This window comes from Dyella sp. PARNA 12/25 (genome assembly GCF_055702865.1).
Map to the genome: position 1 here is coordinate 394,466 of NZ_JBVQCI010000002.1, position 55,346 is coordinate 449,811.

Annotated in this window: 57 protein-coding genes and 1 riboswitch (1 of these 58 cut by a window edge); of the genes, 31 read left to right on the plus strand and 26 right to left on the minus strand. The window is 62.9% G+C overall.

The features are described 5' to 3' along the window. Positions 1–10 precede the first annotated feature (10 nt). From AC0GUR_RS06435 to AC0GUR_RS06455, 5 genes are all read right to left on the minus strand, one after another. The gene (locus AC0GUR_RS06435) at positions 11–883 is read right to left on the minus strand and encodes a pirin family protein (RefSeq protein ID WP_472876636.1); all 873 of its coding nucleotides are present in this window, start codon (positions 881–883) and stop codon (positions 11–13) included. 13 nt (positions 884–896) lie between these two features. Next, positions 897–1,955, minus strand: a complete 1,059-nt coding sequence (locus tag AC0GUR_RS06440) for an NADH:flavin oxidoreductase/NADH oxidase (RefSeq protein ID WP_472876637.1) — start codon at positions 1,953–1,955, stop codon at positions 897–899. A 52-nt stretch (positions 1,956–2,007) separates the two neighbouring features. After that, positions 2,008–2,904: an alpha/beta hydrolase family protein gene (locus tag AC0GUR_RS06445; protein ID WP_472876638.1), complete on the minus strand. Its 897-nt coding sequence runs from the start codon at positions 2,902–2,904 to the stop codon at positions 2,008–2,010. A gap of 119 nt (positions 2,905–3,023) precedes the next feature. After that, the gene (locus AC0GUR_RS06450; protein ID WP_460591739.1) at positions 3,024–3,233 is read right to left on the minus strand and encodes a cold-shock protein; all 210 of its coding nucleotides are present in this window, start codon (positions 3,231–3,233) and stop codon (positions 3,024–3,026) included. A 289-nt stretch (positions 3,234–3,522) separates the two neighbouring features. Beyond that, the gene (locus AC0GUR_RS06455; RefSeq protein ID WP_038616297.1) at positions 3,523–3,732 is read right to left on the minus strand and encodes a cold-shock protein; all 210 of its coding nucleotides are present in this window, start codon (positions 3,730–3,732) and stop codon (positions 3,523–3,525) included. A gap of 346 nt (positions 3,733–4,078) precedes the next feature. Between AC0GUR_RS06455 and AC0GUR_RS06460 the strand changes: the two genes are divergently transcribed. Continuing rightward, positions 4,079–4,552, plus strand: coding sequence for a hypothetical protein (locus AC0GUR_RS06460; RefSeq protein ID WP_472876639.1), 474 nt, complete (start codon positions 4,079–4,081; stop codon positions 4,550–4,552). Positions 4,553–4,556: 4 nt separating this feature from the next. Here AC0GUR_RS06460 and AC0GUR_RS06465 read toward each other — a convergent pair whose 3' ends face one another. Beyond that, positions 4,557–5,933 carry a winged helix-turn-helix domain-containing protein gene (locus tag AC0GUR_RS06465; RefSeq protein WP_472876640.1) on the minus strand — a complete coding sequence of 459 codons (1,377 nt, stop codon included), beginning with the start codon at positions 5,931–5,933 and terminating at the stop codon, positions 4,557–4,559. A gap of 54 nt (positions 5,934–5,987) precedes the next feature. On the opposite strand from AC0GUR_RS06465, the gene AC0GUR_RS06470 reads away from it, so the two are divergent. Beyond that, a complete protein-coding gene (locus AC0GUR_RS06470) occupies positions 5,988–6,365 on the plus strand; it encodes a hypothetical protein (protein ID WP_472876641.1) in 378 nt (125 codons plus the stop codon). Between the two features lie 132 nt (positions 6,366–6,497). Next, a complete protein-coding gene (locus tag AC0GUR_RS06475; RefSeq protein ID WP_472876642.1) occupies positions 6,498–7,616 on the plus strand; it encodes a phospholipase A in 1,119 nt (372 codons plus the stop codon). 21 nt (positions 7,617–7,637) lie between these two features. Here the strand turns inward: AC0GUR_RS06475 and AC0GUR_RS06480 are convergent, their stop codons facing one another. After that, the gene (locus AC0GUR_RS06480) at positions 7,638–8,816 is read right to left on the minus strand and encodes an FAD-dependent oxidoreductase (protein ID WP_472876643.1); all 1,179 of its coding nucleotides are present in this window, start codon (positions 8,814–8,816) and stop codon (positions 7,638–7,640) included. A gap of 114 nt (positions 8,817–8,930) precedes the next feature. After that, the gene (locus AC0GUR_RS06485) at positions 8,931–9,413 is read right to left on the minus strand and encodes an FKBP-type peptidyl-prolyl cis-trans isomerase (protein WP_472876644.1); all 483 of its coding nucleotides are present in this window, start codon (positions 9,411–9,413) and stop codon (positions 8,931–8,933) included. A 103-nt stretch (positions 9,414–9,516) separates the two neighbouring features. Between AC0GUR_RS06485 and dacB the strand changes: the two genes are divergently transcribed. Beyond that, positions 9,517–11,130: a D-alanyl-D-alanine carboxypeptidase/D-alanyl-D-alanine endopeptidase gene (dacB, locus tag AC0GUR_RS06490; RefSeq protein ID WP_472876645.1), complete on the plus strand. Its 1,614-nt coding sequence runs from the start codon at positions 9,517–9,519 to the stop codon at positions 11,128–11,130. Here the strand turns inward: dacB and AC0GUR_RS06495 are convergent. Next, entirely contained in the window at positions 11,115–11,600 is a 486-nt protein-coding gene (locus AC0GUR_RS06495) for a glutathione peroxidase (protein WP_472876646.1), read from the minus strand. The two genes, dacB and AC0GUR_RS06495, sit on opposite strands and share 16 nt — an antisense overlap. Positions 11,601–11,766: 166 nt before the next feature. Between AC0GUR_RS06495 and AC0GUR_RS06500 the strand changes: the two genes are divergently transcribed. The 3 genes from AC0GUR_RS06500 to AC0GUR_RS06510 all read left to right on the plus strand — a co-directional run bounded on the left by AC0GUR_RS06500 (position 11,767) and on the right by AC0GUR_RS06510 (position 14,338). Next, positions 11,767–12,795 (plus strand): methionine ABC transporter ATP-binding protein, encoded by a 1,029-nt coding sequence (locus tag AC0GUR_RS06500; RefSeq protein ID WP_472876647.1) that lies wholly within the window; start codon positions 11,767–11,769, stop codon positions 12,793–12,795. Then, positions 12,792–13,472, plus strand: a complete 681-nt coding sequence (locus AC0GUR_RS06505) for a methionine ABC transporter permease (RefSeq protein ID WP_472876648.1) — start codon at positions 12,792–12,794, stop codon at positions 13,470–13,472. Before AC0GUR_RS06500 ends, AC0GUR_RS06505 begins: the two co-directional genes overlap by 4 nt. A gap of 62 nt (positions 13,473–13,534) precedes the next feature. Continuing rightward, entirely contained in the window at positions 13,535–14,338 is an 804-nt protein-coding gene (locus AC0GUR_RS06510; RefSeq protein WP_472876649.1) for a MetQ/NlpA family ABC transporter substrate-binding protein, read from the plus strand. Positions 14,339–14,441: 103 nt separating this feature from the next. Here the strand turns inward: AC0GUR_RS06510 and pncB are convergent, their stop codons facing one another. Then, on the minus strand, positions 14,442–15,638 hold the full coding sequence (gene pncB, locus AC0GUR_RS06515) for a nicotinate phosphoribosyltransferase (RefSeq protein ID WP_472876650.1): 1,197 nt from the start codon (positions 15,636–15,638) through the stop codon (positions 14,442–14,444). A 229-nt stretch (positions 15,639–15,867) separates the two neighbouring features. Here pncB and AC0GUR_RS06520 point away from each other — a divergent pair, with 229 nt between their 5' ends. Continuing rightward, the gene (locus AC0GUR_RS06520; protein WP_472876651.1) at positions 15,868–16,788 is read left to right on the plus strand and encodes a cytochrome c; all 921 of its coding nucleotides are present in this window, start codon (positions 15,868–15,870) and stop codon (positions 16,786–16,788) included. Between the two features lie 219 nt (positions 16,789–17,007). Here the strand turns inward: AC0GUR_RS06520 and AC0GUR_RS06525 are convergent, their stop codons facing one another. The 3 genes from AC0GUR_RS06525 to AC0GUR_RS06535 form a co-directional block, all read right to left on the minus strand. Further along, positions 17,008–18,048 carry an aminopeptidase gene (locus AC0GUR_RS06525; protein WP_472876871.1) on the minus strand — a complete coding sequence of 347 codons (1,041 nt, stop codon included), beginning with the start codon at positions 18,046–18,048 and terminating at the stop codon, positions 17,008–17,010. A 77-nt stretch (positions 18,049–18,125) separates the two neighbouring features. After that, positions 18,126–18,491 carry a hypothetical protein gene (locus AC0GUR_RS06530; protein WP_472876652.1) on the minus strand — a complete coding sequence of 122 codons (366 nt, stop codon included), beginning with the start codon at positions 18,489–18,491 and terminating at the stop codon, positions 18,126–18,128. Between the two features lie 155 nt (positions 18,492–18,646). Continuing rightward, positions 18,647–19,249, minus strand: a complete 603-nt coding sequence (locus AC0GUR_RS06535; RefSeq protein WP_472876653.1) for a rhomboid family intramembrane serine protease — start codon at positions 19,247–19,249, stop codon at positions 18,647–18,649. A gap of 168 nt (positions 19,250–19,417) precedes the next feature. Here AC0GUR_RS06535 and AC0GUR_RS06540 point away from each other — a divergent pair, with 168 nt between their 5' ends. Both AC0GUR_RS06540 and AC0GUR_RS06545 read left to right on the plus strand, forming a co-directional pair. Further along, positions 19,418–20,299: a PhzF family phenazine biosynthesis protein gene (locus tag AC0GUR_RS06540; protein WP_472876654.1), complete on the plus strand. Its 882-nt coding sequence runs from the start codon at positions 19,418–19,420 to the stop codon at positions 20,297–20,299. Then, on the plus strand, positions 20,296–20,763 hold the full coding sequence (locus AC0GUR_RS06545; RefSeq protein WP_472876655.1) for a YaiI/YqxD family protein: 468 nt from the start codon (positions 20,296–20,298) through the stop codon (positions 20,761–20,763). The genes AC0GUR_RS06540 and AC0GUR_RS06545 overlap by 4 nt, the downstream gene beginning before the upstream one ends. A gap of 170 nt (positions 20,764–20,933) precedes the next feature. Here the strand turns inward: AC0GUR_RS06545 and AC0GUR_RS06550 are convergent, their stop codons facing one another. Together AC0GUR_RS06550 and AC0GUR_RS06555 are read right to left on the minus strand one after the other, a co-directional pair. Then, complete coding sequence (locus AC0GUR_RS06550; protein WP_472876656.1) at positions 20,934–21,821, minus strand: NAD(P)-dependent oxidoreductase; 888 nt, start codon at positions 21,819–21,821, stop codon at positions 20,934–20,936. 63 nt (positions 21,822–21,884) lie between these two features. Beyond that, complete coding sequence (locus AC0GUR_RS06555; protein WP_472876657.1) at positions 21,885–23,063, minus strand: BaiN/RdsA family NAD(P)/FAD-dependent oxidoreductase; 1,179 nt, start codon at positions 23,061–23,063, stop codon at positions 21,885–21,887. A gap of 109 nt (positions 23,064–23,172) precedes the next feature. Between AC0GUR_RS06555 and AC0GUR_RS06560 the strand changes: the two genes are divergently transcribed. Further along, positions 23,173–23,655 carry a YajQ family cyclic di-GMP-binding protein gene (locus tag AC0GUR_RS06560; RefSeq protein ID WP_472876658.1) on the plus strand — a complete coding sequence of 161 codons (483 nt, stop codon included), beginning with the start codon at positions 23,173–23,175 and terminating at the stop codon, positions 23,653–23,655. Positions 23,656–23,827: 172 nt separating this feature from the next. Here AC0GUR_RS06560 and AC0GUR_RS06565 read toward each other — a convergent pair whose 3' ends face one another. Then, the gene (locus AC0GUR_RS06565; RefSeq protein ID WP_472876659.1) at positions 23,828–24,514 is read right to left on the minus strand and encodes a DUF1345 domain-containing protein; all 687 of its coding nucleotides are present in this window, start codon (positions 24,512–24,514) and stop codon (positions 23,828–23,830) included. A gap of 121 nt (positions 24,515–24,635) precedes the next feature. Further along, complete coding sequence (locus AC0GUR_RS06570) at positions 24,636–24,911, minus strand: GNAT family N-acetyltransferase (protein ID WP_472876660.1); 276 nt, start codon at positions 24,909–24,911, stop codon at positions 24,636–24,638. A 225-nt stretch (positions 24,912–25,136) separates the two neighbouring features. Here AC0GUR_RS06570 and AC0GUR_RS06575 point away from each other — a divergent pair, with 225 nt between their 5' ends. Then, positions 25,137–25,967: an intradiol ring-cleavage dioxygenase gene (locus tag AC0GUR_RS06575; protein WP_472876661.1), complete on the plus strand. Its 831-nt coding sequence runs from the start codon at positions 25,137–25,139 to the stop codon at positions 25,965–25,967. 12 nt (positions 25,968–25,979) lie between these two features. On the opposite strand, the gene AC0GUR_RS06580 is transcribed toward AC0GUR_RS06575, so the two are convergent. Then, complete coding sequence (locus AC0GUR_RS06580) at positions 25,980–27,077, minus strand: 3-deoxy-7-phosphoheptulonate synthase (RefSeq protein ID WP_472876662.1); 1,098 nt, start codon at positions 27,075–27,077, stop codon at positions 25,980–25,982. A gap of 257 nt (positions 27,078–27,334) precedes the next feature. Here AC0GUR_RS06580 and AC0GUR_RS06585 point away from each other — a divergent pair, with 257 nt between their 5' ends. Beyond that, positions 27,335–28,258 carry an oxygenase MpaB family protein gene (locus AC0GUR_RS06585; protein WP_472876663.1) on the plus strand — a complete coding sequence of 308 codons (924 nt, stop codon included), beginning with the start codon at positions 27,335–27,337 and terminating at the stop codon, positions 28,256–28,258. 93 nt (positions 28,259–28,351) lie between these two features. Here AC0GUR_RS06585 and AC0GUR_RS06590 read toward each other — a convergent pair whose 3' ends face one another. Then, on the minus strand, positions 28,352–28,816 hold the full coding sequence (locus tag AC0GUR_RS06590; RefSeq protein WP_472876664.1) for a VOC family protein: 465 nt from the start codon (positions 28,814–28,816) through the stop codon (positions 28,352–28,354). A 340-nt stretch (positions 28,817–29,156) separates the two neighbouring features. On the opposite strand from AC0GUR_RS06590, the gene AC0GUR_RS06595 reads away from it, so the two are divergent. The 4 genes from AC0GUR_RS06595 (at position 29,157) to AC0GUR_RS06610 (ending at position 34,388) form a co-directional block, all read left to right on the plus strand. Beyond that, a complete protein-coding gene (locus AC0GUR_RS06595; RefSeq protein WP_472876665.1) occupies positions 29,157–31,025 on the plus strand; it encodes a 3'-5' exonuclease in 1,869 nt (622 codons plus the stop codon). Between the two features lie 79 nt (positions 31,026–31,104). Further along, positions 31,105–32,193, plus strand: coding sequence for an aromatic ring-hydroxylating oxygenase subunit alpha (locus tag AC0GUR_RS06600; protein ID WP_472876666.1), 1,089 nt, complete (start codon positions 31,105–31,107; stop codon positions 32,191–32,193). Next, the gene (locus AC0GUR_RS06605; protein WP_472876667.1) at positions 32,190–33,476 is read left to right on the plus strand and encodes an amino acid permease; all 1,287 of its coding nucleotides are present in this window, start codon (positions 32,190–32,192) and stop codon (positions 33,474–33,476) included. The genes AC0GUR_RS06600 and AC0GUR_RS06605 overlap by 4 nt, the downstream gene beginning before the upstream one ends. A gap of 87 nt (positions 33,477–33,563) precedes the next feature. After that, positions 33,564–34,388 (plus strand): SH3 domain-containing protein, encoded by an 825-nt coding sequence (locus AC0GUR_RS06610; RefSeq protein WP_472876668.1) that lies wholly within the window; start codon positions 33,564–33,566, stop codon positions 34,386–34,388. Between the two features lie 57 nt (positions 34,389–34,445). On the opposite strand, the gene AC0GUR_RS06615 is transcribed toward AC0GUR_RS06610, so the two are convergent. Next, positions 34,446–34,910, minus strand: a complete 465-nt coding sequence (locus AC0GUR_RS06615) for a hypothetical protein (RefSeq protein ID WP_472876669.1) — start codon at positions 34,908–34,910, stop codon at positions 34,446–34,448. Between the two features lie 81 nt (positions 34,911–34,991). On the opposite strand from AC0GUR_RS06615, the gene trxC reads away from it, so the two are divergent. Next, positions 34,992–35,429, plus strand: coding sequence for a thioredoxin TrxC (gene trxC / locus AC0GUR_RS06620; protein WP_472876670.1), 438 nt, complete (start codon positions 34,992–34,994; stop codon positions 35,427–35,429). A gap of 6 nt (positions 35,430–35,435) precedes the next feature. Here the strand turns inward: trxC and AC0GUR_RS06625 are convergent, their stop codons facing one another. Beyond that, positions 35,436–36,995: a protein adenylyltransferase SelO gene (locus AC0GUR_RS06625; protein ID WP_472876671.1), complete on the minus strand. Its 1,560-nt coding sequence runs from the start codon at positions 36,993–36,995 to the stop codon at positions 35,436–35,438. A 227-nt stretch (positions 36,996–37,222) separates the two neighbouring features. On the opposite strand from AC0GUR_RS06625, the gene AC0GUR_RS06630 reads away from it, so the two are divergent. After that, positions 37,223–37,417, plus strand: coding sequence for a hypothetical protein (locus tag AC0GUR_RS06630; protein ID WP_472876672.1), 195 nt, complete (start codon positions 37,223–37,225; stop codon positions 37,415–37,417). A gap of 18 nt (positions 37,418–37,435) precedes the next feature. On the opposite strand, the gene AC0GUR_RS06635 is transcribed toward AC0GUR_RS06630, so the two are convergent. From AC0GUR_RS06635 to AC0GUR_RS06645, 3 genes are all read right to left on the minus strand, one after another. Continuing rightward, complete coding sequence (locus tag AC0GUR_RS06635; RefSeq protein ID WP_472876673.1) at positions 37,436–38,149, minus strand: pseudouridine synthase; 714 nt, start codon at positions 38,147–38,149, stop codon at positions 37,436–37,438. Beyond that, positions 38,146–39,213: a class I SAM-dependent methyltransferase gene (locus AC0GUR_RS06640; protein ID WP_472876872.1), complete on the minus strand. Its 1,068-nt coding sequence runs from the start codon at positions 39,211–39,213 to the stop codon at positions 38,146–38,148. The genes AC0GUR_RS06635 and AC0GUR_RS06640 overlap by 4 nt, the downstream gene beginning before the upstream one ends. A gap of 61 nt (positions 39,214–39,274) precedes the next feature. Continuing rightward, entirely contained in the window at positions 39,275–40,153 is an 879-nt protein-coding gene (locus tag AC0GUR_RS06645) for a pseudouridine synthase (protein WP_472876674.1), read from the minus strand. A 211-nt stretch (positions 40,154–40,364) separates the two neighbouring features. Between AC0GUR_RS06645 and AC0GUR_RS06650 the strand changes: the two genes are divergently transcribed. Next, positions 40,365–42,392: a S1 family peptidase gene (locus AC0GUR_RS06650; protein ID WP_472876675.1), complete on the plus strand. Its 2,028-nt coding sequence runs from the start codon at positions 40,365–40,367 to the stop codon at positions 42,390–42,392. Between the two features lie 563 nt (positions 42,393–42,955). Here AC0GUR_RS06650 and AC0GUR_RS06655 read toward each other — a convergent pair. Then, positions 42,956–44,224, minus strand: coding sequence for a multidrug effflux MFS transporter (locus AC0GUR_RS06655; protein ID WP_472876676.1), 1,269 nt, complete (start codon positions 44,222–44,224; stop codon positions 42,956–42,958). Between the two features lie 91 nt (positions 44,225–44,315). Next, a riboswitch (Fluoride riboswitch) is annotated at positions 44,316–44,394 on the plus strand. 68 nt (positions 44,395–44,462) lie between these two features. Between AC0GUR_RS06655 and crcB the strand changes: the two genes are divergently transcribed. The 11 genes from crcB (at position 44,463) to AC0GUR_RS06710 (ending at position 54,707) form a co-directional block, all read left to right on the plus strand. Continuing rightward, positions 44,463–44,849, plus strand: a complete 387-nt coding sequence (gene crcB / locus AC0GUR_RS06660) for a fluoride efflux transporter CrcB (RefSeq protein ID WP_472876677.1) — start codon at positions 44,463–44,465, stop codon at positions 44,847–44,849. Between the two features lie 8 nt (positions 44,850–44,857). After that, complete coding sequence (locus AC0GUR_RS06665) at positions 44,858–45,202, plus strand: DUF190 domain-containing protein (protein WP_472876678.1); 345 nt, start codon at positions 44,858–44,860, stop codon at positions 45,200–45,202. A gap of 69 nt (positions 45,203–45,271) precedes the next feature. Next, positions 45,272–46,390, plus strand: coding sequence for a cyclopropane fatty acyl phospholipid synthase (gene cfa / locus AC0GUR_RS06670; RefSeq protein WP_472876679.1), 1,119 nt, complete (start codon positions 45,272–45,274; stop codon positions 46,388–46,390). A gap of 122 nt (positions 46,391–46,512) precedes the next feature. Continuing rightward, positions 46,513–47,388 carry a TraB/GumN family protein gene (locus AC0GUR_RS06675; RefSeq protein ID WP_472876680.1) on the plus strand — a complete coding sequence of 292 codons (876 nt, stop codon included), beginning with the start codon at positions 46,513–46,515 and terminating at the stop codon, positions 47,386–47,388. A 236-nt stretch (positions 47,389–47,624) separates the two neighbouring features. Beyond that, complete coding sequence (gene parC / locus AC0GUR_RS06680; protein WP_472876681.1) at positions 47,625–49,862, plus strand: DNA topoisomerase IV subunit A; 2,238 nt, start codon at positions 47,625–47,627, stop codon at positions 49,860–49,862. A gap of 183 nt (positions 49,863–50,045) precedes the next feature. Continuing rightward, positions 50,046–50,540, plus strand: a complete 495-nt coding sequence (locus AC0GUR_RS06685) for a hypothetical protein (protein WP_472876682.1) — start codon at positions 50,046–50,048, stop codon at positions 50,538–50,540. 72 nt (positions 50,541–50,612) lie between these two features. Continuing rightward, positions 50,613–51,674: a cytochrome-c peroxidase gene (locus AC0GUR_RS06690; protein WP_472876683.1), complete on the plus strand. Its 1,062-nt coding sequence runs from the start codon at positions 50,613–50,615 to the stop codon at positions 51,672–51,674. A gap of 164 nt (positions 51,675–51,838) precedes the next feature. Beyond that, positions 51,839–52,678 carry an alpha/beta hydrolase gene (locus tag AC0GUR_RS06695; protein WP_472876684.1) on the plus strand — a complete coding sequence of 280 codons (840 nt, stop codon included), beginning with the start codon at positions 51,839–51,841 and terminating at the stop codon, positions 52,676–52,678. 9 nt (positions 52,679–52,687) lie between these two features. After that, complete coding sequence (locus AC0GUR_RS06700) at positions 52,688–53,053, plus strand: EamA family transporter (protein WP_472876685.1); 366 nt, start codon at positions 52,688–52,690, stop codon at positions 53,051–53,053. Positions 53,054–53,056: 3 nt separating this feature from the next. Next, positions 53,057–53,497, plus strand: a complete 441-nt coding sequence (locus AC0GUR_RS06705) for a DMT family transporter (protein ID WP_472876686.1) — start codon at positions 53,057–53,059, stop codon at positions 53,495–53,497. Between the two features lies 1 nt (position 53,498). Further along, complete coding sequence (locus AC0GUR_RS06710) at positions 53,499–54,707, plus strand: DegT/DnrJ/EryC1/StrS family aminotransferase (RefSeq protein WP_472876687.1); 1,209 nt, start codon at positions 53,499–53,501, stop codon at positions 54,705–54,707. A 5-nt stretch (positions 54,708–54,712) separates the two neighbouring features. Here the strand turns inward: AC0GUR_RS06710 and AC0GUR_RS06715 are convergent, their stop codons facing one another. Then, positions 54,713–55,346, minus strand: the 3' portion of a protein-coding gene (locus AC0GUR_RS06715; RefSeq protein ID WP_472876688.1) for a CPBP family glutamic-type intramembrane protease. 182 nt of this gene lie beyond the right edge of the window; 634 of the gene's 816 nt are visible here — the last part of the coding sequence; the start codon falls outside the window, past its right edge; its stop codon occupies positions 54,713–54,715.

Consider the following 55,346-nt stretch of genomic DNA (forward strand, 5'->3'; position numbering starts at 1 on the left):
CGTCGCTCGATCAGGTTGGCAACGGAATGAACTCGGCTTCGTCGCCTACGACCTTGCCCATGCGCTGTGCGGCCCAGTCGGCCTTGGCCTGTTCGATGCGTTCGCGCGTGCTGGCCACGAAGTTCCACCACAGGTGACGTTCGCCATCCAGCGGCGCACCGCCAAACAGCATCACGCGACTGGCGGTGCGTGCACGCAACGGTGGCGCATCGGGCCCCGCCTGCACGGCAGCTTGCATCGGCGGCACCGTGACGCCCTCCCACTCCACGTCGCCATCCACCACACACACGCCGCGCTCGGTGTGCTCCGGCGGCCACGGCAGCACCGCACCGGCCTCCAGTGTGGCTTCAATGAAGAACATGGGCGAGAACACTTTCACTGGCGATTGCTTGCCGTAGGCGGTACCCGCAATCAACACCAGCTGCGCGCCCGGCAGGTTGATGCGCGGCAACTCATCGGCTCCATGGTGATGGAACTCGGGCTCCACTTCCGCGTCTTTCTGCGGCAAGGCTACCCACACCTGAATACCGTGCGCGCGCAAGCCACCGGTGCGTGCGTCGGGCGGCGTGCGTTCGGAATGCACGATGCCGCGTCCCGCAGTCATCCAGTTCACTTCGCCGGGACGAATGTCGGCCACGCTGCCAAGGCTGTCGCGATGACGGATCACTCCTTCGAACAGCCATGTGACGGTGGCGAGTCCGATATGCGGATGCGGCCGCACGTCCATGCCCTTGTCGGCAAGAAAGGTCACGGGCCCCATGTAGTCGAAGAACACGAACGGGCCGACATGCCGGGCCTGCAAAACCGGTAACAGGCGTCGTACGTTGAAGCCATCGCCAAGGTCGTGTACGCGACCTTCTATGAGCATCGGTTGCTGTTCCATCCTGACTCCTTGGTTACCAGGCTCGCTGATACTGCAACGGCGCGGTGATGGTGACGCCCAGTTCCTGCGCGGCACGGCGAGGGAAATAGGGATCGCGCAGGCTTTCGCGCGCGATCAGCACCACATCGGCTGCACCTTCGTCGATGATCCGCGCGGCGTGTGTGGATTCGGTGATGAGCCCCACCGCGCCCGTGGCGATGCCGGCGTCTTGGCGAATGCGCGCGGCGAAAGGCACCTGGTAGCCGGGTGACACGGGAATTTTCACGTGCGGAACCACGCCGCCGCTGGAGACGTCGATCAGGTCGACACCCATCGACTTCACCTCACGCGCTAGCTGCACGCTTTGTTCGACATCCCAACCGCCATCAGCCCAATCAGTCGCGGAAATGCGCAGCCATAGCGGCAGATGTTCCGGCCACACTTCGCGCACCGCGGTGATCACTTCGCGCACCAGTCGCGCGCGGTTCTCATAACTCCCGCCATAGGCGTCGGTGCGGTGATTGCTCAACGGCGAAAGAAACTGGTGCAGCAGATAGCCGTGGGCACCGTGCAGTTCGATCAGCTGGAAGCCTGCATCGAGCGCGCGTTGCGCCGCTGCGCGAAAATCGGCCACGACCTTGGCAATACCTGCCAAGTCGAGCGCATGAGGCACGTGCCAGTGCGCATCAAATGGCAGCGCAGACGGCGCCACCGTCTGCCAGGCCCCCGCTTCCGACGTGAGCGGATGCCCGCCGTCCCACGGCGGCAACACGCTGGCCTTGCGACCGGCGTGTGCCAGCTGGACGCCGGCGATCGAGCCTTGCCCTCTGATGAAGTGGGTGATCGGTTGCCACGCGGCAAGCTGCGTGTCATTCCACAACCCCACGTCGCCAGCTGAAATGCGGCCCTCTGGAGAAACGGCGGTTGCCTCGGTGATGAGCAAGCCTGCCCCGCCCACCGCACGGCTGCCCAGATGCACGAGATGCCAGTGGTCCGGCAATCCATCGACCGCCGAGTATTCACACATGGCGGCAATCGCCAACCGATTCCGCAGGGATAGGCTGCGCTGTTCGAAAGGAGTGAAAAGTTTCATGGGACCCATCCGGAAAAAGTTCTGCTCCACATGCCGTCGTTGCGCATCCGCTTCAAGGCCCCGCATGCAATCGGCCTGCCGCGTACCAGGCAGCAATGTGCTCTGCGATGGGCCGCGGTGACTTCATCCAAGCAAAATGGTCTGCACGATCGCCGCTGAGATCGGTCGCCGTGATCACTTGTTGTTCGCTGCGGGTACGCGGCATTTTGCCGAGCAACCAGGCCAACGATGCCTGGGGGCCGAGCCAGTCGTCTTGCAGGCGCAATGCGAGCAGGGGCACGTCCAGGCCTCGCAGACGCTGTTCCAGATCGTCTGCCATGCCTTGTGCCGAATAGCGACCGGTACGGCCGCTACGCGCCCAGTCGTCGATCAGCCGTCGCGCCTCGTTGCCGCCAAAACCGATCCTGCGCCCAGGCAGGTAACCCACGGCCCGGGCCAGCCACGGGGCAGCGGCATAGGCGAGCCAGATCAGGCGGCCATAGCGAAACTGCCGCCAATAAGGCGACCCGCTGGCCACCACCACCAGCCCCGCCACGTCCTGCGGGTGCAGGCTGGCGTAGAGCGACGCCATCTGGGCGCCCAGGCTGTGCCCACCCAGGCAGTAGTCCGCCTGTGGCAAGCGCACGCGTACCGCGGCGAGGCCAGCCGGCAGGTCGTCTTGCAGCACTTCGCGATAGCCCCAGTCCTCATGCCTGCCCGCGCGCCGATTGCTGGAGCCAATGCCGCGCCACTCGTGGATAGCGACGGCGATGCCCCGCTCCGCCAGCGATTGCGCAAGCGGCAAATAGTGTTTGGCAGACACGCCCAACGCGGGTAGCCAATACAGCACTTGCGACACATGACCCGGGGGCAGCTGCAACAACACTTCCGCCCGGGCACCGTCGCCCGCTACAGCAAGCAACGTTTCGCTGACGGGTAATGACAACTCAACTATAGAGGCTGCAGACATGTGTGGATGCGTCGCGACAGAAAGCGACACAGGCTAGCGAATCGTTACGTGAGTAAAAAGTCACGCGCACGAAAAAGGCCGGCTTGCGCCGGCCTCTTTCGCTATCGCTATTCGTCAGCTCAGACAGGTGCGACTTCGTCGGCCTGCAGACCTTTCTGGCCTTGCACAACCTTGAAGCTCACCTTCTGTCCTTCTTTGAGGCTGCGGAATCCGCTGCCACTGATAGCCCTGAAATGTACAAAAACATCCGGGCCGCTTTCACGACTGATAAAGCCGAAGCCTTTGGCGTCGTTGAACCATTTGACTGTGCCAACTTCACGATCCGACATGACTCACTCCGATCTTCTCGATGCTGAGACAAGTCAGCCTCCCCCTTGGGCCGACGGCTTACTGGGCATGCAGGGATCGGGTGAAGCGATGTGGACCCTTGCGAGTCGCGCATCGGGCACGCGCGTGACCGAGCAACCACAGTAAATCCAGCATAACGGATTTTATTAATCCAAGTGAATGACCATTATCAATTTTTGTATTTTCACATTTTCACGACATTTAACCCGTGAAAACAAAAAAGCCAGGCATCGCTGCCTGGCTTTTTCTTGCGTTTATGAAAAACGCTACTTACTGCGGGATCACTTCGTCAGCCTGCAGGCCCTTCTGGCCCTGCACAACCTTGAAGCTGACCTTCTGGCCTTCCTGCAGGCTCTTGAAGCCATTGCCCTGGATCGCGCGGAAATGCACGAAAACGTCCGGGCCATTGTCACGGCTGATGAAGCCGAAACCCTTGGCGTCGTTGAACCACTTGACGGTACCGATCTGACGATCAGACATATAAATCACTCCGTAGGATTTAAAGAGACTCAGCCCGCGCAACATGCGCTGGCCGGCTTACTGGTGTGCAAGGAAACCCTAGGGGTGATGCGATGAGGCTAGATCGAGATCAGGCGGCATCGGGTCACAAAACTCTGGTGACCCCAGCAAACACAGTCTTTGCATTATAGCCGGTCCATCTTCGCAAGGGGAATGGTTTGGCACTCACCAACCTGAATGAATGCCCATCAAGCGATCTTATTTTGCGTTTGATTTTCACGTCATCTTCGCATTTCATCCTTTCTTTAACTCCGGAGCGCCACTCCGGATGTCCGGTCTGGAATCTTTCATGCGCAGGAGAAGCCCCATGATGCCGCCCCGTTACCGCCTAGCCCTCCTCGCCCTTGCCATCGGCGGCCTGACGCTGGCGGGCTGCTCCGGCCAGTCGTCCACCACCAAACCGACCGCCACAACGACCCACGCCACCACCAGCGCCACCGGCGCAGCCAGCAGCACCCGAGCGCCCAGCACGCGGGCCAGCAAAGTCCCTGCAGCCTCAACGGCCGGCAACGCCTTGCCGGACAGCACCGGCATCCCGGCCTGCGACGATTTCCTGTCCAGCTACGTGGCATGCCACCGGGCAGCAGCCGTCTATACCCCGGATGAGATCCAGCCACGCTACGAAGCGATGCGCAGCAGCCTGATCCGCGATTCGCAGGACCCGAATACCCGGCCGCAGCTGGGCGCGCGCTGCACCGCCCTGGCTACCCAGCTACGACAAGCCTTGCATGGCAAGTCGTGCACCCCAGTGAACCCGGCCCCCTCATCCAGCGCGCACTGAGCGGCTAGGTGCTACGCCAAAGTGCACGCAGCGCGGCCGCCACAGGCGCGGGCCGGCTGCGTGCCAGGCGCACCTCGGGTGTGCCATGCCAGTGAGCCGATGCCTGCACGGCTTCGGCCACATCGGCCAGCAAGCGAGTCGATGCCTCTACACCCGGTTCAAGAAAAAGCGCCTTGATCTCAAACACGCCTTCGCGACGGTGTGCCTTGGCGTCGAGGCGACCGATCAACCGGCCCCGATGCAGGATCGGTAGCACGTAGTAGCCATAGCGACGCTTCGGTGCCGGCACGTAGCACTCGATGGTGTATTCGAAGCCGAACAGCGCTTGTGCGCGTGCGCGATCCCACACGACCGGGTCAAAGGGCGACAGCAGGGTCGTATGCGTTCCGCGCAACTGTCCTTGTGCAGCCTGTTCCAGCGCCTCTGCGTGATCGGGATGCACGTAGCCGGGCACATCCCAATCGGCCACCTGCACTGCAAGCAGTTCGCCCACTTCCACCAGTGGTGCCAATTCCTTGTCTGTCACGGTGGGCTTGAGGCGATGGTAGTCGGCGATCCACCGCGCTTGTGTAACACCTAACGCACGCACGCTTTCGACGATGAAGCGTCGGCGCAGGGTTGCATGGTCGAGCGCGAGCAGATCTCGATCCAGCGGCGGGTCGAGCTTGGCCTGCACACGCTCGGCCAGGTCGTATACGCGCTGAAAGCGCTCGCGACGCGTGACCATGAGCTCGCCCAAAGCAAACCATGCTTCCAGCCAGCGCTTCTCCGGCTTCCATGACCACCAGCCGCCAGCACTGCGTTGCTCGCTTTCGAAATCCGCTGCACGCGCAGCACCATCGTCGCGAATCCGCGCAAGCAATCCATCCATGCCTTCGCGGTGTTCGCGATGCATGCGATCGGCATGCTTGTAGGCCCAGTGTGCCGAACGCTGCATGCGCCAGGCCTGGTGAAACGCAATGTCGGAAGCAGGCACAAAGCACGCTTCATGTGCCCAGCACTCCGCAAGTTTGCCGACTTCCAATGCATCGTCCAGCCATTGCGGATCGTAGTCGCCAAGCCTGGAATGCAACACAAGATAAGGACTGCGTGCGACGACATGAATGCTGTCTATCTGCAGCAGTTTCATACGCGCAATGGCAGCCACCACATCGGCAGGCTGCGCGCGCGAACGCGGACGATGCAGCAGCCCTTGTGCAGCAAGGTGAAGGCGCTGCGCTTGCGTCAGGCTCAATGCGACGCGCGCCGAGGATGAAGGGAACGACAACGGTAACGATGACTTCACGTGATCGCGAGCCTGTATTGAAGCGGCATTTAGCCGACCTTTGTTAGCGTTGGAGTCGGCGCAGAACAGCAGCGGCACCACTTCGCCGCGATGCATTCAAGACGCCTACATCCGTCCATGAGCCACGCATTCTGGCATGGAGTCGCAAAGATGAAATACCGTAGTCCCCTACTTGCACTTGTTACCGCAGGCTCGATGTTGTTCGCCGGCGCACTGTTGGCACAGAACCAGTCCATAACGCCGTCATCGGCACCGATGAACACGATGCCGACATCTCAGTCCGCGGGCACCGTAGGCACAGCGCAGTTCAACACGGCGCAAGGCCAGGTGACCATTCACTCCACCGTGCCACCAGTGAACGCCGGCCCGGCGCCGAGCTTTGAGCAATTGTCCGGCGGTACGCATTACATCACTGAGGATCAGGCCGCAGCTTATCCGTTGCTGGCCAATGACTTCCTGCATGTCGACACGGGGCACACCGGACACATCACCAGATCCCAGTACGAGCGCTGGGTAAACAACCGGTAAGATGATGCTTCCCGACACGGGGCGCAGCCAAGCGCGCCCCGTGTCGTTACCAGCGATGCGTGCCGCCTCCACCGGAGGACGAGAGGTCAGATCAGACGGCATCGATCGCGTGCAACACAAGGATGACGCTTTATGCTGCGACCGATCTCTGTAACAGCCCTGGCGCTCGTTCCTGGCCTTCTCCCGTTCACCGTGCTCGCACAGAACGCGGAGCCCACGGATATTCGTGCGTGCACCGCTATTGAAACCGATTCGCAACGACTGGCCTGCTACGACCGCATTGCCGGGCGCGAGGGCATGCCCGCCGCCCAAAAGAAGAACGAAACCAGCGAAACCGTATCGCATGAGCCAACGGGCACCGTGTTCAGTCACGAAACGCCCAGAGCAGCAACTGCAGTGGTCGCCCCTTCATCCGAGGAAGCGCAGAAGGCGCCGGCCTTATCGTTGCTCGACAGTCGTTGGGAGCTGTCGCCGGAAAGCAAACTGGGCACGTTCAATCTGCGCGGCTACAAGCCCATTACGGTGTTGCCGTTCTTCGCCAGCAGCAACCAGAACCGCCAACCTAGCAGCCCCAATCCGCTCAACACCGTCGAAACACCGGAACACCTGGACAACATCGAGAGCAAATTCCAGCTCAGCCTGAAGACCAAGATCTGGCAAGGCGTGTTCGGCGATGCCGGCGATGTGTGGGTGGCTTACACCCAGTCCTCGCGCTGGCAGGTTTACAACAAGCAGGAGTCGCGGCCATTCCGTGAAACAAACTACGAGCCCGAGGCGATCCTGGTTTTCAATACAAACTACGAGATCGCTGGATGGAACGGGCGACTGCTCGGCATAGGCTTCAACCACCAATCCAACGGGCAATCAGACCCGCTCTCTCGCAGCTGGAATCGCGTGATGGGTTACGTCGGTTTTGAGCGTGAGAACTGGACGGTGATGGTACGCCCGTGGTGGCGCGTGCCCGAAGGCGGCACCGACGACAACAACCCTGACATCAGCGACTACGTCGGGCGCGCCGATATGCAGATCATCCACGAGTGGAAGGGCCAGGAATTCGGCCTGATGCTGCGTCACTCGCTACGCGGCGGTGACCGGAGTCATGGTGCCGCCCAGTTCACCTGGTCGTTCCCCGTGGCGGGCAACCTGCGCGGCTATATGGAGCTGTTCAAGGGTTACGGCGAGAGCCTGATCGACTACAACCACAACGCCACGTATCTGGGCATTGGGTTGACGTTGCTCGACTGGTACTGAAGCGACACCAGGGGCCAACTGCTACCACCAGGTCTTCTTGGTACCGGTGAGTATGCGAAGCATCTGGCTGCGCGCGATGGGCATGCGCCCCAAGGGCCCAAACCAATGGTCACGTACCCAGGCCAACGCTTCACGGTCCGACTGGAACAAGGGCGTCAACCAGCGACTTAATCGCTGATAGATGCGCACATGCCTGCGGCGCTCGCGTGGATACGCAGCAAGCGCGGTGGTCACGTTGTCATGGGCGGCCAAGGCACTGGAAAGTGCCTGGGCATCCAGCAGTGCCATATTCACGCCTTGCCCGAGCTGCGGACTCATCGCGTGCGCGGCGTCACCAATGAACACCACATTGCCATGCACCGAACCGCGCAGCACGACGTCGCGATAGCGCGCGCGATGCAGCTGCGCAGCTGATCGGATACCGGCAAGCAACGGTACGGCATCGGGCCAGATCGCTGCCACGCGATCGCGCAGTCGCACCAGCGCATCGTCATCAAATGCATCCACCTGCGCGCCCGGCAAACTGAAATAGAACGTGAGCCAGCGTTCGTCGTCATCATCGCGTTGGCCCACGGGAAGCAAGCCAATCATTTCGCGCGTGCCTGCATAGCGCTGGTGCAGCACATGGGTGTGCGGCCACGAGCTCGCAGGCAACAGACACCACATCGCACCCCACGGGTAGAGCGATTCCCGCTCGGTGATATCCGGCTGGCGACGCAGTACCGAATGCGCGCCGTCGGAAGCGATGATCAGATCGAACGGGCCATGCTGTTGGCCTGATGCATCGCGGAGGTATTTGCCATCCGCCGACACACCTTCGATGCGGGTACCTGTGCGAATGGCTCCGCGCCCGTCATACGCGCGATGCAGCAGCGTAAACAGACCGCCCCGCGTCATGCCCAGACCAAAACAATCCGGCGAATGGTCGGCATAGCGCATATCCATCACGCTGCGACCTGCCACATTGCAACCATAGAGGCGCTCGATACGCTGGCCTCGCGCCAGCGCCTGTTCGTGCAAACCCAATCGGGAAAGCACACTCAGCCCAGTAGGTTGCAGCAGAAAACCGGCACCGACCGGTCCTGGCGCCTCGGCTTGCTCGAAAACGGTCAGTTCATGCCCGGCCGCGGAAAGAAACAGGCAGGCGGCCTGCCCTGCAACGCCATAGCCCACGATGGCGATGCGCAACCGTCCCTGCATGACAACTCCTTGTCGAACTGGGTTAAGGCAACACCGAAGAGGTGCCAGCAATACTGCCGACACCCGGGTTGGTGCTAGACGATGCCTGCGAAAGCGCAGGCATCATCAACCCACTCAGTGGTGGTGGCCACCTTCGCCGTGCACGTGACCGTGCGAGAGCTCTTCTTCGCTGGCGGCACGCACGTCGGTCACTTCGACGTCGAAATGCAGCGTCTGGCCGGCCAGCGGGTGGTTACCGTCGATGTGCACCGTCTCGCTATCAACCTTGGTCACGGTGACGTTGATGACGCCCTGCGGACCACGGCCCTGGAACTGCATGCCCGGCTGGATGTCTTCCACGCCCTGAAACGCCTCGCGCGGCACTTCCTGCATCAGTTCGGCGTGGTGCACGCCGTAGCCTTCTTCCGGCGCCACATCGACCTTGAACTGGTCGCCGACCTGGCGGCCTTCCATTTCCTTTTCCAGGCCCGGCACGATCTGGCCAACGCCCTGCAGGTACACCAGCGGCTCGCGGCCCTGGGAGCTGTCGAGCACCTGGCCCTGGTCGTCGGTCAGCGTGTAATGGAAGGAAACAACCGTGTTGTTGGCGATCTGCATGATGTTCTCGAATAGGGAGGGAGCACTGGCTGTGGCCGGCACGAAGCGTCAAGATTAACAGACTGGCTAGCCGGGGACCGGAGGGATTGGCGATACTTCGCCCATGGCCATGCCGCAATACCTGCTTCGCCGCTGCACTGCCGCCGTCCTGGGCATCGGACTGGCGAGCTTGGCGATGGCGGCCACGCCACCTGCGGCACCCCGCACTGCCGCCGCCCCAGCCGCCTCCATCGTGGCGCCGACGCTGGCCGAGCAGATCGACAACCTGATCGATCAGCCGCGCTTTGCGGGCGCCGACTGGGGGATCTCGGTGATCTCTCTCAGCAGCGGCCGTACGCTCTACGCCCGCCACGCCGACCAGCTGTTCCAGCCGGCCTCTACCGCCAAGCTGTTCACGGCTGCGGTGACGCTAGCCGAGCTGGGGCCTGATTACCGCATCCCCACTCGCTTACTGGCGGGTGGCGAGGTCCGCAACGGCCAGTTGGATGGCCCCCTGATTCTTTACGGAATGGGCGACCCCACGCTGGGCGCCGACACCGCCACGGCGCAATGGCCGGATCAGCTGGCCGCCCAGCTGTCCGCGCAAGGGCTGCGTCACGTGCATGGCGACCTGATTGCCGATGCCACCTATTTCGCCAGCCCGGTGATGGGCACGGGCTGGGAGGCCATTGATCTGCAGAGCTGGTTTGCCGTGCCAGCCACCGCACTGAGCGTGCAGGAAAACCAGGTGGACGTCACCGTGTCACCGGCTGCCGCAGAAGGCGCACCGGCTACGCTCAGCTTCACCCCATCCGGTGCGATACCGAGCATCGTCAACGAGATCATCACCTCCGCTGCACGCTCGCGCAACGACGTCAATCTCTATCGCGCGCCGGGCGATGGCGTACTGTATGCGTTCGGCAACATCGCTGCGAAATCCACGGCACAAAACTACAAGTTGGCCGTACCCGATCCGGCACGTTTTGCCGGCGAGCTGCTGCAGCAGGCGCTGGCTCGTCACGGCATCCAGCTCGACGGCAAACTAGTGTCGCTGCGCTGGCCGCGACGGGATACGGCCCTGCCCGCCCAACCCCGCACGCTGGCCGAGGTGCTCTCGCCGCCTGTCGGCGACATTCTCGGCCGCGGCCTCAAGCGTTCGCAGAACCTGTACCTGCAGAACCTGTTGCTGCTAGCGGGCGTGAAGGCGCAAGCCGACGCCGAGCAGCGCGAAGGTAGCCAGGGCTTCATCACCAGTGAGCGCTGGGGTATCCGCGCCATGCACCAGTTGCTGGAGCAGATCGGCATTACGCCCGCCGCCAGCATCATCGAAGAAGGCACGGGCCTTTCCCGTCGCAACCTCACCACGCCCCATGCGATGGCGCGGCTGCTCACCTATCTGGCCAGCCAGCCTTATGCGGCCACCTTGCAGGAAGCCCTGCCGGTGGCCGGTGTCGACGGCACGCTGCAATGGCGCATGCGCAACACCCCGGCCGAGAACAACGTCCACGCCAAGACCGGCAGCATGAGCTTCGTGCACAGCCTGGCCGGTTACGTCACCACCGGTGATGGCGAGCGGCTCGCGTTCGCCATCATGCTCAACAATTACGACCCACCGGCCGGCGCACCCAGCGCCAGCCATGACATCGACGCCATCGCGGTGCTGCTTGCCACCTCTCGCAATCCCATAGCGGCACCGGCGGCATCAGCCCCGGCAGTGGCGACTCATCCCGCCAACTGAGTCTGGATGTCCTTACTGATCTTCTCGGGCGTATCCGTGGGCGCGTAGCGCTTCACCACCCGACCGTCGCGGTCGACCAGGAACTTGGTGAAGTTCCACTTGATCGATTCGCTGCCGAGAATGCCCTTGCCCTCGCTCTTGAGCCACTTGTAGAGCGGGTGCGCACCGTCGCCGTTCACCTCGACCTTGGCGAACATGGGGAATGTCACGTCATAGCTGGTCGAGCAGAAGTTGCGGATCTCCGCCTCCTCGCCCGGCTCCTGGTGGCCAAACTGGTCACATGGGAAACCCAGCACCACCAGACCCTTGTCCTGGTCCACGCGCCACAGTGCCTCCAGGCCGGTGTACTGCGGAGTGAAACCGCATTTGGAGGCCACATTGACGATCAGCATGGTCTTGCCGCGAAATTCGGCGAGCGAGCGCTCATGGCCGTCGATGTCGCGGGCGGAGAAGTCGTAGACGGAGGTCATCGCAGCGTTCCTCGGGGGAGAAGACGCCAGTGTAGTCCGGCACGTAAGGACTGGGCGAGACCGGCCTATGCCTTTGTCATGGGACCACGGCGGGCACATGCCTTATGCTTTCGCCGGCCGGTATCCCCGGCGGCCGAAGCTTCCCCCGGTTCCACGAAGGTACCCCGTGATCAGATTTCAGGATGTCCACAAGTCCTACCGCGTCGACGGCCGGGACGTTCCCGCACTGCAACGTTTCAGCCTCGACATTGCCGATGGCGAAGTGTTTGGCATCATCGGCCATTCTGGCGCGGGTAAATCGACGCTTATACGTCTGATCAACTTGCTCGAGCGCCCGAGCGGCGGCCGCATCGTGATTGGCGACACCGATATGACGGCGCTTAGCGAAGCTCAGCTACGCCAGCAGCGCCAGCGCATCGGCATGATTTTCCAGCACTTCAACTTGCTGGCCTCGCAGACCGTAGCCGAGAACGTGGCGTTTCCGCTGCGGCTCGCCGGCGAGCGTGATAGCGCGGCCATCAGGAAACGCGTCGATGAGCTGTTGGCGCGTGTGGGCCTCACGGTGCATGCCGACAAATACCCGTCGCAGCTTTCGGGCGGTCAGAAGCAGCGCGTGGGCATTGCCCGCGCCCTGGCCAACCGCCCTTCCATCCTGCTTTGCGACGAAGCCACCAGCGCACTCGATCCGCAGACCACCGCGTCGGTGCTCGACCTGCTGGCCGAGATCAACCGCGAGCTGAAACTCACCATCGTGCTGATCACCCACGAAATGGATGTAGTACGCCGCGTGTGTGATCGCGTTGCGGTGCTGGATGCCGGCAATGTCGTGGAGAGCGGTGCGGTGGCCGACGTGTTCCTGCATCCCAAGCACAGCACGACGCGCCGGTTCGTCAACGAAGCGCTGCCGGAAGAAGCCGCAGGCGAGCAGATGCCGTTCGCGCATGTCGCAGGCCGCATCCTGCGCCTGTCGTTCCGAGGCGAAGCCACCTGGACCCCCGCGCTGGGCCGCGTGGCACGCGATACCGGGGTGGATTTCAACATCCTTGCCGGCCGCATCGACCGCATCAAGGACCTGCCCTACGGTCAGCTCACCCTCGCCATGAATGGCGCCCGCGTCGATGACGCCTTGGCCACCTTGCGCCAGGCAGGGATTGAAGTGGAAGAGATCACCCCGTCGCCGGAGAACCGCGCATGAGCGCCTCACTGCAAAGTCTGTTTCCCAATATTGACGACTGGAGCGAACTCGGCCAGGCCTGCATCGACACACTGCTGATGCTCGGTGGTTCGTTGCTGCTTACTGTGGTGATTGGCCTGCCGCTCGGCGTACTGCTGTATCTCACCGGCAAGGGCCAGCTGCGCGAAATGCCCAAGCTGTACGCCGTGCTGTCGCTGGTGGTGAATGTGCTGCGCTCGATTCCCTTCATCATCCTGATGATCGTATTGATGCCGCTCACGTATGTATTGGTGGGCACCAAGCTGGGCATCCGCGGCGCCATTCCACCGCTGGTCATTGGCGCGGCCCCGTTCTTTGCCCGACTGGTCGAAACGGCGCTGCGCGAAGTGCAGCACGGCGTGATCGAGGCCAGCCAGTCGATGGGCGCCACCACCTGGCAGATCGTGCGCCACGTGCTGTTGCCAGAAGCGCGCGGCGGGCTGATCGCCGGTACCACGGTCACAGCGATCGCGCTGGTGGGCTATACGGCCATGGGCGGCGCCATTGGCGCAGGAGGCCTGGGCGATCTCGCCTACCGCTACGGCTATCTCAGCTACAAGTCAGACTACATGCTGGTCACCGTGGTGCTGCTGATCGTGCTGGTACAGCTGCTGCAGATGCTGGGCGACCGCCTCGTGGCTCGCTACACCCGACGCTGAGCTTTGCATTCGGCGGTATGGACGGCTATTCTGGTGCGCCGCACCAAAGGTGATGCGCCACCATGAAGAAGCTGATTGCCGTTCTTGCCGCCCTGCTCCTGCTGGCGGGCTGCTCGTCCTCCAGTTCCAGCGGCGGCGATGCCAGCAGCCAGAAGCTGGTGGTGGCGGCCACGGCCGTGCCGCACGCGGAAATCCTCAAGCAGGTCAAGCCGATCCTGGCCAAGGAAGGTGTTGACCTGGAGATCAAGGTATTCGCCGACTACGTGCAGCCCAACACCCAGGTGCTGGAAAAGTCGATCGACGCCAACTACTTCCAGACCAAGCCCTACCTGGACGCGTTCAATCGCGAGCGCGGCACCAACCTGACAGTGGTCACGGGCGTGCACATCGAGCCGTTCGGCGCCTATTCGCACAAGCTCAAGTCGATTGACCAGCTGCCGGACGGCGGCACGGTCACCCTGCCCAACGATCCCAGCAACAACAGCCGTGCCCTGCTGCTTCTGGCCAAGCACGGCATCATCACGCTGAAGGATCCCAGCAACGAACTGTCCACGCTCAAGGACATCACGGCCAACCCGAAGAACTTGAAGTTCCGCGAGCTGGAAGCCGCCATGCTGCCGCGCACGCTGGACGAAGTGGACCTCGCCCTCATCAACACCAACTATGCGCTTGCTGCGGGCCTCAACCCGACCAAGGACGCGCTGCTGATCGAAGACAAGGATTCGCCGTATGTGAACTACCTGGTGGCGCGCCCGGACAACAAGGACGATCCGCGCATCCAGAAGCTGGCCAAGGCGCTGACCAGCCCGGAGATCAAGGCGTTTATTGAGCAGAAGTACCATGGCGCGGTGCTGCCGGCGTTCTGAAACCCGTTCTACTCCTGTAGGAGCGCACTTGTGCGCGACCAGCCCGGCGTCGATGTAACGACGATACGCCGCGGTCGCGCACAAGTGCGCTCCTACAGTGTCTTTAGCAAGTCACAGCTTCGGGGTCGGCCGGAATCTCGAACACCTGCCGCAGGTACGCCACATAGGCGCTGTCGTCGCACATGTTCTTGCCGGGTGTATCGCTGATCTTCGCCACCGGCTGGCCGTTGCAGCGAACCATCTTGATCACGATCTGCAGCGGCTCCGGCCCTACGTCGTTGGTGAGATTGGTACCTACGCCGAAGGCAAGTTGGCAGCGCCCATGGAAGTGCGCGAAAAGGCGCATCACTTTCGGCACGTCGAGACCGTCACTGAACACCAGCACCTTGCTGCGCGGATCAACGCGATTGGCCCGGTAATGAGCGAGTACGCGCTCGCCCCACGCGAACGGATCGCCGGAATCATGCCGCGTACCGTCAAACAGCTTGCAAAAGTACATGTCGAAGTCGCGCAGGAACGCGCTGAGGCCATAGACATCTGACAGGGCGATACCCAGGTCGCCGCGATATTCCTTCGCCCAGGTCTCCAGCGCGGCCACCTGCGAATCGCGCAGACGCGGCCCAAGCGCCTGGTGCGCCTGCAGGTATTCGTGCGCCAGCGTGCCTAGCGGAGTCAGGCCGAGCTTCCAGGCCAGCCACACGTTGCTGGTGCCCGCCAGCTGCGGACCCAGCCCTTCACGCAAGGTGGTTACCACTTCCTCGTGCCACTGGCGCGAGAAGCGGCGGCGCGTGCCATAGTCGGCGATGCGGCAGCTTTCGTAACCCTCGGTGTCGCGCAACAGCGCAATTTTCTCGCGAAGGCGACGACGCCCCTCGCTCAGATCGAGTCTCGGCTGCGTGTTGCGGAAGTACACCTCGTTGATGATCGCCAGCAGCGGCACTTCAAAAAGAATGGTGTGCAGCCACGGGCCTCGGATGCGTATCTCGATCTCGCCAGGCCCGTCCTGCGCCGGATAGATCTCGACGTATTTGGCGTTGAGCTGAAACAACCCGAGGAAGTCGACGAAATCGCTTTTGATGAAGCGCCAGGTGCGCAGGTAGTTCAGCTCTTCCGGCGTGAACCGCAGCGAACACAGCCCATCGAGCTCCTGGCGAATCTCCTGGATGTAGGGCACCAGATCGATACCCGGATTGCGGCACTTGAACTTGTACTCCACCTGCGCTGCAGGATAGTGGTGCAGCACCACTTGCATCATGGAGAACTTGTAGAGATCGGTATCGAGCAGGGAGGTGACGATCATCGGCGCTCACGCGGCACGGGGGAATGTGACGATTATCCCCGCGTTGGCACCATGGCGGCGAGCCCGACGCGCATCCCGCAAACAAATAAAAACCTCGGTAGTCAGGGGAGGGACTACCGAGGTTTTGTCAGGCCGGTCTCAAACAAAGAGGGGAACAGGACCGACCCCCCAGCAGTGCGATGAAACTGCACCGCTTCCTGTCGCCATCACGGCGATACGATGACTTAGTGTGGTCGGCCTTGACCTAGTTCAAGTGGACTGCCGGATCTGTTCAGCTTTTGGCAAGCTGGCGGGCAGCCCTACAATCGTCGGCCACACCCGACCGGATCGCCCGATGCTCCCGCTGCTGCGCCGTCTAAGCTTTTTAATGTTGTTCCTTGCCCTGCCGTTGCAAGCGGCCGAACTCAGCGTCGACCTCGGGCATGGCGTGCACACCTACTCCACGGAGCAGCTGCTCGCCCGCAGCGATGCACGCATTATTCACATCCCCGACGACGTTTCGTTCAAACACGCCATGCACTACCGCGCCGTACCGTTGAAGGCGCTGTTGCAAGGTGCAAGCGCGGACGACGCCTTGCTGTTCGTTGCTACGGACGGTTTCGCCGCGGAGATCCCGGCCAACCTGATCCTGCACGCGCACGGCTCAGAGGCGTGGCTGGCGATCGAGGAGCCCTCTCAGCCGTGGCCACAGCTGGCCGAAGCCAAGGGGGGCGCCGGCCCGTTCTACGTCGTGTGGACCGATCCGCAAGCCATGAAGGTCGGCTCCGAGCAATGGCCTTACCAGCTGTCTACCATACGGCGGCTATCACCGGTGGCCGAGCGGTTCCCCGGGATCCTGCCCGACCCTGCGTTGAAGCCGGACAGCGAGGTGCGCCACGGCTTCACTGTTTTTGAACGGAGTTGTTTCGCCTGCCACACACTCAACAAGCAGGGCTATGCGCAACTTGGCCCCGACCTCAACGTTCCGCACAACCCCACCGAGTATCTTCGCGAAGACCTGCTGCGTGCCTACATACGCAATCCTCAATCGTTGAGGCATTGGCCGCAAGCCCGCATGCCCGGTTTTGATCAGCAAGCCATCTCTGATGAGGATCTGAACGCGCTGTTGGCGTATTTGCGCCATATGGCGGGGCGTAAAAGCGAGCACTAGAAACCGCACAAGATTTCCATTTGATCCCGTTCACCCTCACCGTCACCCCCGCGAAAGCGGGAAGCGCTTTACAACAGCGAAGCTGGTCATCCAGTGCCTTTAAGCGGCAAGGGAAACTGAAAGTCGCTGGATTTCCGCCATCGCGGGCATGACGGTGAGGGGAGATATGGTCGCGCGAAGATGTAGAGAATGCGCCTGAAGACAAATCGCGCAAGATTGTCATAACGACGGCGCACTCAACGACTGATTGCTCGCCTCCAACCACTGCTGAAGCAATTGCTCGCGCTGAGCATGCGGCGTTTGCGCAAACTGGCGCACGCTGGCGTAAAACGCTGGCCACTGCTTTTCGGCATGCTTGAATAGCGCGCCGAAAGCAGGCGTCCAACGATCATAGAGACCGAACGGCAGCAAGCGTGCATTGTTGATGGGCGCCTTGACCCAGGTGTCGTAACGGTGATCGTTCGGCCATTCCCGGTCGCGCCATTGCGCATAGCGTGTGCGGAAGTCTTCGATCTCCCGTTGCTTGCCCGCCGCCATGGTCGGCTCGTCGACGCCGCTGGCATATAACGCCTTCAAACGGTCTCGCAGGTCGAGCACCAGCCGAGTGAAACCGTCGTCCATCGCCTTGAGATGCCGGTCCTGCGGCGGCAGCCCGCGCGATTGTCGCCATTCGCGCAACCCTTCCTCCTGCACGAAACTGGCGAAGGATTCGTTGAACGCACTGTCGTCCTTTACATAGATCAACTGGTGCGCCAACTCGTGAAAGATGGTGCCGGCCAGTTCGTCGTCGTCCCAGCGCATCATGCTGCTCAGGATGGAATCCGAGAACCAGCCCAGCGTGGAATACGCCGGCACGCCTCCAATGTAAACGTCGTTGCCCTTCGCCTTCAGCCTCGCCGCTTCGTCATCAGCTTTGCCGCGGGAGAAATAACCGCGATAGGCGACGCAACCGGCAAAGGGAAAGCAGTGTTGCAGCGGCGCCACCGAGTACGGCGGTGTCGCAAAGACGTTCCACACCACGTAGGGGCGATCCAGCTGCACGTAGCTGGTGTAGCTGCGGTTATCCGGCAGATCCAGATGGGTGGAAGCGAAACGCCGCGCCTCTTGCGCCACCATCAACCGCTGGCGGGTAGCCTGATCGGTGGAAGGGTCCTTGACCACCGTCGCCACATCCCGGCGCTGCATCACCAGCTCGCCCTGGCCGCGCGCCACGTGGCTGTAGTAGCCCATCGTGCTGCAGGCGGAAAGCAGCAGACCCATCGCCGTCGCGGCGATGGGCCTGAGCATCTTTGCGGTTAGCGGCAATGCGGACAACAGTCTCATGCCGCGATTGTGCTTCAGTGGCCGTGACCGCTCCAGCCGCCATGGCCGCCACCCCAGCTCCCGTGGCCACCGCCCCAGCTTCCGTGACCACCGCCCGGGTGGCCATGCCAGTAGCCGCCACCGCCGTAATAGCCGCGGTGGTAGTAGCCCGAACCGCCGTAAATTCCGATGGCCACCGGTGCGTAGCAGCAACCGTAGTAGCCGTAATAGCCGGGGTAGTAGTAGCCCGGGTAGTAGCCGCCGCTGTAGACCACGCTGGTGCCATAGTACGCGCCGCCACCACCCGCCGACCGTACGTAGCTATAACCCGGATCGTAGTAGCAACCGGACAATGCCGCGGCAGCTACCGCCAAGGCAAAACCGGCGAACATGCGTTTCATGACTCGAGGCCTCAGGGGGGAGGACAACACCACTCTGGACCTGCGTCACCCCGTACGCAATCAATCGCGCACGCGCGCCCGGCGAACGTTTAGCTGCCAGCCATGCTGGATGCCGGCGCGCGTTTAAGGCCATGCTTACGGCACCGATGCACCATTCAGAATCGCGGCTGCGCAAGCTGCGAAAGGAAGTGCGAGAACACCTCCGGACGCACCAACAAAGTAAACGCCACGCCGAAGGCGGCGCCCCATAGATGCGCGCTATGGTTGACGTTGCCCTGCCCGCGCCGATCCATGTAGATCGAATAGCCCACGTAAAGCACGGCATAGATGATGGCCGGCATCGGCAGCACAAACACCACGATGCGCGCCCATGGCGCAATCAGGATGTAGGAAAACAACACCGCCGATACCGCACCGGAGGCACCCAGGCTGCGGTAATTCGGGTTGCTGCGGTTGTTCAGGTAGGTCGGCAGAATCGAGACCACCAGCGCCAGGATGTAGAACAGCGCAAAACCCAGTGAGCCCAGCCACGCGGTGTAGAGCCCTTCCATCGCGCGACCGAAGAAGAACAGCGTGATCATGTTGAACAGCAGGTGGCCAAAGTCGGCGTGGATTAGCCCGTAGGTCACCAGGCGGTGGTACTCGCGGTTGCGCGTGATGGCCGGCGGCCACAGGATCAGGTCGTTCATCAACCGGGCGTTGTTGAACGACATAAAGGACACGACACAGGTGATGGCGATAATGATCAGGGTGACCATGCGGTGTTCCGTAACCGTCGGCAGGCAGTGACAAAGAGCACGCATCTTGGCGGCGCGCGGCCCGCTTGTCGACACCGCCATACGCGAATCAGGCAAGCATGAGCGGGCCGAAGGCACTATCATTCGCGCCTTTCGCGCGTTTCCCCCACGCCTGCAGGCATATCCCCCATGTCGATCCGTTACCTGCATCTGGACGTCTTTGCCGCCACGCCCGGCGGCGGCAACCACCTGGGTGTCGTCACCGACGCCACTGGCTGGAGCGATGCCCAAATGCAAGCTTTCGCCCGCTGGACCAACCTGGTCGAGACCACTTTTCTGTTGCCACCGAGCCAGCCTGGCGCTAGCTACCGCGTGCGTATCTTTACGCCGCACAAGGAAATTCCCTTTGCCGGCCACCCCAGCATCGGCAGCGCACATGCCGTGCTGCTGTGCGGTCTCGCCACGCCGAAAGACGGCGTGTTGTGGCAGGAATGCGGTGCCGGCGTGCTGCCCATTCGCGTCGAGGCCAACGGCCATGGCGAACAGTTACTTTTGAAATCACCGCAGGCCACGGTGGAAAAAACCGGCCGCGATGCCCACCCGATGCTGCAAGCTGCGCTGGGCGGGATCGAGCTCGGCACGTTGCCGCCCGCCTACGTCGCCGGGGGCAGGCACTGGTGGCTGGCGGAATGCGCCGACGAGGCCAGCCTGCGCCGCTGGCAACCGGATCACTCCGCGATTGGCGCGTTGGCGCATGACACTGACAGCCTTGGCCTGTGCGTCTTCGCGCGCAGCTCGCATCCCGACTATCAGCTGGTCGTGCGTGCGTTCCCCGCCGGAGTCGGCCTGGTGGAAGACCCTGCCTCCGGTGCTGCCAATGGACTGATTGCCGCCTACATTGCCCACGCGGAGCCCAATGGTCCGCTGGCGCGTGGCTACACCGTGAGCCAGGGCCGCGAGATCGGCCATGACGCCAGCCTCACCGTGCGCATCGATGGCGATACGGTGTGGATCGGTGGACGCACCAACACCATCATCGACGGCGCCCTGCACTGGAACGGCGCGGCGTGAATGCCGCCGCGCAAATCTGGGTGGACGCCGACGCCTGCCCTGTGGCGATCAAGGAGGTGCTGTTTCGCGCCGCCGATCGCGAGCAGGTGCAGGTGACCCTGGTGGCCAACCAGTGGCTGCGCACGCCGTCTTCGCGCTTCGTGCGTGCGATCCAGGTGCCGGGTGGATTCGACGTGGCCGACAACGAGATCGTGCAACGCGTCTGCGCTGACGATCTGGTCGTCACCCAGGACATCCCCCTTGCCGCTGCGGTGATCGCCAAAGGTGCGTTGGCCATGCATCCGCGCGGCGAGTTGTATACCGCGGACACCATCGCGCAACGGCTGGGCATGCGGAATTTCATGGATGAACTGCGTAGCGCCGGCGTCGACACCGGCGGCCCTTCCGCATTCCATCCGCGCGACAAACAGGCCTTCGCCAATCAGCTCGATCGTTGGTTGACGCGGCGACGCCAAGCCCGCTGACACCCCTGCATGCTTCTTTTGTAGGAGCGCACTTGTTCGCGACCGCAGCGCAACGTTCTAGCCTTAGCGAATCGTGGTTGCAGATTGCCGGCAACGCTGATCACCGAATATGGCAGTCGACATGAAGTCTTCAGTCGCGCACAAGTGCGCTCCTACAAGTGGTTGGTCACTTAGAGTTTGCGTTCGTCCAAATGCGCATGACGCGCGGCGACTTGCGCCAGGATCGCCCAGTCCACATCGTCATCACCGGCCGATAGCGCTTCGAGCAAGTGCTCACGCAACAGCCCGGCCAACGGCAGCGGAACGCGCGCTGCATCGGCGGCAGACAATGCCAGTCCAATATCCTTGTAGCCCAGGGGCAATGCGAAACCGGCAGGCGTGTAGCGTTGTTCCGCCATCAGCTGGCCATAGACCTTGTAGGCCGGTGCAGCAAACAACGTATTGGTCATCACATCGAGGAAATCGGCGGCACTGACACCATGCGCACGCGCCAATGCGGAAGCCTCCGCCATGCTTTCGATCGCCGCGCCGAGCATGAAATTGCCAGCGATCTTCACCACGTTGGCGCGTTCAGGTGATTCACCCAACGGCCAGATGCGACTCCCCATAGCTTCCAGCAGCGGCCTGACCATTTCGATCACGGACGACTTACCGGCAGCCAGGATATTGAGCTTGCCCGCTGCCGCGACATCCGGTCGCCCGAACACCGGAGCAGCCACGTAATCGAGTCCGCGTTGGATATGCGCTGCCGCCATCTCTCGGGCCAGCGCCACGGAGATGGTGGCGTGATTGACGTGTACCGTGCCCTTGTCCATGTCGTCGAGCAGACCGCCGACAAAGAACACATCGCGGATGGCCTCGTCGTTGGCCAGCATGCTGAACAACACCTCGCCCTGCGCCGCGCGATCGGCGCTCTTCACCACCTTGGCACCGAGCGACGCCAACGGCTCAGTGGCGCCCGACGAGCGATTCCAGACGGTGACCTCGTGGCCGGCCTTGATCAGGTTGCTCGCCATGGCGCTACCCATGGCACCGAGGCCGATAAAACCTACTTTCATGCGCTTCCTCCAGAACGTGTCGCACGCCCAGTGGATCACGCTACGCGTTCAACTCGCGCGAAATCACACGACTTCGCCAGCCGCGTGACCGGACGCCCATGCCCACTGGAAGTTGTAGCCACCCAGCCAGCCGGTGACGTCGACCACTTCCCCCACAAAAAACAGGCCAGGCACGAGCTTCGATTGCATGGTGGCCGAGGAAAGCCCATCAGTATCGACACCGCCCAGCGTCACTTCTGCCGTGCGATAGCCTTCGGTGCCACTGGCGACGATGGGCCAGTCGTGCAGCTGCGCGCCGATCTCAGCCAGCTCCGCTTCGCGGTACTGACGCATGGGGCGACTCTCGAACCACAACTCACAAAGTCGCTGCGCGAGACGCCGCGGCAACAGGTCGGCCAGCACGTTCTTCAGCTCGGCAGCCGGGCGTGCCGCACGTTGCGCTTGCAGCCACTCGGCGGCACCGGTGTCTGGCGAAAGGTCGATGCGCAGATCGTCGCCAGGTTGCCAATAGGAAGAAATCTGCAGAATGGCCGGTCCGCTGACGCCACGATGCGTGAAGAGCATGCCTGCGCGAAACGCGCGCTTGCCCACTCGCGCTTCGACCATGGGTAGCGCCACGCCCGAAAGATCCTGATAGCGCTCCTGATGCTTGCCGCTCAAGGTCAGCGGCACCAGGCCCGCCCGCGTCGGCAAGACGTTATGACCAAACTGGCGGGCCACTTCGTAGCCGAAGCCCGTGGCGCCCATGGTCGGGATGGACAAGCCACCCGTCGCCACCACCAGCGATTGTGTATGCACTTCGCCATGCGACGTCGTGACGTTGAAGCCCTCGTCGGTCTTGCGCACGCGCTGGACACCGCAACTGGTTTCGATGCGTACGCCGGCCTGTGAACACTCATCGAGCAGCATGCGCACGACGAGTTTGGATGACTCATCGCAGAACAATTGCCCGAGTTCTTTTTCGTGGTAGGCGATGCGGTGCTTCTCCACCATCGCAATGAAATCCCACGGCGTGTAGCGCGCCAGCGCGGACTTGGCGAAATGCGGGTTGGCCGACAGATAGCACGCCGGCGTCACCCCCATATTGGTGAAGTTGCAGCGCCCGCCACCGGACATCAGGATCTTCTTGCCCACCTTGTTGGCATGGTCGATCACCAGCACGTTGCGGCCGCGCTGCCCCGCCACCATGGCGCACATCAGCCCGGCGGCACCAGCACCGATGACCAGAACATCTACCTTCACGCGCGCACCGCCGTCATAACCTGCTCCATCCACATAAGCCGGGCATTATCCGCCAGGCGGGGCCACATCGCTTAAACTGAGCCTTTCCATATCCCCCGGAGCCACCACCATGCCCTCGTTTGACGTGATCTCCGAAGTCGACAAGCACGAGCTGACCAATGCCGTGGACCAGGCCAACCGCGAACTGACCAGCCGCTTCGACTTCAAGGGTACCGACGCCAAGTTTGAGCTGGACAATTTCGTGATCACCCAGAGCGCGCCCAGCGAATTCCAGCTGGAACAGATGCTGGACATCCTGCGCGGCCGCCTGACCTCACGGAAGATCGATATTCGCGCACTGGAAGTAGGTGATGCCGAAACCAATCTCGGCGGGTCACGCCAGAAGATCACCGTGAAACAGGGCATCGAGCAGCCGATTGCCAAGAAGCTGGTGGCCACGCTGAAGGAGGCCAAGCTGAAGGTCGAAGCGCAGATCAACGGCGACAAGCTGCGCGTGACCGGCAAGAAACGTGACGACCTGCAGCTAGCCATGGCCGTGCTGCGCAAGGCGGATGTGGAGTTGCCGCTGCAGTTCGACAATTTCCGCGACTAATGCCCGCCTGAAGGTCAGGAGTTCAGCTCCCCCTGTAGGAGCGCACTTGTGCGCGACCGCAACGTTTTATCGAAGGCCAAGAGTCGCGAAAATCGTGAACCGAAACGCTTCGCGGCTCTGCGGTCGCGCACAAGTGCGCTCCTACAGGAGGCGGTGCTGAGGGGCCACACGCTCAGCCCGCCAGCCCCGCCGCAATATTCACGCTGATCGCAATGATGAATACGTTGAAGAAGAACGCGATCACGCTATGCAATAACGCCACGCGACGCAGATAGCGGCTGGTGATCTGCACATCGGACACCTGAAAGGTCATGCCGATCACGATGGCGAAGTACGCGAAATCCCAGTAGTCAGGCTGGGTGGTGCCGGGAAATTCCAGTCCTTCGTGCTTCTTGCCGAAGTCGCCGTAGTAGCCATGGGCGTAATGCATGGCAAACATCACATTGAGAAACAGCCACGACAGCACGATGCTGGCTGCCGCGACCAGCAGCGCCTGAGCGCCGCCGCTGCGCGCCGCGCCCATCTCCGTGGTGAGCGCCAAGGCCACCACGGCCGTCAGCGCCAGCGCGGTCCACAACACGCCCCAGCGCCCTGTGTCCTGCTTGCGCGCCTGGCTTTGCATCAGTTCCGGCGCGGTGCAGCGGTTGAACATCAGCGCAAGCGCGAGCAGATACACCAACACGCCCACGTCAAAGCTCAATAGCAGCGCTTTCGGCGGCTTCAAATGCAGGCCCAGCCACAGCACCAGCCCTGTGGCCAGGAAAACGGCAGCCGATGCTGACAAACGCGGCCGGGCGCGAAGAATGCCCAAGGGAATCTTGTGGCGTGCAGCGGGCGGTTCGCCGCCAGGCACGTTCATGCAACAGCCTTTGCGCAAGGCTTACGACACGTCATCAAGGCGAATCTCCCATGGCCCGCCGCCGGGCATGGCGCATCTTAATGCGTCTCACCGGCGGTGCAGTGGCTATCGCCCAAAAGCTTCAGATGTGCAGATCAGCGTATTCCGGATGCCGTGTCATCCATATCTCGGAGTACGAACAGGCAGGATCAACTTTCCAATGCTCTTCGCGGGCCGTGTCCAGCGCCGTACGCACCAGGTTGGAGGCAATGCCGCGGCCGCCGACGGCCGAAGGAACGATGGTGTGAGTGATGGTCATGACACCATTGATCAGCGTGTAGTCGAGCACGCACGGCACACCGTCCACCTTGATCTCAAAGCGATGTGTCTGGGGGTTGTGACTGATCTCGGCGGACATGAAACGCTCCCACGGCATCACAAGGCGGCGCAGGATAAAACACCCGGCGGCGAATCGCATGTGAAGGCAACGCCGTTTGGCTTTCGCGTTTCGTGCATGACCGGCTCGGCATACTGCGCCAACTTGCGCCCCCGTGGCGACTTCACCGCTTGTCATCCCCAAAGCCCCCCGGGCGTTCGATAGATGCCGCGTCTTCATGGCGCCCCGTCATCATCGGAACACCTCGTGAAAATCACCTGGAATCGACGGCACTTTCTGCAACTGTGCCTGGGCGGCATCGCCGCCCTGCCCTTGTCCCGTATCGCGCGTGCGCTTCCAGATGGACGTGCTGCTTGTCGCCTCAGCCCGGAACAGACGGAAGGGCCTTACTACCTGGATCGCGCACTGCTGCGCCAGGACATCACCGAAGGCAGACCCGGTTCACCACTGACACTGCGCTTCCAGGTGCTGGACAGCCGCACGTGCCGGCCGCTGAGCGACAGCGCGCTGGAGGTGTGGCACTGCGACGCGCAAGGCTTGTACTCAGGATTTACCACCATGACGCCAGGCGGCCCAGGCATGGGGCCACCACCCGGTCGACCGCCGCACGGCATGCCGCCTGGCCCACCGCCGGGTGGTGGCGGCGCGCCACATGGCATGCCACCGAAGAGCGTGGCGACCGACGAGTTGACCTTCCTGCGCGGGGCGCAGGTTGCCGATGCGCGGGGACAAGCCGAGTTCCACACCATTTTTCCCGGCTTTTACGCTGGTCGCTGCAACCACATCCATCTCAAGTTGCATGTGGGCGGGCAGATGCAGGATGGCCATTACCGCGGTGGGCAGGTGGTGCACACCGGGCAATTGTTCTTTCCCGAAGCCGCAAGCATCGCTGCGATGGCGGGCACGCCCTACCAGCATCGCGGCGAACCGCGCACGACGTTGAATGAGGACAACGTCTACACCTCCCAGCACGGCAAGGAGTCGGTGGCAGCGCTGAGCGTGGAAAACGGTATCCAGGTGGCGCAACTGACGCTTGCCGTCGACCCGAGTGCGCTGAGTCGCGAGGGTCGCAGCTGAGATTCACCTCGCTCAGCAACCCACCGCGACCCGCACCTGGCGCCGTGCTGCACGTTCGATACCGCGACGAGCACGCACGGCGTGCGCGAGACGATTGAGCACATCGACCGTGGTATCCCAGCCAATGCAGCTATCGGTGATGCTTTGGCCGTAGCGTAGTGGCTGCCCCGGAACCAACTCCTGGCGACCACCCACGAGGTGGCTTTCCACCATGACACCCACGATGCGCCGCTCGCCACCTTCCAACTGTGCGGCGATGTCGTCCAGCACGCGCGGCTGGTTTTCCGCCTGCTTGCCGCTGTTGGCGTGGCTGGCATCGATCATCACACGGTTATCCAGCCCAGCCCGCACGATGGTTGAGCAGGCGGCATCCACACTGCCCGCGTCATAGTTGGGCGCTTTGCCGCCACGCAGGATCACGTGGCAATCCTCATTACCGGTAGTCGCGGCAATGGCCGTCTGGCCGTCCTTGGTGACCGCCAGGAAATGGTGTGGCTGTGATGCTGCTTGCACGGCATCGACCGCGATTTTCACGTTGCCGTCCGTGCCATTCTTGAAACCCACCGGGCAGGACAACCCGGAAGCGAGCTCGCGATGCACCTGGCTTTCCGTGGTCCGCGCGCCAATGGCGCCCCACGCCACCAGATCGGCGATGTACTGCGGCGTGATCATGTCGAGGAACTCGCAGCCCGCCGGCACGCCCCGCTCGTTGATATCTCGCAGCAGCCCACGCGCCATGCGCAGCCCCTTGTCGATGTGGAAGCTGCCGTCGAGATCCGGGTCGTTGATCAGGCCCTTCCAGCCCACCGTGGTACGCGGCTTTTCGAAGTACACCCGCATCACGATCTCCAGTTCGCTGGCATGCTGCTCGCGCAAGGCCACGAGCCGGTCGGCGTATTCCAGCGCCGCTGCCGTGTCGTGAATCGAACACGGGCCAATGACGACGGCTAGACGGTCGTCGGTGCCGGCCAGAATGCGGTGCAATGCCTGCCGTGACGTGGTCACGGTGTTCGCTGCGCGCGCGCTGATGGCGCAATCACGCATGACCTCCGCTGGCGTGCTCAGCGTGGTGATGGTGCGAATGCGCAGATCGTCGGTGGAAGGGTTCACGGTGGTCTCCTGGTGGGGTGCCACTCGCGACCATAAAAAAGGCCGCCAGTGGTGGCTGGCGGCCTTTTTGGGAATGGTGACTTGTCGTTATGACAGTCGCGACCAACCCTCCGCCAGCGGCATCGGATAGCCGTAAAACCAAAAATACTGGCGAGTGGGTTGGAAGGTCATGGGCAGTAGAGATAACACAGGCTTTTCGCGCATGCAAAGGATGCATTTGAAACCAACGGCCTGCTGCGACCGTTACACTCACGACCATGTCGTCACCCTGGAACATCCTCACCCGCCCGGCCCGTGAACCGATCCGCCGCTGGGTGCTCAGTGCTTTTCCGCGTGGCGGCGGTGGCCATGTCGACTACGACCAGCCTCTGGGTGACGTCGGCCTGTTCGGCCCACAGAGCGCCACCTGGCGCGTACATGCCGACTTTCCCGGCATGCTTTCCGGTGGTCTGGCTGCACTGATGCTGCAGACGCTGCATCCGCTCGCGCTGGCGGGCGTGTGGGATCACTCCAATTTTCGCGACGACTTGATTGGCCGCCTGCGCCGCACCACTTCGTTCGTCAGCGGCACCACCTATGCGCCAGTCGATCAGGCGCACGCGTTGATCGAGCGGGTGAAATCCATCCATGCCCAGGTGCGCGGCGTTGCCGAAGATGGACGTCCATATGCCGCGGATGACCCGCACCTGCTGACCTGGGTGCATGTCACTGAGGCCTACAGTTTCCTGCAGGGTTACCGTCGCTACAGTCATCATCAGCTGCCAGCCGACGCAGCGGATCGCTACTACGACGAAGTGCGCCGTATTGCGGAGGCCCTTGGTGCTCGTGACGTGCCGGCATCGGGGGCGCAGATCCACACCTATTTCCGCCAGATTCGTGCGGAGCTGACCTTCAGCGGGCGCTCGCGCGAAGTGTTGAAGGTGCTTTCGCGCGTCCGCCTGCCGGTGCCTATTGCGGGCTTGTCCCGCGACGTATTTTTGCAGGCCGGCGCGGCCCTGCTGCCCGAATGGGCAGAGGACCTGCTGGAGCGCTCGCCGTTGCAGCGTGCGCAGGCACGACTGGCTGCACGTGCCTTGTGGTCGGTGGCGCCGGTATTCCGCGCCGCCCTGCACGATGGCATCGCCAGCCGCGCCTGTGCGCGTGTCGGCGTGCCAGCCGATACGCTGCAGCATTGGCGGTGACTTTGAACCGCCAGCGACACGAGTCAGACGCTATGCTCGTCATTCCGGCGCAGGCCGGAATGACGAGTTTTGTGCTCTGCTGGGGTGCCGCTCTCAACCCTCCACCATCATGGCGTCATAGCGGCGCTGCATCTCCTCAGGGCTCACCTCTTCGATCTGGTGGCCAAGCAACCACTCATGGCCGAACGGATCGCGCACTGTGCCGCCACGCTCGCCGTAAAACGCATCTTCGGCTGGCCGCACGAGTGTGCCGCCGGCCTCCACCGCCCGGGCAAGCGCGGCGTCGGCGTTGTCCACGTGCAGGTGAATCGACACGGTGGTACCACCGAGGCTCTGGGGGCCAACGATGCCATGCTCGGGAAATTCGTCGGACACCATCAACAAGACGGGTCCCAGCTCCAGTTCGGCATGCCCTACCCGCCCGGTGCCTGGCTCATCGAGCCGCATCCGGAGCCGAGCGCCGAACGCTTGCTGGTAGTAAGCCAGAGCCGCGTTGGCATTGCGCACGCGAAGGTAGGGAAACACTTCCTTGATGACGGGTGGTTTCGAGGTATTCATCGCAAGACTCCATGAGTGGGCCGGTGCAAGGACACTATGCCTGCCATCCCGTCCGGTCTTGGAAAAAATCTGAGTGCCTCCTGAGATTGACACGCCAGCCCTTTCCGTTAACGTCGCCAGACCGGACGTCAGGGGCTGAGGGTCTGACTTGTGCCTTAGGGTGCCTCGCGTTGAGGTGGTGTGGCCGCCAGAGCGCCTCAACCCTCCGGGCCGGGTCTGTTTGCCCGCAAGCCGGCGTCATCACTCAGTCGTGTATTGACATACACTCCCTCGTTCTTCCTTGGCCTACGGGCAAACAGCTCCCGGCGCGAGGCACCCTAAGGCACAAGGCAGCCCCTAGATGGCCAAGCTCATTCCATCCCGAAACAGCTGCCTTTCGCGCATGACCAGCGGCGAAAAGCGCCTGTCCGAGCGACTGGAGCAAAAGCTCGAGGACGATTATCTGCTGTGGTACGACGTGCCCGTCGGCCCCAAGCAGCGCCATCCTGACTTCATCGTGTTCCATCCGCGCCGTGGCCTGTTGGTGCTGGAAGTGAAGGACTGGAAGCCCGGCACCATCCAGCACGCCGACCCCATGCTGTTCACCCTGCTCGCCAACACCAGCAGCGTGAAACAGCCCAATCCGCTGATGCAGGCGCGAGACTACGCCACCGAAATCTACAAGGTGCTGCAACGAGATCCAGCGCTGCGTTTTCCACCAGGGCACACCCACGAAGGCAAGCTGCTGATGCCGTGGGGCTACGGCGTGGTGCTCGCCAATATCAGCCGCAAACAGTTCGAGGCGGGCGAATTGGAGAAGGTGATTCCCGCGCACCTGGTGATCTGCCAGGACGAGATGTACGAGTCGGTCGAGCCGGAGGTGTTTCAGGAGCGCCTGTGGGCCATGTTTCCGTGGATCTTCCCCAACGCGCTGACACTGCCGCAGATCGATCGCGTGCGCTGGCACTTGTTCCCGGAGATCCGTGTGGAGCCGGGCGATGGCCAGTTCGGCCTGTTCGCGTCCAGCGAGAAAACCAAGGTCACCAAGGTGGAGGTACCCGACCTCATTAAGGTGATGGATGCGCAGCAGGAACTGCTGGCCCGCTCGCTGGGCGACGAGCATCGCATCATCCACGGCGTGGCCGGCTCGGGCAAAACCATGATTCTGGGCTTTCGCGCGATGGAACTGGCGCGCGCGCTGTCCAAGCCCATCCTGGTGCTTTGCTACAACAAGACCCTGGCGGCGCGCCTGGACCAGCTGATGGGCGAGCGCGGCCTCAGCGACAAGGTGCAGGTGTACAACTTCCACAAGTGGTGCCGCAGCATGCTTACGGCCTACCACGTGCCGCTGCCGCCGGACGGCCCTCGCTTTGCCGAGGAGCTGCCGCCGGCGGTGATCGCCGGCGTCGACCATGGGCAGATACCACGCTTTCAGTACGGCGCGGTGCTGATCGACGAAGGTCACGATTTCGAGCCGGACTGGTACAAGCTGATCGTGCAGATGATCGACCCCAACACCAACTCGCTGCTGGTGTTGTACGACGATGCCCAGAACATCTACGGCCAGGCCAGCCGCAAGAAAATCAGCTGGAAGAGCCTGGGCGTGCAGGCACAGGGCCGCACCACCATCCTCAAGCTCAACTATCGCAACACCCTGGAGATTCTTTCGGTGGCGCGTGGTTTCGCCAACGAGCTGCTGCTGGAACGCAGCGAGGACGACGACAGCGTGCCGCTGATCGCACCGGAAAGTGCCGGCCGTCGTGGCGCGCTGCCCGAACTGATCCGCGTGGAGCGGCAGGAGGACCAACTGCCGGCCATCATCCAGCGCTTGCGCGATGAGCGCGACAACGGTCGCCCACTGTCGGATATGGCGGTAGTTTTCCGCAACAGCTGGGAGGGCGAAAAGCTGCACGAAGCCATGCAACGCGCCGGCCTACCGGGTCAGCTGGCCGAGGGCAACGGCAAGACATCGCTGTTTGTGGTGGACGATACCGTCAAGCTGGTGACCATGCACTCCAGCAAGGGCCTGGAGTTTCCGCTGGTGATCATTCCAGGCCTGGGGTCACTGCCCAAGCCCGGCAAAAATGAAGCCGACGAAGCGCGCCTGCTGTATGTCGCGATGACGCGTGCGACGGAGCGGCTGGTGTTGATTCACCACGAAGATTCCGTATTCAGCCAGCGCATTCGCAACTCCATCAACGACGTGCAGGGGCAACTCGCCACCGCGTGAAAACGTGGCCGATTAACCCCCTTTTCGGCGCAGCGTCCAGCGATCAATACTCGGCCAAACCACTGATGGCGAGTTGCGCATGCGTGATCTGCTCGATGCTCCTGTTCTTGCCCCGCAACCGCTTGATCACGCGCTGACGCTGCCCGCACGTTTCTATAGCGATCCACGCATGGCGGCGCTGGATGCGCGAGCGATTTTCGCGCGCAGTTGGCAGCTGGTTTGCCATCAATCGCAACTGCCCGATCCGGGTGACCACGTGGTGACGCAGATTGCCGGCCTGCCGCTGCTGGTGGTACGTGGCGAAGACCGCACCATTCGCTCCTTCCACAACGTTTGCCGCCATCGCGCCGGCCCCATCGCCAGTTGCGACGGAAAAGGCGCCAAGGCGTTGCGCTGCCGCTATCACGGCTGGACCTACGGCCTGGACGGCGTGCTGCGCGGCGCCCCGGAAATGGGTCGCACACCCGACTTCCACCCTTCGGACATCCGTCTGCCGGAAGTAAAAGTGCAGGTATGGCAGGGCCTGGTGTTTGTCGCCATCGGCGAGGCGCCGCCGTTCCAGGAGGTGGTTGCTGGTATCGACGAGCGACTGGGGCCTGACCGCTCGCTGGAGCATTACGTGTTCCATCATCGCTCCAGCTACGACGTGGCCTGCAACTGGAAGGTCTACGTGGACAACTATCTCGAGGGTTACCACGTACCGTGCATCCATCCGGGCTTGAACAGCCTGCTCGATTACCGCAGCTATATCACCGAGACGGCCGAGTGGTATTCGTTCCAGTTCAGCCCGCTGGAGAGCGCCAGCGATCTGTATGGCAGCGGCGAGGCGCTGTACTACTTCATCCATCCCAACACCATGCTCAACATTCTGCCGGGGCGGTTGCAGACCAATCGGGTGCTGCCGCTCGGTGTGGACCGTTGTCGCGTGGAGTTCGATTTCTACTACGCCCCCGACGATAGCGACGAGGCGCAGACGCGACGGGCGCGCGACGTCGAGTTCAGCGACGAAGTGCAGGACGAGGACGTCACCATCTGCGAGGACGTACAGCGTGGGCTCGCCTCCGGCTCCTATGAGGCGGGGCGCTTGAACCCGCTGCGCGAGAACGCCGTGCATCATTTCCACGAACTGGTGCGCCGCGCTTACCGCGATACGCTTGCCGACGCATGAGCACATCGCCACGGGTGATCGGACTGTGGACGCTGATCGCGCTGGTGATCGGCAACATGATCGGCTCTGGCATCTTCGTGTTGCCGGCGTCGATGGCGCCGTTCGGCGCGGCGAGCCTGCTGGGCTGGGGCATCAGCCTGGGCGGCGCATGGACGCTGGCACTGGTGTTTGCGTGGTTGTCGCGCAGCATCCCCAATCACGGCGGCCCCTACGCTTATGCCCGGCGCGCCTTTGGCGATCGCACCGGTTTCGTGGTGGCATGGAGTTATTGGGTGTGCACCTGGTCGGCGAATGCCGCCATCGCCGTGGCTTTCACCGGCAGCCTGGGCGCGTTGTGGCCGGCGGCGACGGCCACGCCACTGCGCGGTGCGCTGTGTTCCCTGGGTGCATTGTGGCTATGCACCGGCATCACACTCGCCGGCGTTCGCGAAGCGGGTCGCGTTGCCGTGCTTACCACGCTGCTCAAGCTGGTGCCCTTGCTGGTGTTTGGACTGCTTGGCCTTGGCGCGATGCATGGCCATGACCAGGCAACCTTCAACCCCAGTGGCAAACCGCTGGTCCAAGTATCGCTTTCCACCGCCACGCTGGCGCTGTGGGCGCTGCTCGGGCTAGAGACGGCAACGGTACCCACCGGCGTGGTGGCTGATCCTTTGCGCACGGTGCCGCGAGCCACTGTCATCGGAACGCTGATGGCCGGGTTGGCAACCATGCTGGCCTGCACCGTCGTCATCGGCATGCTGCCAAGGGAGACATTGCAGGCATCGCCAGCCCCCATGGTTACCGCAGCGGCGCATGTCTGGGGCCCAATGGCAGGTGTTGGCATGGCGCTGGTGGCAACCATCGCTTGCTTCGGCACGCTCAACGGTTGGGTATTGCTGGTGGCGCAGACCACCATGGCCGCTGCTCAAGATGGGCTGTTTCCTCGCGCATTCGCACGCACTGACGGTCGTGGCACGCCATGGCTGGGTCTGCTGGTGAGCAGCGTGTTGAGCAGCGCGCTGGTCGCAACGAACTACACGCGTTCGCTGGTGGCGCTGTTCACCTTCATGATTCTGCTGTCCACCGCGACGACGTTGTTGCCATACCTGATCACCACGCTGGCGTGGTGGCGCCTCGACGGCGCAGGCGCGAGCATGCGACGCAAGATCGTGGCGGCTGGCGCGCTGGTTTTTAGTCTCTGGGCGCTGGCGGGGGCTGGCATTGAACCGTTGGCATGGGGCGCGGTACTACTGCTGTGTGGCTGGCCGATTTACGTGTGGCAACGGCGAAGCGTCGCTGGCTGAACCCAGACTGCCACGACCATTAAGGCTTTGACGGGCTCTTCGCACCCGTCGCAGTTTCATCGTGTCGCGTATCCGGGAGAAGCATCGATGAAACGATTCTTCTGGTCCCTCATGCTGCTGTTTGGCCTTGCCGCGCCGTGCCATGCGCAGGTCTTCAACGGCGTGGTCACCGCGTACACCGAACTGTACGCCGGGCCAGATGTGAGCTTTCCCGTCGTTGCGCAGCTGCCAATCGGCAGCAGCGTCATCGTCCAGGGGTGCACCCCTGACTGGACCTGGTGCGATGTGGTCACGCTGGGTCTGCGCGGCTGGGTTCCCGGCACGTTTGTCCAATCGATGTATCAGAACCAACCCGTGTATGTGATGGATTACGGCGCACGCATTGGCGTTCCCATCGTGACGTTTGCCATCGGCCCGTACTGGAACCTTTACTACCGCGACCGCCCGTTCTATCGGAATCGTGAGTACTGGTACAGCCGCCCGATTGCGCCCCGGCCGCCGCCGCGCCCGCCGGGCTGGCAGCCGGGCTATCGTCCGCCGTCGCCTGGGTACCGGCCTCTGCCAGGCTATCGTCCACCGCCGCCAGGGCTGCAACCGCCGCCGGCATTTCGTCCACCGCCACCGGGGCTCCAACAGCCGCCTGCCCATCGTCCGCCACCGCAGGGGATTCAGCCGCTGCCGGGCCAGGGACACCGCCCCGGGCCGCCCAACCCGGGCGCCAATCGTCCTCCACCGGGACAGGGCGGTAATCGCCCACCTGGTCAGGGTGGTCCGCCCGCCCAGGGGGGCAATCGCCCGCCGGGTCAGGGTGGTCCGCCAGGCCAAGGCGGCAACCGACCGCCAGGTCAGGGTGGCCACCCGCCACCCGGCCAGGGGCAGCGCCCTCCCCCGTCTGGTCAAGGCGGCAACTGAGCCTCGGATTTGCAGCGCGGCGTCAGCTTGATCGAGCCACCATCGCGACGCCTGCGCTTACCAAGGCCACCATCCCCGATGATGCTGCGCGTAGCGGTCCGCGGCGCGCTCAAATCGATTACGCACGCTGATGCCACCGCACAGCGCGTACACCGGCAGAAACAACGGCCCGAGCACCATGTACTGGTAAACGTGCGCCCGCTCATGATCGGCCAGCGAGATGTGCGGCTCATGGCCGTGGCCTGCGCGATGGGCGTAGGTGAGGCACGGCGTATCCAGCTCCTGACTGGAGTACAAGATCACGTTGCCCAGCGTGAGTGCACCACCCGCACCTGGCGCTGGCATGCAGCGGAATGCCAACGCGCATTCACGCCAACGCCATTCCGGGCGCGCACCCCATGGCATGCAAACCACGCCAGCAACCAGACCCAGCACGCTATTGGGCAGCGTCCAGCAAACGCCGAGCAGCACACCGGGAATGCGCAGGACACCGCTTGCGGCTTTCTCTTGCTGCCGATTCATGCCAAGCCCGCCTCGCCCTTGTTTCGGCTCTTCGCCAACACCATCTGACGCGACATCGAGTCTTCTTCACCGAGGCCTGTCATGTCCACCACGTTGGCGATCCCCTGCCCTCACTGCAGCGCGCTCAATCGCGTGCCGGCCGAGCGTCTGAGCGAACGCCCCGTATGCGGTCGCTGCAAGGAGCCGCTGTTTGGCGGCAAGCCGGTGGAACTCACGACCGCCAACTTCGACGCCGTTGCCGGCCGCGGTGACCTGCCAGTGGTGATCGATTTCTGGGCGCCATGGTGCGGCCCGTGTCGCCAGTTTGCGCCCGTATTTACGGACGCCGCCACTCGCCTGGAGCCGCAGCTGCGTCTGGCCAAGGTCGATACCGAAGCTCAGCCTGCGCTGGCGCAACGCTTCGGCATTCGCAGCATCCCCACGCTGCTGGTGTTGCGCAACGGAAACGAGGTGGCACGCCAGGCGGGTGCGCTCAATGCGCTGCAGCTCAGGCAGTTTCTGGCCAACGCGCTGCAATAACACTCATTACGAACTACACGAGAGCATCGAGCAACCGGCTTTGTGAACCGCCCATGTGGGACGTTTCTGCGCGTAGTGCTCGCGTCCGGGCTGATCGTCATAGGGCCGGCGCATCACCTCAAGTAGCTCGTGAATACCGTCGTAGTCGCCCTGCGTCGCCCGGTCGATGGCTTCCTGCGCCAAATAATTGCGCAACACGTAGCGCGGATTGGCCGAGTGCATGCGTGCACGTCGCTGCTCAGGCGACATCGCATCAGCCATGACGCGAGATGCGTAAGCTTCCAACCAGGATTGGAAGGCCGGCTCGAACTGTTGCCGCTTCGCCTCGTCGTAGAAAGCGTCATGCAATACCGTGAGCGAAGGCTGCTTCAGGTCCACATCGCCGAGTGCGCGGAAGAACAGCGTCATGTCGACATCGGCATCGGTAAGCAGCGTGTACAGCGTGCGCATCATGTCGACATCGCTGTCGGTGCATTCGGCAAGACCAAGCTTGGCCGCGATGGTGGCGCGATCTGCTTCGGCATAGACCGCCGCATAGCGGTCCAGCCCTGCTTGCAAAGCTTCGGTGCCAGTGAACAGCGGCGACAGCGCCATCGCCAGACGACTCAGGTTCCACCACGCCACATTCGGCTGCTGGCCGAAGCGATAGCGGCGGCGCCCTGCATCCGTGGTATTGGGTGTCCAGTCCGGGTCGAAGTTGTCGATCCAACCGTAAGGGCCGTAATCGATGGTGAGCCCGAGGACGGACATGTTGTCGGTATTCATCACGCCATGCACAAACCCCACGCGCATCCAGTGCGCCACCATCACGGCGGTGCGCTCGCACACCTGCGCAAACCATTCGGCGTAAAGCGATTCGCCCTCACCCTTCAGCTCAGGGAAATCGCGCGCAATGGTGAAGTCGACCAAGTGCTTCAGCAGCGCGTTGTCACCGCGTGCAGCCGGCAATTCGAAATTGCCGAAGCGAATGAACGACGGCGCCACGCGGCACACGATGGCACCCGGCTCTTCCTGCGGATGGCCGTCGTAGAACATGTCGCGCACCACCATGTCCCCGGTCGTGACCAGACTCAGTGCACGCGTGGAGGGCACACCGAGGTGATACATCGCTTCGCTGCAAAGGAATTCGCGAATGGAGGACCGCAGCACCGCTCGTCCATCCGCGCCCCGTGAATAAGGCGTGCGGCCGGCGCCCTTGAGCTGCAGCTCCCAGCGCGCACCGGCGACATTGATCACTTCGCCCAGCGAGATGGCGCGCCCATCACCGAGCTGATCGGCCCACACGCCAAACTGGTGGCCACCGTAATTCGCCGCGTACGGTTGCATGCCTTCCAGCAACGCATTGCCTCCGAACACCTGCGCGAACTCGGGGCTGGTGATGTCCGCTGCGCTGATGCCCAAGGTGTCCGCCATGTCCTGCGACCAGGCAATGACCTTAGGCGCCGCCACTGGCGTCGGCTCCACGGCGGAATACAGCGCGCCAAGCACCTGGCGCTGCCGGGGGCCCTGCTCAGGGTCACCGGGAAGGTCTCGCGCGAACGCGTTGTCGAAGTGCAGGGATCGCATGGGCAATGAGATGACGAGAGGGAAGCCTTGAGGTTTCTATCGTGCGCCATTGGCGGCGCAAGTTTTTTCACCCGGGGCGTGGACCGAGCCTTCACCTTTGTGAAGATGTGACAGCCCTCACAAGGAACCTGCGACGCAGTTCAGTGCCAATTGGCATTTGTGCAAGCTTCGTGAAACTGGTTATATGGTGGCTGAACGGCTACACAGGGGTAGCCGGGAGTCGAAAAATGCACATGCTTCTCGCACGCTCCGCGCTTGAACGCGGTATGCAGCTGGTAGCAGGGATGCTCGCTCATAAGGGCATGCAGGACGCCCGCAAGAACAAAAACGAACGCCGTGATTTTCAGCTCGTTTGCTGGCAACCCGGCGCCCACTCGCGACGAGAAGATGAGCTCGCTCGACGTCGCGAACAGGTTGAATAAACCGCTTGACCTACGCGCTCAGTCGCGCGCAGGTGCCTCGAAGACTTGCGATATCTCGTGAGTGCTGAGCGCGCGCCACGCGCCCGGCGCAAGGTCACCCAGCGTGAGACTGCCCACGGCCACGCGCGTCAGTGTTTCCACATGGTTGCCCACGGCGGCAAACATGCGACGCACCTGGTGATAACGCCCTTCTGTAAGCGTCAGACGCGCACGACGGGGTTCAAGCACCTGCAACACGGCCGGCTCCAGCGGATCGGTTTCCGACTCCAGCATCATCGTACCGCTGGCGAACAGCGCCGTCTCATCACCGCGAAGATCTTGCGCCAGCGTAGCCTCATAGACCTTGGCCACCTGCGCTTTAGGTGAAATGATTCGATGCAGCAAGGCGCCGTCGTCAGTGAACAGCAACAAGCCTGAAGTCTCCCGATCCAACCGCCCCACCGTCGAAAGGGCGGGATCGCGCAACTTGTAGCGTGGCGGCAGCAGGTCGTACACCACGCGGCCCATGTCCTTGCGTGAACAGGTCGCACCAAGCGGCTTGTTCATCATCAACAACAGGCCCGCGGGTGGATCGAGCGGTTCGTCATCGATGCGAATGTGCTCGTACGGCACCTTGTCATCTGCGTACAGCACTTCGCCATCGGGGTCGGTGATGCGCCCCTCGCGGAACATCAGCGCGACGTCCTTGCGGCTGCCATAGCCTAAATTGGCGATCAGCTTGACCAGTTTCATGGGCGCGCTCCTCGCGCTTCGATGACCTTGAAACCGTCTTGCGTCGTCACTGTACGTACCTCATGGAAACGGGCGGCCAACGTGGCCTCATAGGGAAGATGGCGATTGGCGACCAGCCACAGCCGACCATGCGACGACAGCGCATTGGCTGCCGTATCGATAAAGGCGCGACCTAGTTCGGGCAGATCCGCACGCCCCTGGTGGAACGGTGGGTTGCAGACGATCGCGTCGTAACGCTGCCCAAGGCCTTGCGTGACATCGTGCCAGTGCACCGCGAACGTCACGGCTCTGCCGCTTTCGCGCTGTGCCTGCTCAAGATTGAGCCGCGCCGGTTCCAGCGCGCGCGCCTCAGCCTCATACAGATCGACCGAGCTCACCTTGGGGCAACGGCTGATGACCTGAGCGGAAAGATAACCGTACCCTGCCCCCAGATCTGCCACGCGCCCGGCCAAATCCGCAGGCAAATGGGATGCCAGCAGGGCGGAAGCGATATCTACACGGTCCCACGCAAACAGGCCGGGACGGCTCACATAGCCGGCGGCATTCCGTTGCGGCGCATCGAGCGCCAGCCATGCCGCCAGCAAATCGTGATCCACGCTGTCGCCCAGCGGCTGGGTCCAGAACACCCGGCATTTGTGTTTGGAAAGCTGATGCAGGGGACCTGCGAGTTTCGCGAGATCACTCTCTGCCGACTTGGCACCCTCAGCATTGGGAACCGCAGCAAGCACGATACCCTGCGCCCCGGCTCGGCTCACCGCCTGTGCAAACAAGGCCCGCGCCTCGTCGCGCTGACGCGGTGGCAGCACTAGCACCAGTGGAAACTGCCCGTCGCCAGCGTTCGATACGACGCGCAAGCCGCTGCGCTCCAGCGCATCGGCAAATGGCTTGAAGCTCTGCTCACATACCCATCCCGGCCGCGCCATCTCGCGCAGGCGAAACCCGTCCCGTGCACGCAAGACCAGCACGCGCCCGTCCGCTGGCAGGTCCAGCGCACCAGTGTCGAAAGGTACGAACAGGGCCTCCAGCGCTGCATCGTCGGCAGCGGCGGAGAACATGGCAGACATCACGCGAGGCACATTCCAGGGTGGCGGCCTGGCATTTTAGCGAGCCGTCGGCGTGTCGTCCTCATTCCGCCGGCAGCAACTCGTACTCGCTGAGGAACTCGCGCGGCTTGCCGCTGAGGGGATCGACGAAGGACAGCCCTTTGGCCAGCAACTGCAGCGGCCTGGCGTGGTCATCCGGCGCAGGCTCCGGCAAGGCGGGATAGAACGGATCGTGCAGGATCGGCGCCCCAAGGCCCGCCATGTGGACGCGCAGCTGATGCTTGCGCCCGGTGATGGGTTGCAGTGCGTAGCGCCAATGCTGGCGGCTGCGTTCCAACACGTCGATGCGGGTCTCGCTGTTGGCCTCACCCGCCACCTCATGCATGCGGAAGAACGGCTCGCCTGCCACGATGCGCGAGCGCCGCACATGGGGAAACGTCAGCGCCGGCAGCGGGTTTGCCCAGGCCTGATAAACCTTTTCGATGCGCCGCTCGCGAAACAACGCTTGATAGACAGAGCGGCTATCCGGGTTGGCGGAGAACAGCACCAGTCCTGCCGTGTGGCGATCGATGCGGTGCAGCGGCACAAGGTCCGGATTGTCCAGCGCGCGCACCAGCCGGGACAACACCGTCTCGTGCACGAAACTTCCCGCCGGCGTCACCGGGAGGAAATGCGGCTTATCGACCACCACCAGGTGCGCGTCGACGTGCAAAAGCGTCTCACGGAACGGAATGGGTTCTTCCTCTTCCACTTCGCGGAAATAGCGAACGCACAGGCCAACCTTGTAAGGCGCATCCACGGGCAGCGGCTGGCCCCTGACATCCAGCACACGGCCGCGTGCAAAGCGATCCATCCACTGCACACGATCGATTCGTGGAAACTGCGCGCACAACGCGTCGAGCACCGTCGCCCAGGGCCCGGGCGGTAGATGCAGCGTACTGGCGGCCATCGGAACAGGCATGCGGAATTCCACGGAGAACGGCGCCAGCTTAGTGCGTACTACTCCCTTTGGGGGTCCCCGCATGAAAGTGCGCCGACCGAATCGAGGCGGTTTCATGATCTGTCTCGCACACCCATTCCGGAACGCCCCGCCTTAGCTACACTCGCCGTGTAAGCCGGCATCGCCCGGGGATCGCGCCGAAACGGCGCTTGGACACTGACAGGGGCTGCATATGGATAAGCAGATGAAACGCGCCAGGTTGATGTGTGTATCAAGCGTCCGGCGACAGCAGCGCCGATGGGCGTGGCTGGCCTGTCTCGCCGTGGTGGTTTACCCGGCCGTGGTGGACGCCGCCACACTCGACCCCGCCGTACTGCCCCGGGTGCAGGGGGCCACATTTGAAGTGGTGATTCCCAAGCCGGTGAACGACCCGCTCAGCTACGAGAAGCCGCTACCGTTCGACCAGCTGCCTTTTCAGCAGCGCAACGATAAGTACTACTCGGTCGGCACCGCCTTCGCACTAGGCGAGAATCGCTACATCACGGCCGGCCACGTGTTGTCGATCGGCATCGACAGCCTGATGGGTGAGCCTGCCGTGCGCGATAGCGGCGGCCACGTCTTTGCCATCGACAAGATCACCCGCTTCTCCCTGCAGGAAGATTTCGTCGAGTTCACCCTGAAGGATCCGCCGAAGGTCGCTCCGCTGGAGGTCAACACGCAGCCGACCATGAATGAGGCGGTCTACGCGGTGGGCAACGCGCTGGGTACGGGCATTGTCATTCGCGATGGTCTGTACACCTCGCAGACGCCAGAGGAAGAAAACGGTCGCTGGAAGTGGATGCGCTTCTCCGCCGCCGCCTCTCCCGGCAACAGTGGCGGCCCGCTGCTGGACAAGGACGGCAAGCTCATCGGCGTCGTGCTGATGAAGTCGCCCGATGAAAATCTCAACTACGCGCTGCCCATCGACCTGGTGCTGAAAGCGCCGGCCAATGTGGCTGACATCGACACGCGCGGCACGTACCAGCTCGACGTCATCGACAGCAAAGACTTCAACACCTTCAAGGCACAGTTCCCGCTGCCCAAGAGTTTTGCCGACTTCAGCGCGACATTTCAGAAGCTGTACAACGCCAACGTTGACCAGCAACTGCAGCACTTGCTGACGGAAAATGCCAGCTCGATGTTTCCCAAAGGCGCCGGCGCCAGCCGCCTGCTGCACAGCAACTCCAACCTCAACCCCTTTCCCACCCTGCTCCGCCGCAGCAGCAACGGCACCTGGGTGATTGCCAGTACCAGCGAGAGCAAGGGCACGCTGCCGCATAACGGCTATGTCTCGAAGGCGGTGGTTGGCAACCAGATGATGTTCCACCTGCGCAAGCCCGATGATGTATCGAGCAAGCAGCTCTACAGCGACGCCAAGCTATTCACGGACATGGTGCTGCAAGGCTCACCTTTGCAGCGCCACGTAGGGTCGGAGCAGGTCAAGGTCACCTCACTGGGCAAGCCAACCAAAGAGAGCCTTTTCACCGATGCCTACCAGCGACGCTGGCAGGTGCGCGAGTGGCCCATGGCTTACGACAACTCCTGGCTCATCGCTTTCCTGCTCCCGGTGCCTGACGGCTATGCGGCGATGATTCGCGTTGCCCCGGCCAAGAACGAACACGAGGAGTTGGCCGACCTGAAGGCGCTTACCGACTTCGTGTATGTGTCCTACAGCGGCACGCTGGCGCAATGGAAGGACTACCTTACCCAGACCAGCCTGCTGCCCACCGTGCTTTCGGATATAGCGATCCGCTTCGAATACGGCAACGATTTCCGCTACCAATCCAAGCGCATCAGCTTTGCCTATACCCCCGAACTGCAGAAGATCGACCAGGACAGCCAGCTGGTGCTGGGCATGTCTTACTTTGAAGATCGCGGCAAGGTGGTGTGGGATGTTTCCAAGGTGTTGGTCAAATCGAACATCGACAACGCCGAGAACATCAGCTTCAACCGGCATATGGCGCCATCGGACGACCTGGACGACAGCTATCGCAACTCCTGGGGCAAAGTCGTTCACCGCAGCCACCCGGATGATGGTGTGCCGTACAGCGAAAACGACATGACGTATATCGGTACCGTGGGTGGCACTCAGACCAGCGCCGGCGTCAAACCGGACGTGCTCTATACGGCGTTCTACGGGGTGGACGGGCCGAAACCCGAGGAAGCGATGAAGGGCAAGTTGAACCTGCTGTTGGACAAACTGCAGGTCAACGAGCACTGAGTGGAAAAGGGTCGCCGCGCCCCCTCAAGACCGTCATGCCGTCCTTTGTCGGAATGACGACTCGCTTGGAATGTTGAGGCAAGATTGCCCCTCACCCCAGCCCTCTCCCCAGAGGGGAGAGGGAGAAGTGCCATGTCGCAGCGCAGCGCTTTAAGCCCTTTCCGCCATGGCGCGTTGCGGTGTAGCCGTACCGCGTGTCGTGCGATCGTGGCGTTCCGGGCTACGCGGCCGCGAGGGCTCGTATTCAACACAACGCTACGAAAACCTCGCTCTTGAGGCCATTTTCTTTGGGTTACTTTTCTTTTGGGCCAGCAAAAGAAAAGTGACTCGAGCGTCGGCAGACGATCGAAACGCCCGCCGCGTAGGCGGCACTCTGGCGAGGCCGCCGCAATAAAGAGCCAAGAGCAAAGTCACTGGATCCCGGCCTTCGCCGGGATGACGGTGAGGGGTCGCAAGCGTTACCGCGAATACCCGCCCCATTAGAGCCGCCCTGCGGCGTTCTGCACGCTTCGCAGATGCTCCAATCTCGCGGGCATGAGCAGAACTCAATGGCGAGGTAATCCTCACCTCGGCTCAGTAACTTCCGTCTGCCACTCCGTCTCCACCGTCGACGCCGCCGTCTGCGTGACCGAAGGACGCCGGGTCAGCCGGTGATACCAGCGCCATGCGAACCAGCCGATCACCGTGAGTACGCTCGCACCAAGTGCCAGATACAGCATGTGGCCGGATAACAGCGGAGACAACACGCCCGCCACGATCGCGCACAACAACAGGCTGCAGAAGGCTTGCACCGACGACGCTCCGCCTCGTCGTTGCGGAAAGCGATCGAGCAACAGCAGCGTCAACGTGGGAAACGCCAGCTGCACGCCGACGCCGTGCAACACCAGCGGCAGCATCGACCACGGCAACACCGGCTCGCGCGTGACCAGCGCCATCAGCACATGCAGCGCACACGCCAGCAACATCGACGCGTAACCCAGGTTCACGGTAAACACCACGCTGCGCCGGTTGGCCAGCCGGCCCGACATCCATGCGCCAGCAGCCAGGCCCACCACCACCGGCACGAACAGCCACGGAAAGCCCTGTGCAGAGAGATGCAACAGGTCACGGACAATGTGCGGCGCCGACGCGATATACAAAAACAGACCGGCGAAATTCACTGTGCACGAAATCAGCAATGGCCAGAACGGGCGGTCCTGCCCGAAGCTTATGTAGCCTCGTACCAGTGTGGAGGGATGGAAGCGCGTACGCGCCTCCGGCGGGTGGCTTTCGTCCAGAAACAACACCAGCGCCACCGCCAGCATCAGGGTGAACCCCATCAGCACCCAGAAGATGCCATGCCAGCCGTTGAGGAACAGCAGCTGCGCACCCACGATGGGCGCGATCACCGGCGCTACGCTGAAGATCATCATCACCCGCGACATCAGCTGTTGCGCGGCAGCCCCTTCCAGGCTGTCACGCACCACAGCGCGCCCCACCACCAGACCCGCGCCCGCGCACATGCCCTGCAGGGCGCGGCAGGTCAGCAACATGGTGTAGGAGGTGGAGACGGCAGCGCCAGCCGATGCCAGCGCATAGACCGCCATGCCACTGACGATGACGGGCTTGCGTCCGATCGCGTCGGAAATGGCGCCGTGAAACAGGCTCATGACTGCGTAGGTGATCAGGTACACACTGATCATCTGCTGCAACCCTGCGCTATCCACCCCGAAGCGCGCACCGATCAACGGAAACGCCGGAAAAACGGCGTCGATCGAAAACGGACCGATCATCGACAGTCCCGCCAACAACCACGGCAGGCTGCGCCGGACGGGGCGCTTGGTTGAGGTCATGGCAAAAGCACGGGGGGATGAAGCGACGAGTATAGCGGCGCCTACCCTGCAGCCGAGCCATGACGTTCGACGCATCATCCGTTAGGATTCCGACACAAAGGGAGATGGCATGCCTCCCGCCCCGGCTCCACCGGGCGAACCACCCTCGGGTTGATGATGCCTGCACCACCGGAGCTTTCCGGGGCGCAGGCATGTGCCCGTTTCCGGAAAGTCCTTTGACTTGCTGAGGAGACGAGACGTGGGCTTTTCCGGATTTGTGATGGTCGGCATCGGCGGTGCACTGGGCTGCTGGCTGCGCTGGACCCTGGGTGTGCTATTCAATCCCCTCTTTCCCACCGTACCGCTGGGCACGCTGGCCGCCAACCTGATCGGTGGCTTGCTGATGGGTATGGTGCTGGGCGTGTTCGACCACTTCCAGACCCTGCCGCCCGAGTTGCGCCTGTTTGCCGCCACCGGCTTTCTTGGCGGGCTGACCACCTTCTCCACCTTTTCCGCCGAATCGACCACGCTGCTGTTGCGGCAGCAGTATCTTTGGTTCGGTGGTCATATCGCGCTGCATCTAGTGGGTTCGATTGCAATGACGGTATCCGGCATTGCGCTCACTCGCCTGGTACTTCGCAGCTAGGAGAACGCATGGAAACCCGGCAGCAAGGCACCCTGCTCACCTTCTACTGTCATACGCGGGCGCGCCATCACGGCGTGCTGGTCTACGAGTGGCTGCTCGAGCACGCCAGCCAGCAAGGTATTGGCGGAGGCTCGGCCTTCCGCGCCATCTGCGGGTTTGGGCGGCACGGCGTGCTGCACGAAGAACAGTTCTTTGAGCTAGCGGATGATCTTTCCGTAAAGGTCGAATTCCTGCTGACCGAGCCACAGGCCCACGCCCTGCTTGAAACGGTGCGGGCGGCCGATGTCGACGCGGTGTATGCAATGGCTTCCGCAAGCTTTGGTGCGTTGGGCAAGGCTGCGAATACCCCCTGAAGCAGGGCATTCGTCGGGACCTGCCCAGAGGTCACGCTGCAAACTTTCGTCACGCCACACGAGGAACGCATGAGCCAGGACTCCCTCAAAGCACGCGCCGCCAGTCTGCTTGAACACGCTGGCATCCACCTCGACGGATCCAGCGCCACTGACCTGCGCGTGCATGATGAACGGCTGTACGCCCGCGTTTTTGCGCATGGCTCATTGGGCCTCGGCGAGAGCTACATGGACGGCTGGTGGGACGCCGACGATCTACCGGGCATGTTCACCCGCTTACTCAATTCGCATCTGGACGTCGAGTTGAAATCACTCGACACCTTGTTGGCGCATCTCAAAGCCCGCTTCGTCAACATGCAGCGAGGCGACCAGGCATTCGAGATCGGCAAGATTCACTACGACCTGGGCAACGAGCTGTTCAAGGCCATGCTGGGCGAGCGACTGGTTTATTCGTGCGGTTACTGGGCACAGGCGACCAGCCTCGACGATGCCCAGGTCGCCAAGCTGGACCTGATCTGTCGCAAGCTGAACTTGCAGCCCGGCCAGCGTGTGCTCGACATCGGCTGCGGCTGGGGTGAAGCGCTGAAATACGCCGCCGAACACTATGGCGTGCACGGCGTGGGCGTCACCGTGTCTCAAGAACAGGCGGAGTATGCGCGCGAGCTTTGCGCCAACCTGCCGGTAGAGATTCGCCTGCAGGACTATCGCGAACTCAACGAACCGTTCGACGCGATCTTCTCCATCGGCATGTTCGAGCATGTGGGTGCACTCAATTACCGCACCTACTTCGAAGTGGCGCGTCGTTGCCTGCGCGATGACGGCCTGTTCGTCCTGCATTCCATCGGCAGCAACAGTTCACCGAGCCGGCCCGATCCGTGGATTGAGAAATACATCTTTCCCAACTCGATGATTCCTGCCGCCGGCCAGGTGGCAGAAGCACTGCAGAATCTGTTCGTGGTGGAGGATTGGCACAATCTGGGGGCCGATTACGACCGCACCCTCAGCGCATGGCGGGCCAACTTCGACGCGGCCTGGCCGCAATTGGCGGAGCTGTACGACAACCGGTTTCGCCGCATGTGGCATTTCTACCTGGCCGTCTCGGCTGCCGTGTTCCGCAGCCGGCGCAATCAGCTGTGGCAACTCACCCTGAGCCCTCACGGGGTGCCAGGGGGCTATCGGGTGCCTCGGTAGACCATAGAACCGAAAACTTTCGACGAAACCCGCTGTTTTCTGCATGATATGCGGGTCTCGCGGCTCGATTGTGTCCCCGCCGCCGTCTGTGTTGCGTTTCTCCCTCGCCCGGAATATCCCTTGTGAAGTTGCTTCGACGTTTTGCTGCCACGCTCGTCCTGAGCCTGCTGCTCGCCTCCACCGCGGTGGCGCAGCCTGGCCTGTGGGTGGCCAAGAACGATCACGCCACGGTCTACCTGTTCGGCACGGTGCACTTGCTGCCGTCGGACACCCACTGGACCTCCCCCACCCTCGACAAGGCCCTGGCGGACAGTCAGCGCCTGAGCATCGAAATCGTCGACGACGACGCCCCCGCCATGCAGGGGCTGGTGATGCAATATGGCGTGGACTTCAACAAGACGCTGTCCAGCAAGCTCGACGACGGCGACCAGCACCGCCTGGCGCAGGCAGCTGAAACCGCCAAGGTCCCGGGCGGCATGTCTGCGCTGCAACCGATGAAGCCATGGCTGGCCGCGCTGACCTTGACCATGGCGCCGCTGATGCAGGCCGGCATGGACCCCAGCCAGGGCGTCGACAAGCGGCTCAAGGCCCGCATGCAGCAGGCTGGCAAACCGGTGGACGGGCTGGAGACCTCGGAAAACCAGATTCACATGCTGGCCGACCTGCCCGAACCCATGCAGCTCGACCTGCTGCGTCAGTCGTTCAAGGAAGTGGCTGAAGGCACCACCAAGCTGCGCGAACTGGTTGATGCGTGGCGCCGTGGCGACATCGACGCCATCGCCAAGATTGAAGACGAAGACCTGCGCAAGGACAGCCCGATGCTGTACCAGCGGCTCATCGTCGAGCGCAACCAGGCCTGGGCGAAGATCATCGCCGAACGCATGCAGCAGCCTGGAGTGAGCTTCGTCGCCGTGGGCGCGGGCCACCTTGCCGGCCCCGACAGCCTGCAGGAGCAGCTGCGCAAGCTAGGCATCACGACTTCGCGCATCCAGAACTGATCGCAGGGCCTCCGCAGCCCTCTGTAGGAGCGCACTTGTGCGCGACCGCAGCTTGCCCCGAACACCACGGTTCCCGATCCATGCCATCCAGCTCACCCGTCGCCATCGGGCCGCCGGTCGCGCGCAAGCGCGCTCCTACAAGGGCTAGGCCCCGCCCCCTCGCCCCCCGGTCCCCCTTTCTGGCACCATCCCCCGGTTAAGCGCGCCGCCTGCGCGCAATCAAACGACGCAACCCCATGAATTTGCAAGCCAATTTCGAACAGATCCCGCTCAAGGAGTACGCCGAGCGGGCTTACCTCGACTATTCGATGTACGTGGTGCTGGATCGCGCCCTGCCCTTCGTGGGCGATGGCCTGAAGCCGGTGCAGCGTCGCATCGTCTACGCCATGAGCGAACTGGGCCTGGCCGCCACGGCCAAGCCGAAGAAGTCCGCCCGCACCATCGGCGACGTCATCGGTAAGTTCCATCCGCACGGCGACACCTCGTGTTACGAGGCGATGGTGCTGATGGCCCAGCCGTTCTCGTACCGCTACCCGCTGGTCGACGGCCAGGGCAACTTCGGCTCGCCGGACGACCCCAAGAGCTTCGCCGCGATGCGCTATACCGAGTCGCGCCTCAGCCCCATCGCCGAAGCGCTACTCGGTGAACTGGGCCAGGGCACGGTGGACTGGGTTCCGAACTTCGACGGCACGCTGGAAGAACCCAGCTGGCTGCCGGCGCGCGTGCCGCACGTGCTGCTCAACGGCTCGATGGGCATCGCCGTGGGCATGGCCACCGACATTCCGCCGCACAACCTGCGCGAAGTGGTGAGCGCCTGCATCCGCCTGCTGGATGATCCGGACGCCACCATCGCCGACCTGTGCGAACACATCCAGGGTCCGGACTACCCGACCGAAGCCGAAATCATCACGCCGCGCAACGACCTGCTGGCGATGTACCAGAACGGCACGGGTTCCGTGCGCGCACGCGCCGTGTACCACGTGGACGAGGGTAACATCGTCATCACGGCGCTGCCGCATCAGGTGAGCCCGTCCAAGATCCTCGAGCAGATCGCTGCGCAGATGCGCGCGAAGAAGCTGCCGATGGTGGAAGACCTGCGCGACGAATCGGACCACGAAAATCCGATCCGCCTCGTCGTGGTGCCGCGCTCCAACCGCATCGACGCCGCCGAGGTGATGCAGCATCTGTTCGCCACCACGGATCTCGAAAAGAGCTTCCGCATCAACCTCAACATGATCGGCCTGGACGGCCGCCCGCAGGTGAAGGATCTCAAGCGCATCCTCACCGAGTGGCTGCAGTTTCGTACCGACACGGTGACGCGCCGCCTGGAGCACCGCCTCGCCAAGGTCGAGCGTCGCCTACACCTGTTGGAAGGTTTGCGCATCGCCTACCTCAACCTGGACGAGGTGATCCGCATCGTCCGCACCGAGGACGAGCCCAAGCAGGTGCTGATGGCACGCTTCGGCCTCAGCGAAGAGCAGACCGATTACATCCTCGAAACCAAGCTGCGCCAGTTGGCCCGCCTGGAAGAGATGAAAATCAACGCCGAGCGCGACCAGCTCGAAGAAGAGCGTGCACGCATCAACGTGCTGCTCAAGTCGCCGGCCAAGCTCAAGGGCTTGATCAAGGAAGAACTGCGCGCCGACGCCACCAAGTACGGCGATGACCGCCGCTCGCCGCTGGTGCAGCGCGAAGCCGCGCAGGCACTGGACGAAAGCGCCCTGGTCGCCAGCGAGCCAGTCACTGTGGTGCTGAGCCAGAAGGGCTGGATCCGCGCTGCCAAGGGCCACGACATCGACGCCGACGGCCTGAACTATCGCGAAGGCGACAGCCTGCTCGCCGCGGTGAAGGCACGCACCACGCAGCAGATTGCCGTGATCGACTCCACCGGTCGCAGCTACTCCACGCCAGCGCACACGCTGCCCTCGGCACGCGGCAACGGCGATCCGCTCACCGGCCGCTTCAGCCCACCGTCGGGCGCCAGCTTCGACGCGCTCACCGCGGGTGACAACGACACGCGACTGATCCTGGCCACCGACCACGGCTACGGCTTCGTGACCCGCTTCGAGGCGCTCACCGGCCGCAACAAGGCCGGCAAGCAGATCATCACACTGGGCGACGGCGCGAAGGTGCTGGCACCACAGATCAGTGCCGATCCTGCGCGCGACCGCATCGTGGTCGTCACCACCGAAGGCCACCTATTGATGTTCTCCGTGGCTGAGCTCCCGGAACTCGACAAGGGCAAGGGCAACAAGCTGATCGACGTACCGAAGGCCAAGCTCACGTCGGGCGTAAAGGTGGTCGGCGTCGCCGTGGTCACCGAAGGCAAGGGCGAAGTGACGCTCTACGCCGGCCAGCGCAAGCTCACGCTCAAGTGGTCGAACCTGGTCGAGTACGGCGGCAGTCGCGCCACCCGTGGCGGCCTGCTACCGCAGGGCTTGCGTCGCGTGGAGCGCATCGAGACGACGGGCTAACCCTCCATCCCTTTGTAGGAGCGCGCTTGCGCGCGACCGTAACGCTACGGCGCGGCGGTCGCGCACAAGTGCGCTCCTACAGAGAAAGAGGGGAACTTCATGGCCGGGCAGCCAATCGAACGGACCATGTGCACACCGCCAGCGGTGACGCGTTATAAGCACCAAGTCCCCGGAATGCTCCCTATGAAGACCGTCCGAATCCTCACCTTCCTTGCCACGAGCCTGCTTGCGGCAGCATCGTGGGCGCAGAACGCCAGCCCGCCGCTCAACCTCAAGCTTCCCGCCAACGCGCCTGCCGCCAGCAGCAGCGCAGCACCCACTGCCTCTAGCGCCGACACCAAGCCGGCACCCAACACAGCAAACGCGACGACGCAGGCCAACACCGCCACCGGCAATTACGCCAAAGACCCACCGGGCACCTACTACGGCGACACCAGCGGCGCGATGGGCAACACCCACACAGCCGCCAGCCAGCCGGTCGTCACCTGTGATGACGCCACCTATAACCAGCCACAGATGCACGGCTCTGTCGGCGTCGGCGTGGAATCGGGTAGGCATGGAAGCGGCAGCTACACCGGTGCAGGCGTCACGCTGAGTCAGGCATTTGGCAGCTGCGCGCACCCCACGGGGGGCATGAGTATTTCCGTGGGCGGTACGCAGGGGCATTTCGGCCGTTAATTCACCGATCGGGGTTTTCACCGCGATTGATCCAAGTCAGCCCGTGCTGCTTAAGGATTTCTTCTCCTTGGCGTGATCACCACGACAAGGAGAATCACCGTGCGGTTCATGTGTTTAAGCGCCTTGGGCGCGCTGCTGCCACTGGCCGTATCTGCCGTTCATGCGGATACCCTGCGCGACCAGGCCAACGCGCTGTTCAAGCCGATTCCACAACACGTCGGCGACATTCAAGGCAAGCCCATCACCCCGGCACAGGTCGCGCTCGGCAAGCAACTTTTCTTCGATCCGCGACTGTCCAGTAGCCAGGTGATCAGCTGCAACACTTGCCACAACGTCGGCAGCGGGGGCGCCGACAACGTGCCCACTTCCACCGGCCACGCCTGGCAGAAAGGGGCACGCAACTCCCCCACCGTGCTCAATGCCGTTTTCAACGTCGCACAGTTCTGGGACGGCCGCGCCAAGGACCTGGAAGAGCAAGCCAAAGGACCTGTTCAAAATCCCATCGAGATGCACAACACGCCAAAGGAGGTCGAACTGACGCTGGCAAGCATGCCGGCCTATGTCGATGCCTTTAAAAAGGCCTTCCCGAGCGACAAGTCGCCGGTGAGCTTCGACAATATGGCCAAAGCCATCCAGGCGTTTGAAGCGACGTTGATCACGCCCGATTCGCGATTCGATCGGTTCCTGAGGGGTGACGACAACGCGCTCAACGCGGCCGAAAAAAAGGGCCTGAAAACCTTTATCGACAGCGGCTGCACGTCGTGCCACAACGGCATCAATGTGGGTGGCCAGGCCTACTTCCCGTTCGGCCTGGTCAGCAAGCCGTCCGAGTCGGTCCGCCCGAGCGGCGATAAGGGCCGCTTTGCGATCACCCGAACCGAGGGCGATGAGTACGTGTTCCGCGCGGCCCCGCTACGCAATGTCGCCCTGACCGCCCCCTACTTTCACAGTGGTCAAGTCTGGGATCTCAAGGAAGCCGTCTCCATCATGGGCAATGCTCAGCTGGGCAAGCAGCTCAGCCAGGAGGATGTCGATGCCATCACCCTCTTCCTGAGCACCCTCACCGGACGCCAGCCAGAAATCGTCTATCCGACCCTACCGCCCAGCACCAACACAACGCCACGCCCCAAATAGCCGGTGCCATGCAGGGGGCGAAGCGCCCCCTGTGAACCGTGGCCATGGGGTCGAAAGTTCTTGGAAAGGGTGAGCCCCCACACTGGGCCCATGGTTATTCGTCATAGTTCCATGCGCCACCAGCGCCCCAACCGCACGACCGCGCGCCGTACCGGAGCCTCCCAGTGATTCAGAATGTCGAGTTCCGCTACGAGGGCGGCCGCAGTGGTGTGCTGCTTATTCACGGCCTCACCGGCACCCCCACCGAGATGCGCCTGCTGGGTAAGGGTCTCAACCGCGCCGGATACAGCGTGTACGGCATGCAGCTGGCTGGCCACTGCGGCGATGTGGATGACCTGCTGAAGACCGGCTGGAAAGACTGGTACGCCAGCGTGGAAGCCGCCGCCGAGCAGTTCCGCCATGAAGTGGATCACCTGTTCGTGGCCGGCCTGTCGATGGGTGCCGTGCTGGCGCTGAAGCTGGCCGCCGAGCGCCCGGAATGGGTCAAAGGCGTGGGCGTCTACGGCGCCACCTTCCGCTATGACGGCTGGGCGATTCCGTGGATCGGCAAGTTCTCCTTCCTGCTGCCGTTCCTGCACAGGTTCGGCATTGGCAAGCACCGCATGGTGCATGAGGGCGAACCGTACGGCATTCGCGATGAGCGCCTGCGTGCGCAGATCAGCAACGCCATGCTCAGCGGCGACAGCGCAGCGGCCGGCCTGCCCGGCAACCCCTGGCCGTCGCTCGCCGAGATGTACAACATGGCCGCCGTGGTGAAGCGCGAGCTGCCCAAGGTGACGGCTCCCTGCCTGATCGCCCACGCGACCGAAGACGACATCGCCAGCGTCGAGAACGCACATCTCGTGCAGCGTGGCGTGTCCGGCCCGGTGGAAACGTTGTGGCTGGAAGACAGCTACCACATGATCACCGTGGATCGGGAACGCCGCTTGCTGACTGATCGCTCGGCCGAGTTCTTCCGCCAGATCGCCGCTACCTACGAACCTGCTGCCCGCGCTGCGGCCTGAGGACTCATCATGGGTCCGCTGGCTGTTACGTTGTGGCTGTTGAACGTCACGCTCGATACCGTCGGCCAGCTGTCCTTCAAGGCGGCGGCGGGTGATCCGCTTGCGGGCGATGGCGTGGCTCGTTGGAAGTACATGATGGCCAGGCCTTGGATCTGGATCGGCGTGATCGCGTACGTCGCCGAGTTCCTGGTGTGGATCGCCTTCCTCTCGCTGGTGGATCTCTCCGAAGGCGTGTTGCTAGGCTCGATCAATATCGTGGTGATCATGATCGCCGGCCGCATTTTGTTCAAAGAAAAGCTGACGCCACTGCGCGTTACCGGCATTTTGCTGGTAACGGCAGGTGTGGCCATCGTCGGCGTTGCTGGAGGCGGTTAAGCCATGCCAATGAAGCTCGCTCGGTTCTACGCCATTGGCTTTACCGTCCTCGTGCTGTTCGACACGCTGGTGCAGCTGAGTTTCAAGTACGCGGGCGATCACGCCTTCCCGCCTGAAGCCAACTGGGCGTGGATCGTGCGCGTGTTCGGCCATCCGTGGATCTACATCGCGGTGATCGGCTATATCGGCAACTTCTTCACGTGGATGACGCTGCTCAAGCACGCGCCGATTGGCCCAGCGTTTGCGGTAACGCATCTCGAAGTGGTCAGCGTCATGCTGTTTTCCATCTGGCTCTTCAACGAACCGCTGACCTGGGCGCGCGTGATCGGTGCCGTGGCCATCGTCGCCGGCATCATCTGCTTGGCCTTTGCTGAAACCGCTCACCCGGAACACGACGCGCCCACCGAAGCGAAGGGCGCGCTAGGCGTGGCCGCGGGAGACTGACGTGCCAAGCGAGCTGCCGCCCACCGCCGGCCTGCCGCTTCACGTCACCGATTTGTGGCCAGGCCGCGCACCGTTCGCGTCCAACGTGGCGCAATGGCTCGGCGTCGAACAGCTGCAATTGGAATGCTCGGGCACAGCTGCCATGGTCGTGGCACTGGTGGCCATGAAGCGCCTGCGTCCGGAGCGCGACGAAGTGATCGTGCCGGCCTGGACTTGCCCGCTGGTGGCACTCGCCATTCATCGCGCACAGCTCAAGCCCAAACTGTGCGACCTCGTACCGAACCATTTTGATATGGATCCTGCCCAGCTCCACGCGCTGGCCGGAGATCGCACGCTGGCCATCGTGCCCACCCACCTCGCCGGCCGCGTGGCCGACGTCAACACAGCACTCGACGTGGCGCATCGCGTGGGCGCGTATGTGCTCGAAGACGCAGCACAGGCTCTGGGTGCACAACAGGATGGCCGCAGCCTTGGCCTGCTCGGTGATGCCGGTTTTTTCAGCCTGGCCGTCGGCAAGGGCCTAACCTTGTTCGAAGGCGGTCTGCTGCTCACTCGCGACCCCGTGCTGCGCGATGCCTTCGCCGTCAGTCATGACGCCACGATCCGCCCCGATGCACGCATGGATTGGCAGCGTGCGCTGGAACTTGTCGGCTACGCCGTGGCCTACCGCCCTTCGCTGTTGCCGCTGGCTTATGGTCGTCCGTTGCGCAAGGCACTGGCGGCCAATGATCCTGTCACCGCGGTGGGTGACGACTTCGGCCCCGACATTCCGCTGCACACTGTGAGCGACTGGCGCCAGGCCGTGGGTGCACGCGCGCTTACCCGACTTCCCGCCTTTCTCGAGGCCACCCGCGCACAAGCGCTGCATCGCGTGGCACGCCTACGCCAGATACCCGGCGTCACGGTGTTCGACGACGCACCGAACCAGCGTGGCGTATGGCCTTTCCTGCTGTTGACGTTACCCAGCGAGAAGGCGCGCGATGAAGCCCTGCGCGCGCTATGGACGGCCGGCCTCGGCGTCAGCCGCCTGTTTATCCACGCCCTGCCCGACTATGCGTACCTGCGCGATATCGTGGCGGATACGCCGCTACCGAATGCACGCAGCTTCGCCGCCCGCTCGCTGACCATCACCAACAGCCTGTGGCTGGATGACGCCACCTTCGAGTCGATCTGCTCGGTGCTGGAACGCACCGCGGACCAGCCGGCCTGATCTGCTCAGTGCACGTCCGAAACGGCAGACGCGCTGTGCTTGCCGTTGGACAGCAAGAGCAAGCCACCCACCGCTAGTCCGAGACACGGGCTGATCAGCGAAAGCCCATGTCCTGATGGCACCGCGACACCGAGCATGACGATGGCATTGCTTGCCGCATGCATGAACACGCATAGAAGGATGCTGCGCGTATGGCTGTAGAGCCAACCGAACAGCAAGGCGTTGCCCATGATGCCCAGCAGGAACAAGGGGAACTGGCCGTGATACTGGCTGACGCCAGGCAGGAAGAAGAGCGGCAGGTGCCACAGTGCCCAGATGGGGCCGATCAATAGTGCCGCCCGCGCTTGCCCCAACACGGGCCCCCAGGTTTCCTGCGTAACGCCGCGCCAGCCGAACTCTTCCAGACCGCCACCGACGATGGTCATGGCAAAGAGCAGCGGAAACAGGTACCAGGGCTTGATAGCGACTTGGCTCGATACCGCCGGGCGCAGGGCCACCGCTATGCCGATCGCCACGAAGGCCAACGCTATCGGCAACCCTATCGCCACCGCATACCACACGGGCCGCACGCGCCAGCGCAGCACACGCTGATTGAATTCACGCAGCGGCGACTGTGCTTGGGTGAGATAAACGGCGGCA

What these genes read in the sequence shown, in the direction of transcription:
- AC0GUR_RS06550 (WP_472876656.1), bottom strand. Translation starts at nt 21,821, where the DNA reads ATGAAAGTAGGTTTTATCGGCCTCGGTGCCATGGGTAGCGCCATGGCG.
- AC0GUR_RS06570 (WP_472876660.1), bottom strand. Translation starts at nt 24,911, where the DNA reads ATGTCCGCCGAGATCAGTCACAACCCCCAGACACATCGCTTTGAGATC.
- AC0GUR_RS06530 (WP_472876652.1), bottom strand. Translation starts at nt 18,491, where the DNA reads ATGAAACGCATGTTCGCCGGTTTTGCCTTGGCGGTAGCTGCCGCGGCA.
- AC0GUR_RS06565 (WP_472876659.1), bottom strand. Translation starts at nt 24,514, where the DNA reads ATGAACGTGCCTGGCGGCGAACCGCCCGCTGCACGCCACAAGATTCCC.
- AC0GUR_RS06655 (WP_472876676.1), bottom strand. Translation starts at nt 44,224, where the DNA reads ATGACCTCAACCAAGCGCCCCGTCCGGCGCAGCCTGCCGTGGTTGTTG.
- AC0GUR_RS06595 (WP_472876665.1), top strand. Translation starts at nt 29,157, where the DNA reads ATGGCCAAGCTCATTCCATCCCGAAACAGCTGCCTTTCGCGCATGACC.
- pncB (WP_472876650.1), bottom strand. Translation starts at nt 15,638, where the DNA reads ATGATCGTCACCTCCCTGCTCGATACCGATCTCTACAAGTTCTCCATG.
- AC0GUR_RS06510 (WP_472876649.1), top strand. Translation starts at nt 13,535, where the DNA reads ATGAAGAAGCTGATTGCCGTTCTTGCCGCCCTGCTCCTGCTGGCGGGC.
- AC0GUR_RS06450 (WP_460591739.1), bottom strand. Translation starts at nt 3,233, where the DNA reads ATGTCGGATCGTGAAGTTGGCACAGTCAAATGGTTCAACGACGCCAAA.
- AC0GUR_RS06585 (WP_472876663.1), top strand. Translation starts at nt 27,335, where the DNA reads ATGTCGTCACCCTGGAACATCCTCACCCGCCCGGCCCGTGAACCGATC.
- AC0GUR_RS06485 (WP_472876644.1), bottom strand. Translation starts at nt 9,413, where the DNA reads ATGCAGATCGCCAACAACACGGTTGTTTCCTTCCATTACACGCTGACC.
- AC0GUR_RS06505 (WP_472876648.1), top strand. Translation starts at nt 12,792, where the DNA reads ATGAGCGCCTCACTGCAAAGTCTGTTTCCCAATATTGACGACTGGAGC.
- AC0GUR_RS06590 (WP_472876664.1), bottom strand. Translation starts at nt 28,816, where the DNA reads ATGAATACCTCGAAACCACCCGTCATCAAGGAAGTGTTTCCCTACCTT.
- AC0GUR_RS06480 (WP_472876643.1), bottom strand. Translation starts at nt 8,816, where the DNA reads ATGCAGGGACGGTTGCGCATCGCCATCGTGGGCTATGGCGTTGCAGGG.
- trxC (WP_472876670.1), top strand. Translation starts at nt 34,992, where the DNA reads ATGTCCACCACGTTGGCGATCCCCTGCCCTCACTGCAGCGCGCTCAAT.
- AC0GUR_RS06700 (WP_472876685.1), top strand. Translation starts at nt 52,688, where the DNA reads ATGGGTCCGCTGGCTGTTACGTTGTGGCTGTTGAACGTCACGCTCGAT.
- AC0GUR_RS06460 (WP_472876639.1), top strand. Translation starts at nt 4,079, where the DNA reads ATGATGCCGCCCCGTTACCGCCTAGCCCTCCTCGCCCTTGCCATCGGC.
- cfa (WP_472876679.1), top strand. Translation starts at nt 45,272, where the DNA reads ATGAGCCAGGACTCCCTCAAAGCACGCGCCGCCAGTCTGCTTGAACAC.
- AC0GUR_RS06625 (WP_472876671.1), bottom strand. Translation starts at nt 36,995, where the DNA reads ATGCGATCCCTGCACTTCGACAACGCGTTCGCGCGAGACCTTCCCGGT.
- AC0GUR_RS06665 (WP_472876678.1), top strand. Translation starts at nt 44,858, where the DNA reads ATGGAAACCCGGCAGCAAGGCACCCTGCTCACCTTCTACTGTCATACG.
- AC0GUR_RS06440 (WP_472876637.1), bottom strand. Translation starts at nt 1,955, where the DNA reads ATGAAACTTTTCACTCCTTTCGAACAGCGCAGCCTATCCCTGCGGAAT.
- AC0GUR_RS06610 (WP_472876668.1), top strand. Translation starts at nt 33,564, where the DNA reads ATGAAACGATTCTTCTGGTCCCTCATGCTGCTGTTTGGCCTTGCCGCG.
- AC0GUR_RS06640 (WP_472876872.1), bottom strand. Translation starts at nt 39,213, where the DNA reads ATGTCTGCCATGTTCTCCGCCGCTGCCGACGATGCAGCGCTGGAGGCC.
- AC0GUR_RS06560 (WP_472876658.1), top strand. Translation starts at nt 23,173, where the DNA reads ATGCCCTCGTTTGACGTGATCTCCGAAGTCGACAAGCACGAGCTGACC.
- AC0GUR_RS06465 (WP_472876640.1), bottom strand. Translation starts at nt 5,933, where the DNA reads ATGCATCGCGGCGAAGTGGTGCCGCTGCTGTTCTGCGCCGACTCCAAC.
- AC0GUR_RS06540 (WP_472876654.1), top strand. Translation starts at nt 19,418, where the DNA reads ATGTCGATCCGTTACCTGCATCTGGACGTCTTTGCCGCCACGCCCGGC.
- dacB (WP_472876645.1), top strand. Translation starts at nt 9,517, where the DNA reads ATGGCCATGCCGCAATACCTGCTTCGCCGCTGCACTGCCGCCGTCCTG.
- AC0GUR_RS06645 (WP_472876674.1), bottom strand. Translation starts at nt 40,153, where the DNA reads ATGCCTGTTCCGATGGCCGCCAGTACGCTGCATCTACCGCCCGGGCCC.
- AC0GUR_RS06495 (WP_472876646.1), bottom strand. Translation starts at nt 11,600, where the DNA reads ATGACCTCCGTCTACGACTTCTCCGCCCGCGACATCGACGGCCATGAG.
- AC0GUR_RS06525 (WP_472876871.1), bottom strand. Translation starts at nt 18,048, where the DNA reads ATGGGTCTGCTGCTTTCCGCCTGCAGCACGATGGGCTACTACAGCCAC.
- AC0GUR_RS06635 (WP_472876673.1), bottom strand. Translation starts at nt 38,149, where the DNA reads ATGAAACTGGTCAAGCTGATCGCCAATTTAGGCTATGGCAGCCGCAAG.
- AC0GUR_RS06455 (WP_038616297.1), bottom strand. Translation starts at nt 3,732, where the DNA reads ATGTCTGATCGTCAGATCGGTACCGTCAAGTGGTTCAACGACGCCAAG.
- AC0GUR_RS06535 (WP_472876653.1), bottom strand. Translation starts at nt 19,249, where the DNA reads ATGGTCACCCTGATCATTATCGCCATCACCTGTGTCGTGTCCTTTATG.
- AC0GUR_RS06475 (WP_472876642.1), top strand. Translation starts at nt 6,498, where the DNA reads ATGCTGCGACCGATCTCTGTAACAGCCCTGGCGCTCGTTCCTGGCCTT.
- AC0GUR_RS06685 (WP_472876682.1), top strand. Translation starts at nt 50,046, where the DNA reads ATGAAGACCGTCCGAATCCTCACCTTCCTTGCCACGAGCCTGCTTGCG.
- parC (WP_472876681.1), top strand. Translation starts at nt 47,625, where the DNA reads ATGAATTTGCAAGCCAATTTCGAACAGATCCCGCTCAAGGAGTACGCC.
- AC0GUR_RS06435 (WP_472876636.1), bottom strand. Translation starts at nt 883, where the DNA reads ATGGAACAGCAACCGATGCTCATAGAAGGTCGCGTACACGACCTTGGC.
- AC0GUR_RS06705 (WP_472876686.1), top strand. Translation starts at nt 53,057, where the DNA reads ATGCCAATGAAGCTCGCTCGGTTCTACGCCATTGGCTTTACCGTCCTC.
- AC0GUR_RS06650 (WP_472876675.1), top strand. Translation starts at nt 40,365, where the DNA reads ATGGATAAGCAGATGAAACGCGCCAGGTTGATGTGTGTATCAAGCGTC.
- AC0GUR_RS06615 (WP_472876669.1), bottom strand. Translation starts at nt 34,910, where the DNA reads ATGAATCGGCAGCAAGAGAAAGCCGCAAGCGGTGTCCTGCGCATTCCC.
- AC0GUR_RS06470 (WP_472876641.1), top strand. Translation starts at nt 5,988, where the DNA reads ATGAAATACCGTAGTCCCCTACTTGCACTTGTTACCGCAGGCTCGATG.
- AC0GUR_RS06445 (WP_472876638.1), bottom strand. Translation starts at nt 2,904, where the DNA reads ATGTCTGCAGCCTCTATAGTTGAGTTGTCATTACCCGTCAGCGAAACG.
- AC0GUR_RS06630 (WP_472876672.1), top strand. Translation starts at nt 37,223, where the DNA reads ATGCACATGCTTCTCGCACGCTCCGCGCTTGAACGCGGTATGCAGCTG.
- AC0GUR_RS06605 (WP_472876667.1), top strand. Translation starts at nt 32,190, where the DNA reads ATGAGCACATCGCCACGGGTGATCGGACTGTGGACGCTGATCGCGCTG.
- AC0GUR_RS06600 (WP_472876666.1), top strand. Translation starts at nt 31,105, where the DNA reads ATGCGTGATCTGCTCGATGCTCCTGTTCTTGCCCCGCAACCGCTTGAT.